We start from the raw sequence: 48,706 nt of genomic DNA, 5'->3' as shown, positions 1-48,706 counted from the left end.
TGTCCGGCGACCGGATCCCGGAGTTCGCCCGGATCATCTCGGTCGCCGACGCCTTCGACTCGATGACCTCCACCCGCTCCTACCGGCGCGGCCGTCCCGTCCAGGAGGCCGTCACCGAACTGGAGCGGTGCGCCGGCAGCCAGTTCGACCCGGTGATGGTGCAGGCCCTGGTGGAGGCCGTCGCCGAACACGGCTGGCAGCCCGAGCCGCCGCCGCCCGGCGGCTGGGACGGCGAGGTGCCGGACATTCCGCTCGGCGTGCCCGAGCCGGCCCGGATGCCGCAGCAGTCCGGCCAGGGCCTGCCGGCCGGCGGGACGACATGACCGTCCGGCGGCCGGGCCCGGCCGACCTGCTGCACGGCGCGGCCGTCCTGCTCGGCGGCTGCGCGCTGGCGCACACCCTCGCCGTCGGCGCCAACCAGGCCCGGGTGGCGCTGGCGTTCGCCGCGCTGATCGCGCTCGGCCAGTGCGCCGGGCCCGCGCTGCCCGGCGACCGCGAGCCGGCGCCGGTGGCCACCGCCGTCGCCCTCGCGTACGCGCTGCTCGGGCCGCTGCACGGACTGCCCACCGGGCACGGGGTGCTGCAGGCCACCGCCGTCACCGCGATCGGCACCGCCGCCGGGCTCGTCGCGCAGCTGGCCGGGCGGGCCGCGCTGGCCGCCGTCCGGCGCCGGCCGCGCAGCCCGCTGGGCGGGCTGGACGCCGCCGCCCGCCGGCTGGTCACCGTCACCTTCGCCGCACTGCTGTTCCAACCGCTGTACGAGTCCGGCGCCACCGACCGGCTGCCCGGCCCCGCGTACGGGGCGCTGCTGGCGGCCGTCGCCGCGCTGGCCGCGCTCGGCGACGCCGTGCTGGCGGCCGGGCAGCAGCGGGCCCGCACCGGGCTGCGGTACAGCGCCGCGCTGGACGACCAGCTGCACGCGCTGCTCGGCATCGGTTCCGCGCAGGTCGCCACCGGGCTGCTGCTCAGCCTGCTGGCGGGCGAGGCCGGGCTGTGGGCGCTTCCGGTGTTCTGCGTGCCGCTGCTGCTCGCGCAGGCCTCGTTCCGGCGGGCCGTGGAGGTGCGGGCCACCACCGGGCAGACCATCGAGACGCTCGCCCGGGCCACCGAGATCGCCGGCTACACCACGCCCGGGCACGCCCGCCGGGTGGCCGACACCGCGTGCGCGCTGGGGCGCGAACTCGGGCTCGGAAGCCGTGAGTTGACGCTGCTGGAATATGCCGCGCTGATGCACGACATCGGCCAGCTGTCGCTGGTCGAGCCGGTGCCCGGCGGGGCGACCGCGCTGCTGCCCGACGACGAGCAGCAGCGGATCGCCCGGCTCGGCAGCGAGGTGATCCGGCGCACCGGCGTGCCCCGGCAGGTGTGGCAGCAGGTCGCCCGGCTCGCCGATCCGTGCCGGCTCGACGACGGCCGGCACGACCCGACCCTGCCGCTGGCCTCCCGGATCATCCGGGTCGCCAACGCGCACGACGACCTGCGCACCGCCGCCGCCGACCATCCCCGGGCCGGCGCCCTCGACCCGCTCGACCACCTGCGGCTGGACGCCGGCCGCGGCTACGACCCGGTGGTGCTGGACGCGCTCGCCCGGCTCGGCCGCCGCGGCCACCGCGCGGCCCGCTGCCGGTTCGCGGCCCGATGAGCCCCGCGGCCCGCGGCCTGAATGGCCGCGCGGGGCGCGCAGCCCGCGGCGGGCGTGGTTGGATGCGGTCGTGGCGGGAAGACCCGGAGGCGGGGCGACCCGGTGACGACCGACGGCAAGGGACCAACGTGAGGATCTTCCACCGCGCACGGCACCGTCCGTCGGCGACCTGGCGGCAGACCACCGACCGTGCGTTCACGCTGATCGGCGACGGCCGCTACGAGGACGCCGGGGCGCTGCTGGTGATGGCGGCCGACCTGGAGCCGTGGCTGTCCGACTCCTGGTTCAACCTGGCCCTGCTGCACAAGTTCCGCCGCGACTGGGAGCAGGCCCGCAGCGCCGGCCTGCGCGCCGTCGCGCTGCTCGACCGCCAGCACGGCGCGCCGGACTGGTGGAACCTCGGCATCACCGCCACCGCCCTGCAGGACTGGCCGCTGGCCCGCCGCGCCTGGCAGGCGTACGGGCTGCGGCTGCCCGGCGGGCCGGGCACGGACGGGCCGATCGAGCTCGACCTCGGCACCACCCCGGTGCGGCTGTCCCCGGACGGCGAGTCCGAGGTGGTGTGGGGCCGCCGGCTCGACCCGGCGCGGATCGAGGTGCTGTCCATCCCGCTGCCGTCCTCCGGCCGCCGCTGGGGCGAGGTGGTGCTGCACGACGGCGCGCCGCACGGCGAGCGGGTCGCCGACGGCGTCGCCTACCCGGTGTTCGACGAGATCGAGCTGTGGGCGCCCTCGCCGGTGCCGACCTGGGTGGTGCTGCTGCAGGCCGCCACCGCCGCCGACCGGGACGCGCTGGAGAAGACCGTCGCCGACGCCGGGTACGCCGCGGAGGACTGGACGTCCTCGGTGCGGCTGCTGTGTCGGACCTGCTCGGAGAGCCGGATGGCCATCGACGACGGCCACACCGCGCACCACGACCCGCACGACGACGGCGACCCGCTGCACCCCGGCCACCTCAGCCACCTCAGCCAGGGCTCGGCCGGCGGCCCCTGGCAGATCGAACGCGAATGCGGCATCGCCGCGCCCGCCGGGCTGGTCCGCACCCTGCTGGAACGTTGGGCCGCCGCGTCCCCGGCGACCCGCGCCTACCGGGACCTCGAAGAGGTGTGCTGACCCTCCCCGGGCCGTAAGGGGGCCGGGAGGTACCCCCGTGCGCCGCCGCGCCCCGTACCCTGGACCGGTACACCAGCCGGACGCGGACGGAGCGGAAGCAAGCGATGGCCGAGCACCACGACCACGAGCACGACCACGAGCACCAGGACGGCGACGTCCAGCGGGTGGTCGGCGAACTGCCCGACCCGGGCAAGGGCACCGCCCGCCCGATCACCGTGGTCGGCAACCCGGTGCTGCACCGCGAGACGCAGACCGTCACCGCCTTCGACGACGACCTCGCGACCCTCGTCGACGACATGTTCCAGTCGATGTACGCCGCCGAGGGCGTCGGCCTGGCCGCCAACCAGATCGGCGTCGACCTGAAGGTCTTCGTCTACGACTGCCCCGACGACGAGGGCGTCCGCCACGTCGGACACGTCGTCAACCCGGTGCTGGAGGAGCTCCCCGCGGGCCGCCGCACCCTGGACGACAGCCAGGAGGGCTGCCTGTCGGTGCCCACCGCCTACCAGGAGCTGGCCCGCCCCGACTACGCCGCCGTCACCGGCCAGGACAAGCACGGCAACCCGATCCGGGTCGAGGGCACCGGCTTCTTCGCCCGCTGCCTCCAGCACGAGACCGACCACCTGTACGGCTACCTGTACATCGACCGGCTCTCCAAGCGCGACCGCAAGAGCGCCCTGCGGCAGATGGCCGAAGGCACCCCGAAGTACGCCACGGTGCCCAACGACTGACGCGGCACCAGTTCCTCCGCCGGGGGCCGCACCCGAAGGTGCGGCCCCCGGCGTGCGGGTCAGGCCGGTTCGACGATCATCCAGGCGACCAGCGAGTTGTCCCCGGGCGCGCCCTGGACCTTGAACCAGCTGCCCGCCGCGCGGTCGGTCACCCAGACGGCGCCCGAGGTGGTGCCGCTCGGCCGCTGGATCGTCAGCAGGATCCGGCTGTTCGCGGTCACCGCCGTGGTGTTGACCTGGGCCTGCCCGCCGGAGAGCGTCACGGTGCCGAGGCGCGCGCCGGCGCCCTCCCGTACCCGCAGGCCCTGGCCGAGGGCGACCAGGCCGGTGGCGCGGTCGACGGCCAACGGGGAGTCGAGGGCGTTGCCGCTGTCGTCGTGGCGCAGCAGCCGCAGGTCGGAGCCGCTGTTGCCGCCGGACTCCGGGGCGGAGTCGACCCGCAGCGTCCACCGCGGGGCCGAGCCGCGGGTCCAGAACTGCAGGTCGCGGTTGGTGCCCTTGGCGCCGTTCAGCACGTGCGTGTCGGAGCGGTCCTGCTGCCAGCCGCCGCCCGCCTGGCCGGGGTCGGTGATGCCCGTGGCCCCGCTGTGCCGCACCATCGACCCGGCCTGGTCGCGGAACGGTGCGACGGCGCCCATGAACTGGCCGCCGGTCACCGCCACCAGGTGGAACGAGGCCAGCGACGCGGTGGCCACGCCGTACGCGGGCGAGCGGACGCCGGAGCCGTCGTCGTCGACGCCGGTGTACACCGAGCAGCCGGTCAGCAGCGCGCCGCCGCCCGGCGCGGTGGGCACGCCGGTGACCGAGAAGCCCGCCGATCCGGCCTGCTGGAGCTTCCCGTCCCGCTTGGCCAGGCAGCCCAGCAGCTGCACCGGGTGGGCGCCGGCGTCGGTGGCCACGTGGTAGCCGTCCAGACCGGAACGGTCGGTGAAGCACCCCGCCAGGACCAGGGACGCGCAGTCGCCGGTCACCAGGTAGCCGTGCCCGGCGTTCCACTCCGAGCGGCAGCCCGTCAGGACCACCGCGTTCGGGGCGGGCAGTGCGAAGCCGTGCCCGCCGTTGCCCTGCGCGTAGCACTCGTGCAGGTCGGCGTCGAGCATCCGCCCGCCGTTCGTGGCGAAGCCGTGCCCGTCGTTGGTGGAACACACCACCTGGTGGAACTGCAGGCCGCCGGCGCCCCCCGTGGTGATGCCGTTGCCGGTGAAGTGCCAGGCCGTGACGCGCTCCATCGCGACGTCGCGGACGTCCGCCGCCAGCACGACCGCGTCGATCGGGCCGCCGGCCGCGTTGGACTGCTTCATCCCGTTCAGGGCCAGGCCGCTCAGCCGGACCCCGCCGCTGAGTGCCGACTTCTCGTAGTCCTGCGGCACCGAGGCGGTCGGGCGGTTGACGGTGATCAGCGCCGAGCCGTCGAACCCGGGCCCGGGGAACAGGTACGAGGCGGTCATGCCGGTGCGCGGCGCGAAGTGCGGCGCCCAGTCCCCGCGCAGGGTCACCCCCTCGGTCACCAGCAGCGGCCGGCTCAGCAGGTAGCGGCCCGGCGGGAAGTACACCGTGGAACCCTGGGCGCCCGCGTCGATCGCCGCCTGTATCGCGATGGTGTCGTCGGTCGTGCCGTCGCCCTTCGCCTTGTAGTCGTCCCGGACGTTCAGCCAACTGTTCGGTCCGGTGGCCGCGGCGCCTCCGTGGAGGCGCACGGCCAAGGGCCGCACCCCGGCAACTTAAGTTCTAGTGGTCGTTGCAACATCCCAGCTCAGGGGATGCAATGGACTATCAGATCCGGGAGGACCGGGGCCCTCAGGGTCGGAGGAAGCTGACCGCTGAGCGGGCGGCATACTTCCAGCTCATGCAGCAGGGCTTCAACAACTCCGAGGCGTGCCGAATCGTGGGCGTCAACCGGAGGACCGGCATCACCTGGCGCAACGGGCGCAACGCGTACAAGGGCCGGCCGAGGACCGCACCCCCGGTACACCGGGAGCTGTCCTCGGCCGGCCCTTCCCGCTACCTGCGGGAGTCCGAGCGCCTCCACATCGCCGACCGGCTGCGCGAGAACGCCACGATCCGCCAGATCGCCGCCGAACTGGGCCGCAGCCCGTCAACCGTCAGCCGGGAGATACGCCGCAACGGCTCCCACTGGACGGGTGGCAGGTTCGCCTACCGGCCCCATGCCGCCCAGGCCCGGGCGGATGCCCGCAGGCCCCGTCCCAAGGCCGGCAAGATCGGCCGGAACCCCGAACTGCGCGAGTTCGTCCAGGCCCGCCTCGAACGCCGCTGGAGTCCGGAGCAGATCAGTCACATCCTGCGGCAGCTGTTCCCCGGCCGGCCGGACATGCACGTGACCCACGAGACGATCTACCAGGCCCTCTACTCCCGCAAGCGCGGGGACCTCCGACGCGACCTGTCCCGTTCCCTCCGCACAGGCCGCGCCATGCGCCGCCCGCACCGTCAGTCCGCCAAGCGTCAGCCGCGCATGGCCGAGAACATGGTGATGATCAGCGAGCGGCCCGCCGAGGTCGACGACCGGGCCGTCCCTGGCCACTGGGAGGGCGACCTCATCATCGGCAAGGCCCACAAGTCCGCCATCGGCACGCTGGTGGAACGCTCCAGCCGGCTCCTTGTCCTGGTCCATCTCCCGGACGGCCGCCAGCCCGCCCAGGTCCGCGACGCGCTCATAGAGGCCGTCTCGACGCTGCCGCATCAGTTCAGAAGGTCCCTGACCTGGGACCAGGGCTCCGAGATGCACCTGCATCACCAGTTCAGCGCCGCCACGGAGATGGACGTCTACTTCTGCGAACCGGGAAGTCCATGGCAGCGCGGGTCGAACGAGAACACGAACGGCCTGCTGCGGCAGTACTTCCCGAAGGGCACGGACCTGTCCCGCTACACACGCGAGGACCTGGACACCGTCGTCGCCGAACTCAACAGCCGCCCACGCAAAACGCTCGGCTGGGAGACCCCAGCCGAGCGCTTCGCTAGGCTCCTGGCAACAGCCAGTTGATCATCGTGTTGCTACGACCCCTGGAATTCGCCCAACCGGGGTGCGGCCCTTGGCCACTGACGACGCCTCGGGCGTCTCCTAGAAGTCGTCGTCGAAGGAGACCGAGCCCTCCACGGCGACCTGGTACGCGGAGACCCGGCGCTCGAAGAAGTTGGTCAGCTCCTGGACGTTCTGCAGCTCCATGAACCCGAACGGGTTGGTGGAGCCGTAGCGGATCGGCAGGCCGAGCCGGGCCAGGCGCTGGTCGGCGACGGCCTCCAGGTACTGGCGCATCGACTCGGTGTTCATGCCGGGCAGGCCCTCGCCGCACAGGTCGCGGGCGAACTGGAGCTCGGCCTCGACGGCCTCCTCCAGCATCTCGGTGACCTGCTGGGCCATCTTGTCGTCGAAGAGGTCGGGCTCCTCCTCGCGGACGGTGTCGACCACCGAGAACGCGAAGTCCATGTGCATCGACTCGTCGCGGAACACCCAGTTGGTGCCGGTCGCCAGGCCGTGCAGCAGGCCGCGGCTGCGGAACCAGTACACGTAGGCGAACGCGCCGTAGAAGAACAGGCCCTCGACGCACGCCGCGAAGCAGATCAGGTTCAGCAGGAAGGCCCGCCGGTCCTCCTTGCTCTGCAGCGAGTCGATGTGGTCGACCGCGTTCATGTACTTGAAGCAGAACTGCGCCTTCTGCGCGATGGAGGGGATGTTCTCCACCGCGGCGAAGGCCGCGTTGCGGTCCTCCGGGTCGGGCAGGTAGGTGTCCAGCAGCGTCAGGTAGAACTGGACGTGCACGGCCTCCTCGAACAGCTGCCGCGACAGGTAGAGCCGCGCCTCCGGCGAGTTGATGTGCTTGTAGAGGCTCAGCACCACGTTGTTCGACACGATCGAGTCACCGGTGGCGAAGAACGCGACCAGCCGGCCGATCATGTGCCGCTCGCCCTCGGAGAGCTTGGCGAGGTCGGCGACGTCGGAGTGCAGGTCCACCTCCTCGACCGTCCAGGTGTTCTTGATCGCGTCCCGGTAGCGGTCGTAGAACGACGGGTAGCGCATCGGACGCAGCGTCAGCTCGAAGCCCGGGTCGAGCAGCATCTTCTTCTGGTCTTCGGAGCTCATTACTGGCACGCCTCGCAGGACTCGGGGTTCTCCAGGGAGCAGGCGATGGCGTCCTGCTCGGCCTGGCTGAGGGTCGGGGTCTGCACCGGCACGGGGGCGGCGGTGCGGGCGGCGCCCGACGCGGCCTGGGCGATCCGGGTCGCGGGACGGGAACGCAGGTAGTAGGTGGTCTTCAGACCGACCTTCCACGCGTACGCGTACATCGAGGACAGCTTGCCGATGGTCGGCGCCGCCATGAACAGGTTCAGCGACTGGCTCTGGTCGATGTACGGCTGCCGGGCGGCGGCCAGGTCGATCAGCGCGCGCTGCGGCAGCTCCCACGCCGTGCGGTACAGCGAACGGACGTTCTCCGGCAGCCACTTGAAGTCCTGCACGGAGCCGTTGGCCTCGCGCAGCTCGTCCCGGGTCTGCTGGTCCCAGACGCCGAGTTCCTTCAGCTCGCGCACCAGGTACGGGTTGACCTGGAGGAACTCGCCGGACAGCGTCTCGCGCTTGAACAGGTTGGACACCTGCGGCTCGATGCACTCGTAGACGCCGGCGATGGACGCGATGGTCGCGGTCGGGGCGATCGCCAGCAGCAGCGAGTTGCGCAGGCCGGTCTCGGCGATCCGGACCCGCAGCGCGTCCCAGCGCTCGGTCCACTGCGGGGCGGCCGCTCCGAAGTGGTCGATGTGCAGCTGGCCGCGGGCCGCGCGGGTCTCGCCGTACGCCTCGTGGCGGCCGAACTGCTCGGCCAGGTCCGCGGAGCGCTCGTACGCGGTGAGCATGATGCGCTCGGAGATCAGTGTGGACAGCTGCTTCGCCTCGGCGGAGTCGAAGTCCAGCCGCAGCTTGAAGAAGACGTCCTGCAGGCCCATCACGCCAAGGCCGACCGGGCGCCAGCGGGAGTTGGACGTCCCGGCCTCGGTGGTCGGGTAGAAGTTGATGTCGATCACGCGGTCGAGGAAGGTCACCGCGGTGCGCACGGTGGCGTCCAGGCGGTCCCAGTCCATGGCGTTGATCAGGTCGTCGGCCGTGGCGCCCGGGGCGACGTGCGCGCCCAGGTTGACCGAGCCCAGGTTGCAGACCGCGGTCTCGGAGTCGTCGGTGACCTCCAGGATCTCGGTGCACAGGTTCGAGGAGTGCACCGTGCGGCCCGGCAGCGCGGTCTGGTTGGCGGCCCGGTTGGAGGCGTCCTTGAAGGTCATCCAGCCGTTGCCGGTCTGCGCCAGGGTGCGCATCATCCGGGCGTACAGGGTCTGCGCGGGGATGGTGCGCACGGCCTTGCCGGCCAGCTCGGCCTTGCGGTAGGCCTCGTCGAAGTCGGCGCCCCACAGGTCGACCAGCTCGGGCACGTCCGCCGGGGAGAACAGCGACCAGTCCTGGTCGGCGTTCACGCGGCGCATGAACTCGTCCGGGATCCAGTGCGCCAGGTTCAGGTTGTGGGTGCGCCGGGCCTCTTCGCCGGTGTTGTCGCGGAGCTCCAGGAACTCCTCGATGTCGGCGTGCCAGGTCTCCAGGTACACACAGGCCGCGCCCTTGCGCCGTCCGCCCTGGTTGACCGCCGCCACGGAGGAGTCCAGGGTGCGCAGGAACGGGACGATGCCGTTCGACTTGCCGTTGGTGCCGCGGATCAGCGAGCCGCGGGAGCGGATCCGGGAGTAGGACAGGCCGATGCCGCCGGCGTGCTTGGACAGCCGGGCGATCTGCGCGTACCGGTTGTAGATCGAGTCCAGGTTGTCCAGCGGCGAGTCCAGCAGGTAGCAGGAGGACATCTGCGGGTGCCGGGTGCCGGAGTTGAACAGCGTCGGGGAGCTGGTCAGGTACTCCAGGCGGCTCATCAGCTTGTACAGCTCGGCCACCTCCAGCACCGACTGCTCGGAGGTGCCGACCGCCAGGCCCGCCGCCACGCGCAGCAGGAAGTGCTGCGGGGTCTCGACCACCTTGCGGGTGATCGGGTGGCGCAGCAGGTAGCGGGACTGCACGGTGCGCAGGCCGAAGTACTCGAAGCGGTCGTCGCCGGCGGCGTCGATCAGCGAGTCGAACAGCGCGGTGTGCGCGGCCACGAACTCGGCGGTGGCGTCGCCGATCAGGCCCTCGGCGTGGCCGACGGCGATCGAGGCGGAGAACGAGGTGACGCCCTGGGTGGCGGCCTCGTCGGCGATCTCCATGGCCAGCAGGCGGGCGGCCAGCTTCGAGTACTGCGGGTCCTCGGCGATCATCGACGCGGCGGCCTCCACGGCCAGCCCGCGCAGCTCGGCGAAGTCCGAGCCGGCGTGGCGGCCGCGCAGCGCGGCGGCGGCGACGTGGCCGGGGTCCACCTGGGGGAGGTCGGTGCTGCGGTCGGTGAGCAGCCGAAGCAGCGCCGCACCGGGGTCGGTGAAGGCGTCGGCGGATCCCTGGGACGGCAGGGTGACTGAGGCGGCGACGGTCAAGGCGCACTCTCTCCTGTGGCGGCGACGGACGTGGATCGAGGTGTCCGACGGCACGCGTGCGGCAGGGGAGGACGGCACGCCGACAACGATCGAACGGCGCGCGAAAGACCCACCCCCGGCCCGCCCGCGAGGCCGGACGGCAAAACAGTGCTGCATGGCGTCTGCGGGGATGCCGTGTCGCACACCGTCGGCAGGTCCTCGGACTGCGCGGGCGTCGCTACAGCCCGCTCACCGTTGCGGGGCAGTCCCGGACTTTCACCGGGTTCCCCTGCTTCGACAGCGAGGTCGAGCATACATGTTGTGGCGGCTGGAGCTGGCGGCACCAGATGTAGTAGCGCGTGTCGCGTCGTGGTGCCGCGCGTAGACAACGGAAACCGCGCCCGAGGGGCCTCAGAACCGCATCGTGTAGACCATCAGATCCATGCCGGGGGCCGCCTCCCAGTCCCGTTCGGGAGTGCGGAGGAAGCCCAGAGCATCGTAGATCCGGTGCGCCGCGGTCATCTCCGGCCGGGTGGAGAACGCCATCCCGGCCAGTCCGAGTTCCCGGCTGCGGTCGATCGCCGCGCCCACCAGCGCCCGTCCGACGCCGCGCCCGCGGGCGGCCGCGCCGACCGCCAGCATCCGGATCTCGCCCTCGTCCGGGAGCGCGATGTCCGCCCAGGGGGTGCCGCCTGCGGCGAACGTCACGCAGCCGAGGACCGCCCCGTCGCCGTCGACGGCGACCAGCAGCTCGGCCTCCCGGTTGCGGCGCGCGGTGTCCCGGAGGAGCTCGACGTAGCCGGAGCCGGGACGGGTGTGGCCGTCGCCGACGAAGGCTTCGACGCTGACCTCCCCGGCTCCGGCGAGGTCGTGGTCGAGGGCGCGGCGGACGATCGGGGAGTGCATCCGGACAGTGTGCCGGACCGCGTCCGGCGCGGGTCGGCCAGGTCCGGGTCGAAGGGCCAGCCGGTCGGCCGGTGCCGGTCGTCCCGGCCGTGCCGGGCGTTGCGGTCCAGGTCCCGGCCGACCAGGACGCCGAGGAGTCCGAAGCCGGCGAGGAGGCCCAGCAGGGCGAGCGTGGAGGTCATGGCCCCCACTCTCCGCGCACCGGCCGCCCGTCACGAGTGGCAGGAACGCACCGTTGCCGCGAAATCCTGCCACTGCCATGCTGGGCGGATGCTGAAGAACGTCGCGGTGATCGTGATGGAGGAGATCCACCCCTTCGAGCTGGGGGTGGCCTGCGAGGTGTTCGGCCTGGACCGCAGCGACACCGGCCTGCCGGTGTACGAGTTCGGCCTGGTCGCCGACCGGCCCGGCCCGATGCGCACCCACGCCGGATTCGACGTCCACGTCCCGTACGGCCCGGAGCGGCTCGCCGAGGCGGACCTGGTGATCGCCACCGCCACCGGCATCCGCGAGCAGTACCCCGAGGCGCTGTGCGAGGCGCTGCGGGCCGCCCACGCGCGCGGCGCGTACGCGCTGTCGATCTGCTCCGGCAGCTTCCTGCTCGGCGCCGCCGGCCTGCTCGACGGCCGCCGCAGCACCACCCACTGGCGGTACACCGACCTGCTGGCCGAGCGCTTCCCGCTGACCACCGTCGAGCCCGACGTGCTGTACGTGGACGACGACCCGGTGATCACCTCGGCCGGCACCGCCGCCGGCATCGACGCCTGCCTGCACCTGGTCCGCAAGGTGCAGGGCGCCGAGGTGGCCCGGGAGATCGCCCGCCGGATGGTGGTCGCCCCGCACCGGGACGGCGGGCAGGCCCAGTTCATCAGCCGCCCGCTGCCCGAGGGCGACGGCGACTCGCTGGCCGGCACGCTGGAGTGGATGCGCCGCCACCTCGACCGGGAGACCAGCGTGGACGACCTCGCCCGGCACGCCCACATGTCCCCGCGCACCTTCGCCCGGCGCTTCCAGCAGGAGACCGGCACCACCCCGCACCGCTGGCTGACCGGCCAGCGGGTGCTGTTCGCGCAGCGCCTGCTGGAGTCCACCGACGAGAGCGTGGACGCGGTCGCCGCCCGCTGCGGCTTCGGCAACGCCGCCACCCTGCGGCACCACTTCGGCCGCCGCGTCGGCACCACCCCGCAGGCCTACCGGCGGGCCTTCGGCGGCCACGGCGGCCCGGTGCGGACCGCGGGGCTCCGGTCCGCCTGACGGGCGCTCAGGACAGGTGCGCGGTCTCGTTCCAGCCGGACGGCCGCAGCCGGCCCTCGCGGGCCCGCCACACACTCGTCGAGCAGTTGGCGACCGGCGGCAGCGCCAGCAGCTCCTCCTCGCCCAGCCGGTCCAGCACGTGGCGCAGCATCAGCACCGTGCAGTCGTGCGCGACCAGCAGCACCGGCCGCCCGGCCTCCTCCTCGCCCAGGTCGCGCAGCAGGCCGCGCACCCGCAGTGCCACATCCAGCCAGGACTCGCCGCCGGGCGGCCGGTAGTACAGCTCGCCCATCCGCCGGCGGCGCTCGGCCTCGGCGGGATGGTCGCGCTCGATGGCGGCCTTGGTGAGCATCTCCAGCACGCCCAGCTCGCGGTCGCGCAGCCGCTCGTCGTAGCGGATCGGCAGGCCGACCGGGACGGCGCCCAGCCCCGACGCCTGGGCGAGGGCGATTCTCGCGGTCTCCGCGGTGCGCACGTACGGCGAGCACCACACCGAGCGGGGCCGGTCGGCGGGCGGCCGGGCGGCCCACCATCGGCCCAGGTCGTGGGCCTGGGCCTGGCCGCGCATGGAGAGCGGGATGTCGGCGTCCCGGCAGGTGATCGGGACGGTCAGGGCGCCGCTGGCGTCCGCGTGCCGGAACTCCACGTTGGCCGTGGACTCGCCGTGCCGGGTGGCGATCAGGACCGACGGCAGCCGCCGCCCGCCGTCGGTCTGGGTGCGGTGCCCGTTGCGTACCGTGGTGAGGTCGGTCATTGGCGGTGGCTCCCCGTTGTCGGTGCTGCGTCGGTGGTGCTCGTCTCTCCCCGGTCTCTCCCGAAAAGGGCTGTCATAACAGATGATCGCGCCGTCACCCCAGTGTCGATCGAGGCAACGGCGCGACCCAAGGGCGCATTCGGGGGCGCGTTGCGCCCCCGCACGCGTCAGTGCGCCAGCGTGGGCTGCGGGGCCCGCTCCACGGCCTCGTCACCGGCCTCCGCGGAGTAGTCGGCCCTGGCGGTCTCGTCGGCCCCCTCCGGGGCCTTCAGGGCCCGCAGCACCAGCGTCAGCACCACCGCGACGAGCAGGTTCAGCACGAACCCGGTCAGGCCGATGTAGCCGACCTCCCCGATCACCGGGATCTTCGCGGCCGAGCCGCCGAAGTGCTTGGTGGCCGGCGACGCGATGCCGTACGCCTTCCAGGTGCCGTACAGCATGCCGACCGCCCAGCCGGCCAGCAGCGCCCAGCGGTGGAACCAGCGGGTGAACAGGCCCGCCACCAGCGCCACCGCGGTCTGCAGGATCCACACGCCGCCCAGCAGCTGCATGTTGATCGCCGCCTGCTTGTCCATCACCAGCACGAACGCCAGCGCGCCGACCTTCACCAGCAGCGAGGCGATCTTCGCCACCCGGGTCTCGTCGGCCGGCGTGGCGTCCGGCCGCAGGAACTCCTTGTAGACGTTGCGGGTGAACAGGTTCGCCGCCGCGATCGACATGATCGCGGCGGGCACCAGCGCGCCCACCCCGATCGCCGCGAACGCCACCCCGGTGAACCAGCTCGGGAACATGTCCGCGAACAGCTGCGGCACCGCCAGCTGCGCGTTGAACTTCTTGTCGCCCTTGCCCACCCCGGCCGCGATCGCCATGAAGCCCAGCAGCGCCAGCAGGCCCAGCATCAGCGAGTACGTCGGCAGGATCGCCATGTTGCGGCGCACCGTGTTGCGGGACTTCGCCGCCAGCACGCCCGTCACCGAGTGCGGGTACATGAACAGCGCCAGCGCCGACCCGAACGCCAGCGTCGCGTACGACCACTGCGCGGCCGGCCCGGTGACCAGCGAACCCGGCGCCTTGTGGGTCACCGGGTCCGGAGTGAACTTGTGCGCCGCCGCGTCGAAGATGTGCCCGTAGCCGCCCAGCCGCATCGGGATGTAGATCACCGCGACCAGGATCACCACGTACACCAGGGTGTCCTTGACGAAGGCGATCAGCGCCGGCGCCCGCAGGCCCGAGGAGTACGTGTACGCCGCCAGCACGCCGAACGCCAGGAACAGCGGCAGGTCCTGCAGGAACCAGTTCCCGGAGCCGCCGACGCCCAGCACGTCCAGCACCGCCTGGATGCCCACCAGCTGCAGCGCCACGTACGGCATGGTCGCCAGGATGCCGGTCAGTGCCACCGCCACCGACAGCCCGCGCGACCCGTACCGGCCGCGCACGAAGTCCGCCGTGGTCACGTAGCCGTGCACCCGCGACACCGACCACAGCCGCGGCAGGATCAGGAACACCAGCGGGTACGCGATGATCGTGTACGGCACCGCGAAGAAGCCCGCCGCGCCCGCCCCGTAGACCAGCGCCGGCACCGCGATGAACGTGTACGCGGTGTACAGGTCGCCGCCCAGCAGGAACCAGGTGATCCAGGTGCCGAAGCTGCGGCCGCCCAGACCCCACTCGTGCAGGTGCTGCGCGTCGTCCGCCCGGCGCCAGCGCGACGCCAGGAAGCCCATCACGGTGACCGCGGCGAAGAACAGCAGGAAGACCGTCATCGCGGTCCAGTCCACGTGCTTCACGACTGCTCACCCCCGTCCGGCTGGGCCGGGACCTGCACCGCGACGGACGGGACGGCCTTGCGGGCCGCCTCGTCCCGGCGCAGCAGCAGGTACGCGGAGGTGGTGAACACCGCCGACAGCGGCACCCACATCAGCTGGTACCAGTAGAAGAACGGCATGCCGCCGAGCGCCGGATCGGTCTTGCTGTACGACGGCACCCACAGCACCACCACGATCGGCACCAGCAGGCACAGGCCGGCCAGTACCCGGGCGGGGGAGACCACGGGCAGTGCGCCCGCGGATGGCGATTGAGACGACGACACGAGCGGCTCCCGGGATGACGAGGAGTCACCTCACTGGCACCGCACCGCACATCGCTGTACGTCCGCCGAGCAGTACCTTCGGTGATCGAAAGGTCTCCGCGAGAGTAGGGCAGGGGAGTGACTTGTGTCACTACCCTGTCAACCGATCGTTCCGCGACGGCTGTTCGGGCCGGCTGCGCGGGCCGCTCGGAGGTGGCCTACGACGCGGGCCGCTGCAGCCTCGTCGTGCTGTGTTGTTCCGAACCCGCCGGAGGTGGCCTGCGCGGGCCGCTGCAGCCTGGTCGTGCTGTGTTGTTCCGAACCCGCCGGAGGTGGCCTACGACGCGGGCCGCTGCAGCCTGGTGGTGAACTTGTACCGGTCCCCGCGGTAGATCGACCGCACCCACTCCACCGGCGCGCCGTCCGCGTCGAAGGAGTGCCGGGACAGCTGGAGCATCGGCAGGCCCAGGTCGGAGCCGAGCAGGCCGGCCTCGCGCGGGTTGGCCAGGGTGGTCTCGATGGTCTCCTCGGCCTCCGCGACCGTCACGCCGTAGACCTCGCGCAGCGCGGTGTACAGCGAGTTGTGCTTGGCGAGGTTGCGTCGGAGCGCGGGGAAGCGCTTGGCCGACAGGTGCGCCACCTCGATCGCCATCGGGTCGCCGTTCGCGAGCCGCAGGCGCTCGATCCGCAGGACGCGCCCGCCGGGCTTGATGTCCAGCAGCGGGGCGAGCCGCTCGTCGGCGGAGATGTACGCGACCTCGACCAGCCGGGAGGTCGGCTCCATGCCCTGGGCGCGCATGTCCTCGGTGTACGAGGTCAGCTGCAGGGCCTGCGCGACCTTCGGCTTGGCGACGAAGGTGCCCTTGCCCTGGATGCGCTCCAGCCGGCCCTCGACCACCAGCTCCTGCAATGCCTGCCGGACGGTGGTGCGGGAGGTGTCGAACTGGGCGGCCAGCGCCCGCTCCGGGGGCACCGGGGTGCCGGCCGGCTGGGTCTCGGTCAGTTGCAGCAGGTGCCGCTTCAGACCGTAGTACTTCGGCACCCGGGCCGTGGCGGTGGCAGGGCCGGTCTGGGTCGGCACCGTGGAGCCCTCGGCGAGCGCCGCCGAATCCCTGTCGCCACTCATGGCAGCTCTCACTCCTCGTTGGAGACGGGTCCTTAACGGACCCCTAAGTCCTATGTAACAGCACATGTTTGCACGCACGGGGAAGCAAGCGGGAGCGCCTGCGGGCAAACCGGCATGCGACGGGCCCGGAACGGAGCGCCTGGCGCCCGTTCCGGGCCCGTACCCGAGTGTCTCAGCCGGTGGCGGCCGCGGTCACCGCGAGTCCCGCCAGCGCCTCCGCCGCAGCGATCGCGCAGACCCGCGAACCGCCGTACGTGGCAAGGGCGGTGACGCCGAGCGGGGCGAACAGTCCGGCCAGCCCGTGGGCGGTGCCGATCTCCACCACCACGGCGTCCGGACGGTGCTCCACCAGGGCGAGCGCGGCCCGGCGCATCCAGGCGTGGCGGTGCACGTCGCGCACCACCAGCACCAGCGGACGGCCCACCGCCGCGCCGAGCAGCGGGGCGACGTCGATCTCGGCGTCCTCGGCGGCGACCGCCACATGCAGCAGGCCGGAGCCCTCGGTGACGGTGGCCGGCGGCGAGACCCGGCTGGAGGTGGTGCCGGGGACCAGCTCGCCCAGCGGGCCGGCCACGCCCCACGGGGTGTCCTCGCCGGCCGCGATGTTCGCGCCGGGGGAGAACTCGACCACGTGCGGCACCCCGGCCAGCGGCCGCAGCTCGCCGGTGATCCGCAGCGCCCGGCGGGCGGCGGCCAGGCCGACGCCGACCTCGCCCTGCCGGCCGACCAGCGAGGCCCGCACGGCGGCGGACCAGCGGGCCACCGCCCGGTTGCGCTCGGCCGCCTCGTGCAGCCGTTCGGCGGAGAGCCGGCCCTCGCGGACCGCCCAGACCAGCGCGTCGCGCAGGTACACGAAGGCGTCCTCGTCGTGCAGGCCGCCGCCGACGCAGATGGTGTCGGCGCCGGCCGCGACGGCCCGCACCGAGCCGGCCGCGACGCCGTGGGTGCCGGAGATGGCGCCCATCTCGATGCCGTCGGTGACGATCAGCCCGTCGAAGCCCAGTTCCTCGCGGAGCAGGCCGGTCAGGATGCGCTGCGACATGGTCGCGGGCAGCTGGGCGTCGTAGGCGTCGAACAGGATGTGCGCGGTCATGATGCTCTTCGCGCCGGCCGCGATGGCGGCTCGGAAGGGCAGCAGGTGCTGGCCGAACTGTTCGACGGCGAGGTCGATCCGGGGCAGCCCGAGGTGCGAGTCGCCGGCCGTGTCGCCGTGGCCGGGGAAGTGCTTGGCGCAGGCCGCGACGCCCGCGGACTGCAGGCCGCGGACGTACGCGGCGGTGTGCCGGGCGGCGAGGTCGCCGTCGCCGCCGAAGGACCGGACGCCGATCACCGGGTTGTCCGGGTTGGAGTTGACGTCCGCGTCGGGCGCGTAGTTGAGGTTCACGCCGACGGCGGCCAGGTCGAACCCGATGGAGCGGGCGACCCGCTCGGTGAGGTCGGTGTCGTCGACCTCACCGAGCGCCAGGTTCCCCGGGTACGAGGACCCGCTGGTCACTTCGAGGCGGGTGACGTCGCCGCCCTCCTCGTCGATGGCGATCAGCACGTCGCCGTTGAGCGCGTACATCTCACCGGTCAGCGCGGCGACCTGCTGCGGGGTGCGGATGTTGCGGCCGAACAGGGCGACGCCGCCGAGCTCGCCGTCGCCCAGTCTGCGGCGCAGCCACTCGGGCGCGGTCAGGCCGGCGAAGCCGGGCTGCAGGACCGCCCCGGCGTCGCGCATGAGCAGGGCGCTTTCCGTACCGGGCATCGCCATGGTTCCTTCCCTGGGGGTGGAGGTGCTTCAGGTGCGATTGGGGTGTGGAAGGGGACTCAGCCCTTGACCGCACCGGCGGTGAGACCCGCCGACACCTTCTTCTGGAAGAACACGAACAGGATGATCACGGGCAGCGAGACCAGCAGACCGCCGGCCATCTGCGAGCCGTAGTCCGCACCCCGGGTGGGGGTGGTGGAGTAGAAGGTCAGCCAGATCATCGAGGTCTTGGAGCCGTCGCCGCCGCTGCTGATCAGGGTGTTGGCGACGATGAACTCGTTCCACGCCTGGATCCAGCTGTAGACGCCGGTGGTGATCAGGCCGGGCAGGGTGAGCGGCAGGATGACGCGGAAGAACGCGCCCCACTGGGTGCAGCCGTCGACCATGGCGGCCTCGTCCAGCTCCGCCGGGATGTTCACGATGAAGGAACGCAGCGTCCAGACCACGTACGGCACGGTGAAGACCAGGTACGCGAGGATCACACCGAGCAGCGAGCCGGTCAGGCCGGCCTTGTTCATCACCACGAACAGCGGAATGATGATCGCCAGCAGCGGCACCATCTGGACCACCAGCATGGTGACGATGAAGAAGCTCCGGCCGCGGAAGTTGAACCGGGCCACCGCCACGGCGGCGAGGAAGCCGACCACCAGGCCGAGCACCACCGCGCCGAGGGTGAGGATCAGGGTGTTCTGCAGCGACGGCAGGAAGTCGGCGTCGTCGAAGATCGTCTTGTAGCTGTCGAACGAGAAGGACGACGGCCAGAAGGTCGGGTCCTGGGCGATCAGGTCCTTGTTCGTCTTGAACGTGGTGAGGATCATCCAGTAGATCGGGAAGGCCATCACCAGGGCGACGCCGATGGCGAGGGTGTTCCAGATCCCGGTCACCACCGGCTTCTGGCCCGTGGTGCGGACCTTGACCTTCTTCTTCTTCGGCTTGGGGGCCTCGGGCGCCACCGGCGGCCCGGACGGGTGCGTGGTCGTCGCGGTCATCGCTCGTTGGCTCCGATCTTGAGCATCTGGCGGATGTAGAACACGAGCACCGCCAGCATCATGAGGATCATCACGATCGAGATCACCGAGCTCTCGCTGTAGCGGGAGCGGACGATGCCGTTCATGTACAGGTAGGTGCCGATGGTCCAGTAGCCGGGCTCGGGCGAGGTGTTGCGCAGCGAGAAGATCTGCGCGAAGACCTGGAAGTCCCAGATGAAGCTGAGCGCGGCGGAGATCATCAGGAACGGGCGGATGACCGGGATGGTCACGTGCCGGAAGACCTGGAAGGCGTTGGCGCCGTCCAGCCGGGCGGCCTCGGTCAGTTCGGCCGGGACCTGGGTCAGCGCGGCGTACAGGCCGAGGACCAGGAACGGCAGCGCGCCCCAGATGATGACGGAGGCGCCGACCACGTACAGGCCGACGTTCGGGTCGGCGAACCAGTCGTAGTGCTTCCAGCTCTCGTCGCCGGTGACCAGGAAGGCCAGGTAGTCGACGACGCCGCCGTTGGGGGAGAACAGCCAGCGGAACACCTGGCCGTTGACCAGCGCCGGGATCGCCCAGACGAACATCATCACGGTGATGACGGTGACCCGGGCCCAGTTGGACACCCGGTTGAGGAGCAGCGCGATCAGCATGCTCAGCACCATCGAGAGGATGACCAGCTCGGCGGTGAAGTAGATCGAGCGGAGCACGACCTCCCAGAACTGGTGGTCGCCGAGGATCTTGCTGAAGCCCTCGAAGCCGATGTACTTCGACAGCGACGGGTTCACCAGGTACGCGTACCGGTTGACGTTCTGGAACGCCAGGTCGAACAGTCTGAACAGCGGGTACGCCAGAACGCCCACCAGCACGACGATGGCAGGCAGCAGGAGGGCGTAGGGGATGTACTGGCCGGCCGCGAAGAATCCGCGGCGCTGCGGCTTCCCCGCCGGGGCAGGCCCCGACTTTTCGGACCGGTTCACGGTCTCGTTGGTGGTCACACTCATCAGGGTCCTTCCCGGGCCCGCGATTCTGGTCGGTCCTGGCGCACGGGTGGGCAGTCCGCGTGATTGCGGACTGCCCACCCCCTAACTGGCGCTCAGTGCGGTGGTCCGCCCGGGAGCGGACTCCCGGGCCGACCGCGGATCAGCTGGGTCAGCCGTTCAGGTCCTTGACGAGGGTCTCCTGGGCCTTCTTGAGCTCGGTGGCCGGGTCGCCACCGGCGGCGATCGCACCGAAGGCGTTCTTCAGCGCGGTCTCGTCGGCGCCGGACCACAGCGGCGAGTTCGGGATGAACCAGGTCAGGCCCTCGGCCGCCTCACCGGTCGCCTTGTTCGCCGGGTCGGCCTGCTTGTAGGCGGCGACCAGGTTCTTGGCGTTCGGGATGGCGTGCTTGGCGAGCGCGGTCTGCTGCGCGGTGTTGGTGTAGATCTGCAGGAAGGTCGCGCCCAGGCCCGGGTTGGCGGCCTTGGACGGGACGGCCAGGTCGGAGCCGCCGAGGAACGCCGGGGTCGGGGTGCCGGCCGCCAGGCCCGGGAGGGCGATGGTGGCGAGCTTGTCCTTCAGCGCCGGGTCGCCGGTCTTCGGGTCGGCGACCGCGCTGACCTCCCAGCCGTTGCCGATGATGGCGGCGATGTTGCCCTTGGACATCTGGGCGTCCTGGGTGGCCTCGTCGGTGGTGGTGCCGCCGACCGAGTACTCCTTCTGCAGGTCGTTCCAGGTCTTGACGCCCTCGATGAACTTCGGGTCGGTCAGGTTACCGGTCCACTTGTCGCCGTCCTTCTTGGCGATGATGCCCTTGACGCCGAACTGGCCGGCGCCGAAGGAGACGGCGGAGTACCAGTTCTGGCCCGGCATGTAGAGCGCCGAGAAGTTCGGGACGTTGGCGTTGGCGGCCTTGACCTTGGTCAGGGCGGCCTTCAGCTCGTCGATGGTGGTCGGGGCCTGGGTGACACCGGCGGCGTCGAACAGGTCCTTGCGGTAGATCAGGACGCGGGCGCCGGCGTAGTACGGGACGGCGTAGGTCTTGGAGCCGTCGGCCGACTGGCCGGAGGCGGCGACCGAGTCCAGCCACTTGTCCGAGTTGTCGAACTGGCTCTTGACCGAGGTCAGGTCGACGAAGGAGCCGGCCTCGATGTACTTGGCGGCCTGGGTGTTGCCGATCTCCAGCGCGTCGGGGGCGTTGCCGGAGAGCAGGGCGGTGTCGAGCTTGGTGGTGTAGTTGGTCCAGGTCTGCCACTGGACGTCGACCTCGGCGCCGGTCTGCGCGGTGAACTCCTTCTTCGCGGCCTCGACGACCTCGGGCCAGCCCTTCTGGGCGTCCTGCATCAGCCAGACGGTGACCTTCTTGCCCTTGCCGTCCTTGCTCAGGGTGGCCTTGTCACCGCCGGAGCTGGACGAAGACGAGGAGCAAGCCGAGGCGACGAGCACAGTGGCGATAGCGGCCACGGCTGCGATCTTGCGGTTCAAACCATCCTCCAGAGGGATGAGCAAGGTAGGGCACCGGGCCGCCGGGCCAGGGGCCCTGAAGCTGCGTCGTGCCGTAAGGGGGAACGTCACCGGATGACACGGACACGAACTGCCGGGGCAGGCGGGCCGGTCCGCGAGGTGGAGTAGACCATTGGTTTAGACCAACGCCTGGAGATTGGCATGGACCAATGACGAGCGTCAAGGGATCGAAGAGCGTCTGCACAAGCCGTTATCAACGCTTGACTCGGCCGTGTTGGACTGGACCAAGTCGGGGGCGGATCCGGATATGGCGGGACGAATCGACCGCCTCGGAACGAGAGGCTCCGGTTGCTCAACGTGGCCTGAAGGACACCTTAAGTGAGCCTTAATCGGCATACCCGCCCAGGTATTGACGTGATCGGGCCAGAACGAGCAACGGATCGACAACAAGCGGGACTTGTAATCATCACGCGCGTTGACGCTGCAAATGGTCTAGGCCAGGATCCGAAAAGCTGGTCTGTACCACCCGCGCAGACCTCCCCGCACCTGATTCGGAGGATTCGCGTGAAGCGTCAGGTTCTGGCCACGCTCGGCACCACCGCCCTGCTGGTCACCACCGCAGGCTGCTCGTCCGGCGGCGGTTCGGCCGCGCCGGCGGCCGCCGTCGACCCGAAGAACGTGACGGGCACCGTCACCGTGTGGCTGATGGACGATGCCCAGAAGAGCTGGCCGGAGCTGGTGCAGCAGGTCAACGACCAGTTCGCCGCCAAGTACCCCAAGGTCGAGCTGAAGCTCAGCTACCACACCTGGAAGAACAAGATCGCCGAGCTGGACGCCGCGATCGCCGCCAACCAGGCGCCCGACGTGGTCGAGCTCGGCAACACCGAGACCACCAAATACATGGTGAACGGCTCGCTGGCGGGCCTCGACCGGACCGCTTTCGACAACTCCGACAATTGGATCAAGGGTCTCGCCGACACCTGTACGTACAACCAGAAGCTTTTCTGCGTCCCCTATTACGCGGGCGCCCGGGTCGGCGTCTACAACGCGAAGATGTTCCAGGACGCCACCGGGTCCGCGGACCTCCCGCAGAACGAGGACGAGCTCACCGCCGCCCTCGACAAGGTCGCCCAGCGGAACAAGAACAGCGCCGGCTTCTCCGCGCTCTACCTGCCCGGCCCGTACTGGTACGCCGCGATGTCCTACGTCACCGCGTACGGCGGCTCGATCGCCAAGTTCGACTCCAGCGGCGTCTGGCACGGCACCCTGCACGACCCCAAGTCACAGGCCGGCCTCCAGCACTTCGTCAACCTGGTGCGGACGTACAACAAGGGCGACCTGAAGGTCAACGAGGCCAAGCAGGCCGGCGTGCTCGGCCACGAGAAGGCCGCGCTGATCTACGCCAACGGCTGGGAGCTGAGCGACGCGATCGCCCCGATCACCGGCACCCCGGCGCTCAAGGACTCGCTGAAGATCGTCACCATGCCCGGCCCGAACGGCAAGCCGCTGCCCTCCTTCATCGGCGGCTCCGACCTCGCGATCACCGCGAAGTCGCAGAACGCCGCGGTCGCCACCGACTGGGTCCGGATGTTCACCAGCACCAAGTCCGAGCAGGTGCTCGCCGACAAGGACACCCTCCCCAACAACCTGACCCAGCTGGCGCCGCTGAAGAACAAGCCCGCCACCGCCGCGGCCGCCAACGCCGTCCAGGACGCCTGGTTCACCCCCGCCGCCCCCGGCTGGGGCGCGGTCGAGAAGCAGAACGTCCTGGTGAACATGCTGGACGCGATCTTCAAGGGCAAGAGCGTCGAGGACGCCACCAAGGAAGCCGACGCGCAGATCGACCAGCTGATCAACAACCCGTCCTGATTCCCGCGGGCCGGGCGCCGACGCACCGTCACGACGTGTGCGGCGGGGCCCGGTCCACGTAGGATCGGCACAGCACAGTTCCACGCAGCGAGGGTGCGGACTCGCCGCCGTTCCAGAGGTCCCCGTCGGGCGTCCCGCCCCACGGGGTAGAACCATCTCTCCACGGAGGCACACCCCGATGTCCGACCCGCAGACTGTTTCCGTACCCGGCAGGATCATGTCGGCGGAGATGGCCGAGCAGCCGGCCGTCCTGCAGCGCATCCTCGACGAGGGTGCGCCCGCGATCCGAGAGATCGCCGCGCAGATCGCCGCCCGCAACCCGCGGTTCGTCCTGCTCACCGCCCGCGGCACCTCCGACAACGCCGCGCTCTACGCCAAGTACCTGATCGAGGTCCTGCTCGGCAAGCCCGCCGGCCTCACCTCGATGTCCACCACCACCGCGTACGGCGCCAAGCCGGACCTCACCGACTGCCTGGTCATCACCGTCAGCCAGTCCGGCGGCTCGCCCGACCTGGTGGCCTCCACCAAGGCCGCCCGCGAGGCCGGCGCGATCACCCTGGCGGTCACCAACAACGCCGGCTCGCCGCTCGCCGAGGTCTCCGAGTTCCACATCGACGTGCTGGCCGGCCCCGAGAAGGCGCTGCCCGCCACCAAGACCTACACCGCCGAGCTGCTCGCGCTGTACCTCTTCGTCGAGGGCCTGCGCGGCAACGACGGCTCCCCGGCGAAGGTCCTGCCGGAGCTGGCCGCCGGGATCCTGGCCCGCCAGGCCGAGGTCAAGGCGCTCGCCGAGCGGTACCGGTTCGCCCAGCGCCTGGTCATCACCTCGCGCGGCTACGGCTACCCGACCGCCCGCGAGGCGGCGCTGAAGCTGATGGAGACCACCTACATCCCGGCCTCCCCGTTCTCCGGTGCCGACCTGCTGCACGGCCCGCTGGCCATGGTCGACAACGTCTCGCCGGTCATCGCGATCGTCCCGGACGGCCGCGGCGGCGAGGCCCTGCAGCCCGTCCTGGACCGCCTGCGCGGCCGGGGCGCCGACCTCGTCGTGATCGGCCAGCAGGACCAGGTCGACGCCGCGAGCGCCGGCTTCGCCCTGCCCGGCGGCGTGCCCGAGGAGGTCCAGCCGATCCTGGAGATCCTCCCGCTCCAGCTCCTCGCCTACGAGGTCACCATCGCCCGCGGCCAGGACCCGGACGCGCCCCGCGCGCTCGCGAAGGTCACCGAGACCCACTGAGGCAACGCCGAAGGCCGCCGTCACCCTGCCGGGTGGGGGCGGCCTTTCGGTTGGGCGGGGGCTGCACCGCCGGGGGCGAAGGGCGGGCGCCGGAAAACACTACGGGCCACGGCGCCGACACAGGACCCTCAACCTGTGCGGCACCGTAGCCCGGAGCTGTATGTCGGAGACGGGGACCGGCCGAGAGTTGTGCGGGACTCTCGAACGACGCCTCCGACCTCGGAGCGGCCTCGCGCGGTCAGGGCAGTTGCGCGGGGGGCCTCTCCTTGGTGCACTTTCATTGTGGACTAGACCAATCCGCGTTGTCCAGAGCCCCGCCCCGATTGGTCTGGACAACATGCCCCGGAGTGGTCGGCGATACGCTCACGGTGTGCCCTCGCTGAACGAACTCGTCCGCCGCCACACCACCCTCACCGGTGCCGACGTGGAGTGGCTGCATCTGCTGGTCTCGGAGTGGCAGCTGCTCTCCGACCTGTCCTTCGCCGACCTGGTGCTGTGGATCCCCACCTGGGACGGCATCCGCTACGTCTCGGTGGCCCAGATGCGGCCCAACACCGGCCCGACCTCGTACCAGGACGACATGGTCGGCCACCTGGTGCCGCGCGGCCGGCGGCCGTTGCTGGACGCCGCGTACGACGAGGGGCGGATCGTCCGGGAGGGTGATCCGGAGTGGCGGGAGGAGGTGCCCGTGCGGGTGGAGTCCATCCCGGTGCGACGGGACGGCAAGGTGCTGGGCGTGATCGCCCGGAACACCAACCTGCTGACGGTGCGCACCCCGAGCCGGCTGGAGCTCACCTACCTGCAGAGCGCCTCCGACCTGGCGCAGATGATCGCCGCCGGCACGTTCCCGTTCCCGGGCGCCGAGCAGACCGACATGGACGCGGCGCCGCGGGTCGGCGACGGCCTGATCCGGCTGGACGCGGAGGGCGTGGTGACGTACGCCAGTCCGAACGCGCTGTCGGCGTACCACCGGCTGGGGCTGACCACCGACCTGGTGGGCAGTCATCTCGGGCGGGCCACCGCCGAGTTGGTGCCGCCGAACCGCGGCAAGGTGCACGAGTCGATGGTGAAGATGGCCAGCGGCTGGGCGCCCCGGCAGACCGAGGTGGAGGCGCAGGGCGGGGTGGTGACCCTGCGGACCATTCCGCTGAAGCCGAAGGGAACGCCCACCGGTTCGCTGGTGCTCTGCCGTGACGTCACCGAACTGCGGCGTCGTGACCGCGAGTTGATGACGAAGGACGCCACCATCCGGGAGATCCACCACCGGGTGAAGAACAACCTGCAGACGGTCGCGGCGCTGCTGCGGCTGCAGTCCCGCCGGATGGACTCCGACGCCGGTCGGGCCGCGCTGGACGAGGCGGTGCGCCGGGTCGGTTCGATCGCGATCGTGCACGAGACGCTCTCGCAGGCGCTGGACGAGCAGGTGGCGTTCGACGAGATCGCCGACCGGGTGCTGGCGATGGTGATGGAGCTGTCCCAGGACGGCCGGGTGGCGACCCGCCGCAGCGGCTCGTTCGGCATCCTGTCGGCCGAGGTGGCGACGCCGCTGGCGATGATCCTCACCGAGTTGACGCAGAACGCGCTGGAACACGCGTTCGGCCCGTCCGCCTCCGGCAACCTGGAGGTGAGCGCGCTGCGCGGGCGGGCCCCGGTCGGCGGCAAGGGCTGGTCGGACAGCTGGAACGGCGGGGCGCGGCCGGAGGAGTACCTGCTGATCACCGTGCAGGACGACGGCCGCGGCATGCCCGAGGGCTTCGACCCGCAGCAGGCCGGCAACCTCGGCCTGCAGATCGTCCGCACCCTGGCCACCGGTGAGCTCGGCGGCACCTTCGACATGGTGGCCGCGCCGGGCGGCGGCACCAAGGTGGTGCTGGAGATCCCCGTCCGCTAGCGGGAACTGACGGGGGAACAGAAACGAGGCCCTGCCGACCGGGGGGGTGGGTCGGCAGGGCCTCTCAACCCGGTCCGGCCGTCGGGGGGAGTCGGCCGGAACGGGGGCTCTGTGATGGCGCGACGCTCGCCCCGTGTGTTGCACACGGTGAGCGCCACAGGTCCACAATATTGCTCTAAGTGAACAGTATCAAGTGCCTGGGCGGCTCGCGTCGTCGGCCCCGCAACTGGAGCGGGGCCCGTTCGGGAAGGCTCGGCCGGCCGAATGCGGCCGAACCCTTGATCGTGGGTCGATCCGTACTGCTGGTGATGGTGCGTCAGGCGGTGCGGGCGCGGTTGCGGGCGGCGCGGCGCTTCATCGCACGACGCTCGTCCTCGCTCATGCCGCCCCAGACGCCGGCGTCCTGGCCGGTCTCGAGCGCCCACTGCAGGCACTGCTCCATGACGGGGCAACGGCGGCACACGGCCTTGGCTTCCTCGATCTGCAGCAGAGCAGGACCGGTGTTCCCGATCGGGAAGAACAGCTCCGGGTCCTCTTCGCGGCAGACAGCGCGGTGGCGCCAGTCCATGGTCGTCCAACTCCTCCGGTCACGGGCGGTGGCCCGCGACTCACTCGTGTGGTTTGTGAATGTGAACGCTTTCACGAATCCCGCAACAGCAAAAGGGACCAAAGGCCCACCGGGCCCGGGAGGTCTTTGCTGAGTGGGGTTCGGCGATTCGAGGGACTCTGCCGCGATGTCGTCTGCGGTGTGTCCCGATCGCCATGTAGAGGTTCGCAAACCTCGAAGCCGGATACAACCCCCTTCGGCAAGAAATTTTTGATTCTTCGGTGTCGCCTACCTCACAGGCGGTACTTCTATGGAGTGAAGGGGCTCGCACGTTCGAGTGCAAGGCAGGGACCCCCTTCTGGTCACACAATCACACGCAGTGCACGCCGTACGCCTGTGAAACTGACGCGACTCCTGTCTCCAAGGTGGTCCCCGTCGACCTGAAACGGCACCGGTTCCTGTGAAACCAAGGTGAAGTGCCTGACGTCGTGATAGGAGACGACGTGCTTTCCGGCCGGGCCGGCGGGGTGTGTTCCGTCCTCCGCCGAGGGTTGTGGGCGCAGGATCTGACGGACCGTTCGGGCGGTGCGGAACGCCGTCATTCGAGTGATGCCGAAGATGTCCAGATCGGTTTCGAACGAGGCCGAGGGGGACGGAAAGACCGGACGGGAGCCCAGGAACGTCCACGGAGAGGTGTTGGAGACTATGGCCATCACCATGCCCGGAACCGGCTCGCGGCCGTTGATCTCCAGCGTGATCGGACCCGAACGGCGGTGTTCACGCTCGGTGACGTAGTGCCGCAGCGCCTCCATGACATAGAGCGCGTGGGTGGATTTGCGCCCCGCCCGGCGCTGGCGCTCCACCCGGCCGACCACGCCGGCGTCGAACCCCAGTCCGGCGGTGAAGGTGAACCAGCGGTCCGGCTCGCCGGCGGTCAGCGCCTTGCCCAGGCCGATCGCGCGCTCCCTCCGGTGCTCCAACGCGTCCAGGAGTGCGCCGGTCGCCTCCACCGGGTCGTTCGGGAGCCCCAGCGCGCGGGCGAACACGTTGGTCGACCCGCCCGGCACCACCGCCAGCCGCGGCACCCGCTCGCCCGGCCCGTGCGCCAGCAGGCCGTTCACGGTCTCGTTCACGGTGCCGTCGCCGCCCAGCGCCACCACCAGGTCCACCGTGCCGTCCTCGGCCGCCTGCCGGGCCAGATCGCCCGCGTGCCCCCGGTACTGGGTCTCCGCGACGTCCAGCTTCAGGTCACTGCGCAGGGCATGGATCAGGACGTCCCGGGTCCGGCCACTGGTGGTGGTCGCCTTCGGGTTCACGACCAGGAGAGCGCGCATGGCGATCAGCCTACGACCCGTCCCGGGCAGGACGACCGTTACCCTGGCCCGGTGACCGCTGAATCCGCTCCCGCCACCGCCACCGCGCCCGACCGGCCCGTCCCGCTGCTCGTCGGCGCGGGCATCACCGCGCTGGAGGGCGCAGCGATGGCGGGCTGGGGGGTCTACGACCTGATCTCCGGCTTCCTCGGCTCGGACGCCGCCTTCGGCCGCACCGAGATGGGCGGCATCGTGCTGCTGCTGATGGGCCTGCTGCCGCTGCTGGCCGGCCGCGCCCTGCTGCGCCGGCAGAAGTGGGGCCGCAGCCCCGCCGTGCTCACCAACTCCATCTGCCTGCCGGTCGCGTACTACATGTGGCAGTCCGGCGGCGGCATGGTCGCCGTCGGCGCCGCGATCGCGGTGCTCGGCCTGGCCGGCATCGTCTCGCTGCTCAACCCGAAGGTCACCGCGGTGCTGTACGGCGAGCAGTAGCCGCCCCGGACGCCGACGGACGCAGGGCCCGCCTCCGGGTACGGGGACGGGCCCTGCGGCGCGTGTACGGGCCGGTCACTCCTCGACCAGCAGCTTCTCGCGGAGCTGGGCCAGGGTGCGGGCCAGCAGCCGGGAGACGTGCATCTGGGAGATGCCGACCTCGGCGGCGATCTGCGACTGCGTCATGTTCCGGAAGAACCGGAGCACCAGGATCTTCTGCTCCCGGGGCGGGAGTTGGGCCAGCAGCGGCTTCAGCGACTCGCGGTACTCGACGCCCTCCAGCGCCTCGTCGGTGGCGCCCAGGGTGTCCGCCACGGCCGGCGACTCGTCGTCGCTGTCCGGCACGTCCAGGGACAGCGTGGAGTACGCGTTGGCGGACTCCAGGCCCTCCAGCACGTCCTCCTCGGAGATCCCCAGGTGCTCGGCCAGCTCGTGCACCGTGGGGGAGCGGCCGTGCCGCTGGGACAGCTCGCTGGTCGCCGTGGTCAGCGACAGCCGCAGCTCCTGCAGCCGACGCGGCACCCGCACCGCCCAGCCCTTGTCGCGGAAGTGCCGCTTGATCTCGCCGACGATGGTGGGCGTCGCGTAGGTGGAGAACTCCACGCCCCGCTCGTGGTCGAAGCGGTCCACCGACTTGATCAGGCCGATGGTGGCGACCTGGGTCAGGTCGTCCAGCGGCTCGCCGCGGTTGCGGAACCGGCGGGCCAGGTGCTCGACCAGCGGGATGTGCATCCGGACCAGCTGGTTGCGGATCTCCACCCGCTCCGCCGATCCCTCCGGCAGTTCGGACAGCCGCACGAACAGCGCCCGGGCCGCCTCGCGGTCGGGCGCGCCACTGCGGTGCCCGTGCTGCGCCGGGACGGTCGAGCGGACGGCCTCGGCGGCGGCCGCCGGGCCGTCCTCCTCGGGCTCGGCCGCAGGCCGCTCGGGCTTCGGGTCGGTCGGCTGGCTCATCCGGCTGGGGTCCTTCGGGAGGGCTTCGTCAGGGGTGGCGGTGCGGGCAACGCTGGCCTGCGGAGGTACGACGGCAACTGTGCGGTCCAGATCACTCACGGCGATCACCCGTTCCGTTCCGAGAACACGTCACTACCTACGGCTGGCCCGGCGACCCGCCGCGCTTCTTGTGCAGGCTGATGGAGACGGTGTTGTCCGCGGCCACCGTGGAGTCCACCTCGCCGGCCAGCGCGGAGAGCACCGTCCAGGCGAAGGTGTCCCGCTCCGGGGCGCGTCCGTCGGTCGTCGGTGCGGACACGGTGACCCGCAGCGCGTCGCCGACCAGGCGGAACTCGCAGCTCAGGATCGAGCCCGGAACGGCCTGTTGGAGCAGGATCGCGCACGCCTCGTCCACCGCGATGCGGAGATCCTCGATCTCGTCCAGGGTGAAGTCCAACCGTGCCGCGAGGCCGGCCGTGGCCGTCCGCAGCACCGAGAGGTAGGCGCCCGCCGCGGGCAGGCGGACCTCAACGAAGTCCTTCACTCCGGGCTCGCCGTCGATCTGGGACACCCTCACCTCCTGGGTGACGCTCGGTGCTTGGGGCCCGGAGACCCGCGGCACCACTACTGGCATCGGTTCAACTGCCTTGTGCCCCGAGACGTTACCGCGCCCGGGGCCGGTCTGTCGTGATCTCCGTCCACCGTCACGGGAACGAGGGATCAGAGTTCGAACAGGGCTGCCTTCAACGGGGCGTGGAGCCCAGTTCGACGAGGGCGTCGTCGGTGAGCCGGAAGACCGTCCACTCGTCCATCGGGACCGCGCCCAGCGACTTGTAGAAACCGATCGACGGCTCGTTCCAGTCCAGCACCGACCACTCCATCCGGTGGTAGCCGCGCTCCACGCAGATCCGGGCCAGCTCGGTGAGCAGCGCCTTGCCGTGGCCTCCGCCGCGCTTGTCGGGGGAGACGTACAGGTCTTCCAGGTAGATGCCATGAGTGCCGCGCCAGGTCGAGAAGTTGCGGAACCACAGCGCGAAACCGGCCGGTACGCCCGACTCGTCCTCGGCGATCAGGCCGAACAGGGCCGGATGCTCGCCGAACAGCGCGTCGTGCAGCTGCTCCTCGGTGGCCCGGGCCTCGTGCAGGGCCTTCTCGTAGTCGGCGAGCTCGCGGATCATGGCGTGGATGACGGGGACGTCGGCGGGAGTCGCGGTGCGGATCATACGATCGAGCGTACTCATCTCCCCCCTCCTTCCGGAAAGCCCCGCCACCCGGGAATCTGCTGTATGCCCAGGACGGAGCCGGGAAAACCCCGGGGCCGGCCGGGCCGCGGCCGGGGCCGGGGAAACGCGGAACCCGGCCGCCGGGGCCCCGGGGCGGGGGCAGTGGCGGCCGGGTTCCGGCAGGAGCGCGAGGGCTGACGGAGCGTCAGGCCTTCTTGGTCTCCCAGAAGATCGCGTCGATCTCGGCGATCAGGTCCAGCAGGGCCTGGCCGGTGGCCGGGTCGGTGGACGCCTTGGCGGCCGAAGCGGCCTTGCCCGCACGGTTGAACAGGTCGTGAAGGCCCGGGTAGGCCTCGAAGTGCGGGGCCTTGAAGTAGTCGGTGTGCAGCACCGAGAGGTGGTGCTTGACCAGCTCGGCGCGCTCCTCCTTGATGACGATCGCGCGCGCACGGAAGTGCGGGTCCTCGTTGGCCTGGTACTTCTCCTGAGTGGCCTTCACGGACTCGGCCTCGATGCGGGCCTGAGCCGGGTCGTACACGCCGCAGGGCAGGTCGCAGTGCGCGTGGGCGGTGACCCGCGGAGCAAACAGACGAGAGAACATGGGGGTCCTTCCTTAGATCGTCTTCCCGGGCCCGACATTACCCTCACGACGGGCCGAATTCGCCGTCGCCCCGGGGGCCTAGGGCAAAAGAAGGAGTGGGAATCGTGCGATATGGGACACCGCTCGGCGTGGCCGACATCGCCGGACCGTCGATGCGCCGGCTGCTGTCCGACGGCGACCGGGTGCTGGTCCGCTACGGCGCGCCGCTGCGGCCCGGCGCGATCGCGCTGTTCCGGCACCCGCTGCAGCAGGACCTGCTGGTGGTGAAGCGGGCGGTGGGGCGCCGCCCCGGCGGCTGGTGGATGCTCTCCGACAACCCGCTGGTGCGCACCGACAGCCGCGAATACGGCGCGGTGCCGGACGAGTTGGTGCTCGGCCGGGTGCTGCTGCGGCTGGCGCCCCGGCCGGCCTGGCTGGCCCCGGGGCGCGGTCTGGAGCGCGCGCTGCGCGGCCGCCCGGCGTGGCTGGCCGAGCGGCTGGGCGTCAGCGCACCGGTGGAGACGGAGTTCTGACGGAGGCTCAGTCCTGGCCGGCCTCCGCCAGCGCGCGCTGCGCCTCCTGGCGCTTGCGGGCCCGGTAGGCGGCCACGTTGGCGCGGGTGGCGCAGCGGTCCGAGCAGTAGCGGCGGGAGCGGTTGGTGGAGGTGTCCAGGTAGGCGTTGCGGCAGGGCGCGGCCTGGCAGATGCCGAGCCGGTCGACGCCGAGCTCGGTGAGGTGGATGGCCAGCCCCATGCAGGCGACGGCGGCGTAGTTGGCGGCCGCGGTGGGCGCGTTGTCGGCCAGGTGCAGGTGCCAGTTGGGGCGGCCGGTGTCGTCCAGGTCGTCGTGGCCGGAGACCAGCGGGCTGACCGGGTACTCCACCATCAGGCTGTTCAGCAGATTGACGGCCCGGACATCCTCGCCGTCGGCGGCGGCCTCGAAGACGCCGCGCAGCCGGGTGCGGACGCCGCGCAGCCGGGGCAGGTCGGCCTCGTCGGCGAGTGCGGACGCCCGGGCGGAGGTGCTGCCGAACAGGGACCGGACGGTGTCCACCGAGGTGAGGGTGTCGGTGCCGCGGTCCGGCTCCTCGCTGTTGACCAGCCGGACGGCGAAGTCGGCGTACGAGGCGAGATCCACGGGGGTCCTTCCGAGGCGGGATGTAACGGGCTCAAGGACTCCAGGGTATTACAGGTGGGCGTGGACGCGCCGGTGCCCGCCGCACGCGGGGGCGTGCGACGGGCACCGGGGGAGCGGAAGCGGGTCAGAGCACCTTGGACAGGAACGCCCGGGTGCGCTCGTGCTGCGGGTTGGTGAGCACCTCGCGCGGGTGGCCGGACTCGACCACCACACCGCCGTCCATGAACACCAGGGCGTCGCCGACCTCGCGGGCGAAGCCCATCTCGTGGGTGACCACGATCATCGTCATGCCCTCCTCGGCCAGGCCGCGCATGACGTCCAGCACCTCGCCGACCAGTTCGGGGTCGAGCGCCGAGGTGGGCTCGTCGAACAGCATCAGCTTGGGCTGCATGGCCAGCGCCCGGGCGATCGCCACCCGCTGCTGCTGGCCGCCGGAGAGCTGGGTCGGGTAGTTGCCGGCCTTGTCGGCCAGCCCGACCCGCTCCAGCAGGGCCATCGCCCGCTCCTTGGCGGCCGCCCGGTTCTCCTTCTTGACCTGCACCGGCGCCTCGATGACGTTCTCCAGCGCGGTCATGTGCGGGAACAGGTTGAACCGCTGGAACACCATGCCGATGTCCTGGCGCTTCAGCGCGACCTCGCGGTCCTTCAGCTCGTAGAGCCGGTCGCCGCGCTGCTGGTAGCCGACCAGGTCGCCGTCGACGTACAGCCGGCCGGCGTTGATCTTCTCCAGGTGGTTGATGCACCGCAGGAAGGTGGACTTGCCGGAGCCGGACGGGCCGACCAGGCAGAACACCTCGCTCTGCTTCACCTCCAGGTCGATGCCCTTGAGCACCTCGACCTGGCCGTACGACTTGTGCACGCCCTCGGCCTTGACCATCGGACGGGCCGCGGCGGTCACCGGCGGCTTGGTCAGGTCGGTCATGCCTGGCTCCCTTCGTCCGACACCGGGGCGGCCTTGGGGGCGGGCCTGCCGCCGAGCAGGGCGCGGACCCGCTGGATCGGGGTGGGCGGCAGCGTCCGGTTGGCGCCCCGGGCGTAGTGCCGCTCGATGTAGTACTGGCCGATCGTCATGACGGAGGTCATCAGCAGGTAGTAGATGGACACCGCGATCAGCACCGGCACGGTCTGGAACGTGCGGGCGTAGATGTCGTGACCGGCGGTGAACAGCTCGACCAGCGCGATCACCTGGACCAGCGAGGTGTTCTTCAGCATCGAGATGGTCTCGTTGCCGGTCGGCGGGATGATCACCCGCATCGCCTGCGGCAGCACGATCCGGCGCATGGTGGCGGCCTTCGACATGCCGAGCGCGTGCGCGGCCTCGGCCTGCCCCTCGTCCACCGACTGGATGCCGGCCCGGACGATCTCCGCCATGTAGGCGGCCTCGTTCAGGGCCAGGCCGAGCAGCGCGGCGGTGAACACCGGCACCAGGGTGTTGGAGGACTCCGAGAAGAACGACGGGCCGAACGGGATGCCGATCGACAGCTTCGGCCACAGGAAGCCGATGTTGTTCCAGAACACCAGCTGCACCAGCAGCGGGGTGCCGCGGAAGATCCAGATGTAGAACCAGGCGGTGCCGGACAGCACCGGGTTGCCGGACAGTCGCATGACGGCCAGCAGGACGCCGCCGATCACGCCGATCACCATCGACAGGACGGTCAGTTCGATGGTCACCCAGATGCCGTGGAGCACGGTCTGGTCCTGCATGGTCCGCCAGACCACGTCCCACATGAAGGCGGGGTTGTAGATCAGGGCGTGCAGCAGCATCGCGGCGAGGACGGCGATGACCGCGACTCCGGCCCAGCGTCCGGGGTGGCGGACCGGGACGGCCTTGATGGCCTCAGACCGTCCCGATGTCACCGACCCCTGGTCGGTCTTGTTCACGTGATTACCTCGTCAGGGGCTCGGGCGGCGGAGGGTCAGCTCTTGGCGGCGTTGATCTCGGACGTGGTGACGGCGCCGGCGGAGACGCCCCACTTGTCGAGGATCGTCTTGTAGGTGCCGTCGGCGATCAGCGCGGTGATCGCGCCCTGGACGGCCTTGGTCAGCTGGCTGCCCTTGTTGACGATGGCGCCGTACGGGGCGGAGTCGTAGGTGTCGCCGAGCTTCTCCAGCTGGCCGCCGGTCTGCTTCAGCGCGTAGTCGACGACCGGCGAGTCGGCCAGCATCACCTGGTCGCGGCCGGCCATCAGGGACTGGGTGACGTCCGTCTGGAGGGTGAACTTGTCGCCGTCGTTCGGGATGGTCGGCTTGCCGGCCTTGACGCAGTCCGGGTTGCGGGTGTCCTTGACCTCGTCGGCCTGGGTGGTGCCGGTCTGCACCGCGACCTTCTTGCCGCACAGGTCCTTCGGGTCGATCTTGTCCGGGTTGCCCTTCTTCACGGCGGCGGCGGAGCCCGCGGTGAAGTAGGTGATCATGTCGACGGTCGCCTCGCGCTCCTTCGTGTCGGTGAAGGAGCTCATGCCGAGCTGGTACTTGTTCGAGGAGATGCCCGGGATGATCGACGTGAAGTCGGCGTTCTGGACGTCCGCGGTCAGGCCCAGCTTCTGGGCGATGGCGACCGCGAGGTCGATGTCCATGCCGACGATGGCGCCCTTCTCGTCCTTGAACTCGTTGGGCGCGTAGGACGCGTCGGCGGCGACCACGAGCTTGCCGGAGGACTTGATGTCGGCCGGGAGCAGCGCGGCCAGCGCAGGGTCGGCGGAGGCGGCCGGGATGGCCTGGGTCGGTATGGCCGCGGGGCCCGCGGCGCCGGCCGAACCGGAGGAGCTGGTGGTGCTGCCGCACGCGGTCAGGAGCAGGGAGCCGGTCGCGAGGACGGCAGCGGCGGCGATCAGCCGGGTGCGCGGGGTACGAGCGGTCATGAGGGGGATCTCCTCCTGGGGAGTCGGACGGGGCCTGCGCCGCTGGGGGGAGCGGTGCGGTACAGCGTGGTCGGTGCTCGCCACCCTCCGCCGAGGTGACAGGTGGATCCGATGTGTGGGGGAATCCTGCCACCGTGCAGGGCTGATCGGGCCTCGGATCAGATCAAAATCGGATAACAGGACCACCATGTGTCCGCTATTCGGACTATTACCCTGACCATGTCACATTACGCATAAGTATGCATCATGGGCGTGCCGGGGCCCGGAACCGCCACCGGTCCGGGCCCCGGCACGCCCACCGTCGGCTAGAAGCCGCCGTTCACCACCGCGTTCTGCGCCGCCCCGGAGGACAGCCCCCACTTCGCCAGGATCTTGTCGTACTCACCGCTGCGGATCACCCGGTCGAGCGCCTTCACCAGGACGTCCCGCAGCGCGGTGTCCTCCTTCGACAGCACGATCCCGTACGGCCCCGCCTGCATCTGCTCGCCCGCCACCTGGAACTGCGCCCCACCGCGCCCCTGCTGCGCCGCGTACGCCGCAGCAGGCGTGTCACTCAGGTCCGCGGCCGCCTTGCCCTGCGCCACCAGCGCCAGCGCCTGGTCGTCGGTGTCGGTCTGCTGCACCGTCAGCTTCTTGTGCGCCTTCTCGCACACCGCGGCCTGACGCTCCGCCAGCACCGCCTGCACGGTCCCGCGCTGCAGTGCCACCGTCCGCCCGCACAGGTCGTCCAGCGTGCCGACCTTCTGCGGGTTGCCCTTGGCCACCACGATCGAGGTGCCGGTGACGAAGTAGTCCACGAAGTCCACGCCGGAGTTCATCTTCATGCCCTTGGCGTCGGTGCCGTCCCGGCGCTGGAGGTTGTCCGTCATCCCCGACATCACCACGTCGAACTCGTGCGCCTGCAGCCCCAGGAACAGCCGCTCGAACGGCGTCTCGGCGAACTGCACCCGAACCCCCAGCGCCTGGCCCAGCGCGTTCGCCAGGTCCACGTCCAGGCCGTCCGGCTTGCCCTCCGCGGTCTTGAACCCGATCGGGGCGTACTTCAGATCCGTGCCGACCCGCAGCACTCCCGAGCTGCGCACCGGATCGGGCAGCTGCCCGTGCAGGTCGGCGGACGCCGAACCGCCCGAGGACGAGCTGCCGCAGGCGGTCAGCAGCAGCAGCGAGCCGGCCGCCGCGGCGATGGCGAGCCGCTGTCTTGCGGGGGAGTCGGAGGGGTGAGTGGCCAACGACATGACGTGCTCCTGTGGGAGAGGCGGTGCGGGCCTCCGTCGCCGTGCGCGGGTTGTGCGCGGCCGGGCGCGGTGGGCGGTCCGGACGCGGACCCGAAAGGCGCGGGAACGTCCGGACAACGGTGGTCGAACACCGGATACTGCCATCCCCTCCGGCCGACTCCGGTGGCGGGTGTGTCAGAATCTGCTATCGGGTGACCCCCGACGCAGAACTCAGACCGCCGGTTCGCCACAGGGCCGGGGTGCGCAGGAACGGAAGCCGTCACCGGCTCCGTATCCGAGGCACCAGCTTCCTTGCGTGTCTGCGTTCACTCCTGCGAGTGCCTGCGGACCCCTCGCTTCGGGGGCCACGCGGAACAAGACGGACCCGGCGGAACGGTGCGATGCCGGCGTCCCGACGAAACAGCGCAGAACACCGAAACCCTCACCCGAGGGCGCCCGCCCGACGGCAGCGTCCCGACCCGGCCACGGGTGCGCCACCGACGGCGTGCCCGTCCTTCGCGCATCGGCGCGCGAGCGGGTCGAAGTCCGTCGGAAAGCGCGCCTTCGCCTATGACGAAGAGGTCATTGTGGCAGCGGAGATCATCACCGACACCCAGAGCACGGACGACCCGGTCGACGCCGTCTTCGCGCTGCACCGCGGCGGCAAGATGGAGGTCCGGGCCACCGTTCCGGTGCGCGACGCGGACGACCTGTCCCTCGCGTACACCCCCGGCGTCGCCCGGGTCTGCACCGCCATCGCCGAGAAGCCCGAACTGGTCAACGACTACACCTGGAAGGCCAACACCGTCGCCGTCGTCACCGACGGCACCGCGGTGCTCGGCCTCGGCGACATCGGCCCCGAGGCCTCGCTGCCCGTCATGGAGGGCAAGGCCATCCTGTTCAAGCAGTTCGCCGGCGTGGACGCGGTCCCGATCGCGCTGGCCTGCACCGAGGTCGACGAGATCGTCGAGACGGTCGTCCGGATGGCCCCGTCCTTCGGCGGCGTCAACCTCGAAGACATCTCCGCCCCGCGCTGCTTCGAGATCGAGAAGCAGCTCCAGGAGCGGCTCGACATCCCGGTCTTCCACGACGACCAGCACGGCACCGCGATCGTCACCACCGCGGCCCTCTGGAACGCCGCCAAGGTCACCGGCCGCGAGATCGGCGACCTGCGGGCCGTCATCTCCGGCGCCGGCGCGGCCGGCATCGCCATCGCCAAGATGCTGGTCGCCGCCGGCATCGGCGACGTCGCCGTCTGCGACCGCCGCGGCGTGGTGTACGAGGGCCGCGGCGACCTGACCGACGCCAAGGCCGAGATCGCCGCACTCACCAACCGCACCGGCCGCAAGGGCAGCCTCGTGGACGCCCTGAACGGCGCGGACGTCTTCATCGGCGTCTCCGGCGGCACCGTCCCCGAGGAAGCCGTCGCGACCATGGCGCCCGGCTGCTTCATCTTCGCGATGGCCAACCCCACCCCGGAGATCCACCCCGAGGTCGCCCACCGCTACGCGGCCGTCGTCGCCACCGGACGCTCCGACTTCCCCAACCAGATCAACAACGTGCTGGCCTTCCCGGGCATCTTCGCCGGCGCGCTGTCGGTCCGGGCCAGCCGGATCTCGGAGGGCATGAAGCTCGCCGCCGCGAAGGCCCTGGCGGGCGTCGTCGCGGACGAACTGACCCCGCAGAAGGTCATCCCGTCCCCCTTCGACGAGCGCGTCGCCCCGGCGGTCACGCGGGCGGTCGCGGACGCGGCGAAGGCGGAGGGGCTCGCGCGAGCGTAGGGCTGACAGACAGGGGCGCGGGGAACTGCGCGAAGCGGAAGGCACCCACCGGCAAGATCGCGATGCAGGGCAATGACCTGCACTTGATCGCGACCTTGCGGACGTGCGTTCCCTTCCCGCGCAGTTCCCCGCGCCCCTGGTGGTGCTCCCTCTGTTTTCGCACCCTTTCGACCTGTATGGTCCGGGCCATGTTTGCTGCCTATGCCGCCCGTATCAGTCCTGACGATCCTCCCCCAGCCCCAAGGGGGGCTGGGAGGTACCCCCATTACGCGCTGGAGCTGGGCGAGGTGCCCGAGCCGGAGGTGCGGCCGGGGTGGAGCGTGGTGACGGTGAAGGCCGCCACGTTGAACCACCACGACCTGTGGTCGTTGCGGGGGGTGGGGCTGTCGGCCGAGCGGTTGCCGATGGTCCTCGGGTGCGACGCGGCCGGGGTGGACGAGCACGGCAACGAGGTGGTGATCCACTCGGTGATCGGACAGAGCGGTCACGGAGTGGGCCCGGACGAGCCGCGGTCGATCCTCACCGAGCGCTACCAGGGGACGTTCGCGCAGCGCGTCGCGGTGCCGACGTGGAACCTGCTGCCGAAGCCGAAGGAGCTGAGCTTCGAGCAGGCGGCGTGCCTGCCGACGGCGTGGCTGACGGCGTACCGGATGCTGTTCACCAACGCGGGTGTGAAGCCGGGTGACACGGTGCTGGTGCAGGGGGCCGGCGGCGGGGTGTCGACGGCGCTGGTGGTGCTGGCGAAGGCGGCGGGCCTGCGGGTCTGGGTGACGGGCCGGGACGAGGCCAAGCGGGCCCGTGCGGTCGAGTCGGGCGCGGATGCCGCGTTCGAGAGCGGCGCCCGGCTGCCGGAGCGGGTGGACGCGGTGATGGAGACGGTGGGCGCGGCGACCTGGTCGCACTCGGTGAAGTCGCTCCGTCCGGGCGGGACGATCGTGATCTCGGGGGCGACCAGCGGGCCGAGCCCGAAGGCCGCCGAGCTGAACCGGATCTTCTTCCTGGAGCTGAAGGTGGTCGGTTCGACCATGGGTTCCAAGGAGGAGCTGGCCGGTCTGCTGGCGCTGTGCGCGAACTCCGGGGTGCGTCCGGTGATCGACTCGGTGCGGCCGCTGGCGGAGGCCCGGGCGGCGTTCGAGCAGCTGGAGCGCGGGCAGGTGTTCGGCAAGCTGGTGCTGACACCCTGAGCAGGCGAAGAGCCCCTGGCCTTCCCCCGGCCCCGAGAGGGGTTGGGGGAAGGCCAGGGGCTCTTCGGGCTCAGCGGCGCCGGTGCAGGGCGCCGGCCGCGGCGGCCAGTGCCTGCTGGGCGCGGGCCAGGCCGGCGGCGTCCACGCCGCGGTCGCGGGCGGTGTCGCGGACGTGGTCGCGGAAGCGGTCGAGCAGGCGCTCCAGCTCGCGGGCCGGGTCGCCGGCCGGGTCGGTGCGGGCCCAGTCCGGCAGCTCGGCGTCGGACTTGTCGAGGTCGATCCGGACGGCTTCCGCTGCGGTCGGCGATTCGGCGGTCGGCGATTCCGCGGCCGGCGTCTCGGTGCTGCCCCAGCGGGCGGCGTCGGCCAGCGAGCCGAGGCCGCGGGTGAGTTCGGCCAGGCCCTCGGCCAGGCCGGTGGACCAGTCGCCGTGCGAGGTGTGCTCGCGGACCTGCTCCTCGATCCGGCGCTTGAGCCGCAGGGCTTCCTGCTGGGCGGCGGTGCGGGCGGCCTTGGACTGCTCGCGCAGCCGCTTGGCCTCGGCCTCGGCGGCCTTGGCCTGCTGGCGGGCCGCCTTCTCCTGCTCCTTGGCGCGGCGGGCCTGCTCCTTGGCCTCGGCCTTGAGCTGGGCGAACTGCTCCTTGGCGCGCTGCCAGGACTCCTTGTTCTGCCAGGGCGTGGCGAACGGGTCGCCGGCGGCGGCCGGGGTGTCCTTGGCCTGCTGCCAGAACTCGGCGCGCAGGTCCTTGGCGCTGTCCCGGACGTCCTGCCGGATGGCGCCGGCCAGCTGGCCGACCGAGTCGTGGATCTCCGCCTCCAGGGCCTCCAGCTCGGCCTGGCGGGAGGCGAGTTCGGCGCGCCCGGTGTCGGTGAGCCGGTAGACCTTGCGGCCGCCCTCGGTGGTGTGGCTGACCAGGCCCTCGGCCTCCAGCTTGGCGAGCCGGGGGTAGACGGTGCCCGCGGAGGGCGCGTACAGGCCGTGGAAGCGCTCCTCCAGCAGGCGGATCACCTCGTACCCGTGCCGGGGGCTCTCGTCGAGCAGCTTCAACAGGTACAGGCGGAGCCGGCCGTGGCCGAACACCGGGGTCATCTCAGGCCTCCTTGGTCAGATCGAGCGGGCCGGCGGTCAGTTCCTTGGCCGGCTGGTCCTCCTCGGCGTCGGGACGGCGCTGGACGGTGACCGAGCCGGTGACGGTGGTCACCTGGAGGCGGCCGGCGCCGGAGCCGAGCTGGCCGGAGAGCTTCTTGGAGCCCCAGCCGCCACCGACGCTGAGCTCGGCGAACGCGCTGGAGAGGGTGCCGCTGGTGGTGCCGGCCTCGACCTTGGCGTCGGCGAACGAGGGCAGTCGGACGCCGACCGGGCCGGAGACGGTGGTGACGCCGATGTCGGTGGGGGTGGCGGCGTCCAGGTCGAGGGTGACCGCGCCGGACACCGAGTGGGCGCGGATCCGGGTGGCGCTGCCGGCCACCAGGGTGACCGCGCCGGAGACCGTGTTGACCTTCAGCTCGCCGGACAGGCCTTCGGCGTCCACGTCGCCGGAGACGGTGTTGGCGGAGACCAGGCCGGTCAGCCCGGCGAGCGTGGTGTCGCCGCTGGCACCGTGCACGCCGACCTCGCCGGCGATGCCGGAGACGGTGGCGTGGGCGGAGACCGTGCCGACCTTGACCGCGGCGGCGGCCGGGACGGCCACCGTGAGCTCGACGCGGCGCTTGCGGCGCAGGCCGGAGAAGTAGGACTTCACGGTCTGCACGGACTTCGCGGCCTCGCCGAACTGGGCCCAGCTGAGGTCCTTGTAGGTGACGGTGAGCTCGCCGTCGACCAGGGTGACCTCGATCGGCTCGCCCTCCAGGGCGGCCACTTCGAGGCGGGCCGGTCCCTCGGTGGGGACCACGTTCACGGTGCCGTCGACGGCCCGGACGTGCAGGATGTGCACGGCCTCGTCGAAGGTGATGGTCTCGGTGCTGTCTACCGTCCGCTGGAACATGTCCGGCTCCCCGTCCTCCCATACGCGATGTATCGCGTTGTCGTTGGTATTTACGATATATCGCGTCGGGTGGAAGTCAAGGCGCTCCGACCCCGATCCGGACCCGGACCGCACCCCCGGCCGACCCCGACCCCACCCCGAGGCGCGACCCCGGGGCCGCCCGGAAAGACGACGGCCCGGAAGGCGGAAAACGCCTTCCGGGCCGCACTGCTGACGGTGCGTCAGTCCTCGTCCTCGTCGTCCAGCCGGGCCAGCCAGGTGGCCAGCCGCTCCACCGGCACCTCGAAGTCCGGGTTCAGGTCGACGAACTCCTTCAGGCGCTCGGCCAGCCACTCGAAAGTGACCTCCTCCTCGCCTCGCCGGCTCTCCAGCTCCTCGATGCCGCGGTCGGTGAAGTACACGGTTACTCGCTCCGGTGGTGGTTCTGGTACGCCGTCGCCCAGGATAGTGCGCCGCCCGGGAACGGGTGCGGCCCCCGCCCCCGGAGACCGGGGACGGGGGCCGACAGGGCCGGGCGGGCGTCAGCGCGTCAGAGCGCGAACACCTCGTCGACCAGGGCCGCCTGCTCGGCGGCGTGCCGCTTGGCCGAGCCGACCGCGGGGGCCGAGGAAGCCGTGCGGGCGACGCGGCGCAGGCGGGCGCCACTGTTGGCCGAGCGGCCGATGACGACCTGCAGGTGGTCGACCAGGTTCATCGCGATGAACGGCCAGGCGCCCTGGTTGGCCGGCTCCTCCTGGGCCCAGACGAACTGGACGCCCTCGCCGTAGCGGGCCAGCTCCTCCTGGAGCTCCGCGATCGGCAGCGGGTACAGGCGCTCGACGCGGACGATGGCGGTGTCGGTGACGCCGCGCTCGGTCCGGGCCGCCTCCAGGTCGTAGTAGAACTTGCCGGAGGTGATGACCACCTTGCGCACCTGCGCCGGGTCCACCGTGCTGTCGCCGATCACCGGGCGGAACGAGCCGCTCATGAACTCGGACGACGAGGACGCCGCGGCCTTCAGACGCAGCATCGACTTCGGGGTGAAGACGACCAGCGGCTTGTGGTGCGGGTTGTGCGCCTGCCAGCGCAGCAGGTGGAAGTAGTTCGACGGCAGGGTCGGCATGGCGACCGTCATGTTGTCCTGCGCGCACAGCGCCAGGAAGCGCTCCGGGCGGGCGGACGAGTGGTCCGGGCCCTGGCCCTCCATGCCGTGCGGCAGCAGCAGGGTGACGCCGGAGTGCTGGCCCCACTTCTGCTCGGCGGACGCGATGTACTCGTCGACCATGGTCTGCGCGCCGTTGACGAAGTCGCCGAACTGCGCCTCCCACATGACCAGCGCGTTCGGGCGGGTCAGCGAGTAGCCGTACTCGAAGCCCATCGCCGCGTACTCGCTGAGCAGCGAGTCGTAGACGGTGAAGCGGGCCTGGTCCTCGGTCAGGTACATCAGCGGGGTGTAGTCCTCGCCGGTGTTCCGGTCGATCAGCACCGCGTGGCGCTGGCCGAAGGTGCCGCGGCGCGAGTCCTGGCCGGCCAGTCGGACCGGGTGGCCCTCCATCAGCAGCGAGCCGATGGCGAGCGCCTCGCCGGTCGCCCAGTCGATGGTGTTGTCCTCGACCGAGGCGGCGCGGCGCTGCAGCTGCGGCAGCAGACGCGGGTGGACGGTCAGCCAGTCCGGCAGGTTGACCTGCGAGGCGGCGATCCGCTTGATCATCTCGGCGGAGATGCCGGTCTGGATGGACACCGGGAAGTTCGCGACCGGGCGGCCGGTCTCGGCCGGGGCCGGGGTGGCGGTGGCCTCGCGGACCTCCGCGAACACCTTCTCCAGCTGTCCCTGGAAGTCCTGGAGCGCCTGCTCCGCCTCTTCCATGGTGATGTCGCCGCGACCGATCAGCGCCTCGGTGTACAGCTTGCGCACCGAACGCTTCTTGTCGATCAGGTCGTACATCAGCGGCTGGGTGAACGACGGGTTGTCGGCCTCGTTGTGACCGCGGCGGCGGTAGCAGATGAGGTCGATCACGACGTCCTTGTGGAACTGCTGGCGGAACTCGAAGGCGAGCCGCGCGACGCGGACCACGGCCTCCGGGTCGTCGCCGTTCACGTGGAAGATCGGCGCCTCGATCATCCGGGCCACGTCGGTGCAGTACATCGACGAGCGCGAGGAGGTCGGGGCGGCGGTGAAGCCGACCTGGTTGTTGACCACGATGTGCACGGTGCCGCCGGTGCGGTAGCCGCGCAGCTGCGACATGTTCAGGGTCTCCGCGACCACGCCCTGGCCCGCGAAGGCCGCGTCGCCGTGGATCTGGATCGGCAGCACCGGGAAGGTCGTGCCGCCGAAGTCCAGGATGTCCTGCTTGGCGCGGGCGATGCCCTCGACGACCGGGTCGACGGTCTCCAGGTGGGACGGGTTCGCGGCCAGCGACACCTTGATGGTCTCGCCGTCCAGGCCGGTGAAGGTGCCCTCGGAGCCCAGGTGGTACTTCACGTCGCCCGAGCCGTGCATCGACTTCGGGTCGAGGTTGCCCTCGAACTCGCCGAAGATCTTGCCGAACGGCTTGCCGACGATGTTCGCCAGCACGTTCAGGCGGCCGCGGTGCGCCATGCCGATGACGGCCTCGTCGAGGCGGTGCTCGGCGGCGGCGTCGATGGTGGCGTCCAGCAGCGGGATGAGCGACTCGCCGCCCTCCAGCGAGAAACGCTTCTGCCCGACGTACTTGGTCTGCAGGAAGGTCTCGAACGCCTCGGCCGAGTTCAGCCGACGCAGGACGCGCAGCTGCTCCTCGCGCTCCGGCTTGGTGTACGGCTTCTCCAGGCGCTCCTGCAGCCACCTGCGCTGCGCCGGGTCCTGGATGTGCATGTACTCGATGCCGACGGTGCGGCAGTACGTGTTGCGCAGCAGGCCGAGGATGTCGCGGAGCTTCATCATCTTCTGGCCGCCGAAGCCGCCGACCGCGAACTCGCGCTCCAGGTCCCACAGGGTGAGGCCGTGCGTGGTGACGTCCAGGTCGGGGTGCTTGCGCTGCATGTACTCCAGCGGGTCGGTGTCGGCCATCAGGTGGCCGCGGACCCGGTAGGAGTGGATGAGCTCCATGACGCGCGCGGTCTTGTTGACCTCGTCGTCGTGCGTGGTCGCCACGTCGGTGGCCCAGCGCACCGGCTCGTACGGGATCCGCAGGGCCTCGAACACCTCGTCGTAGAAGTTGTTCGCGCCCAGCAGCAGCTGGTGGATCGAGCGGAGGAACTCGCCCGAGGCCGCACCCTGGATGACCCGGTGGTCGTAGGTCGAGGTGAGCGTCATGATCTTGGAGACGCCCAGGCGGGCCAGCGTCTCCGGGGAGGAGCCCTGGAACTCGGCCGGGTACTCCATCGCGCCGACGCCGACGATGGTGCCCTGGTTCTGCATCAGGCGCGGCACGGAGTGCACGGTGCCGATGCCGCCCGGGTTGGTCAGCGAGACCGTGACGCCGGTGAAGTCGTCCATGGTCAGCTTGTTGGCGCGGGCCCGGCGGACGATGTCCTCGTAGGCCTGCCAGAAGCCGAAGAAGTCGAGCGTCTCGGCCTTCTTGATGGCCGCGACGACCAGCTGGCGGTCGCCGTTCGGCTTGACCAGGTCGATGGCGAGGCCCAGGTTCACGTGCTCGGGCTTCACCAGGTAGGACTTGCCGTCCTCCACCTTGTAGCTGTAGTTCATGCCCGGGTTGGCCTTCACGGCCTGAACCAGCGCGTAGCCGATCAGGTGGGTGAAGGACACCTTGCCGCCGCGGGCGCGCTGCAGGTGGTTGTTGATGACGATGCGGTTGTCGATCAACAGCTTGGCGGGCACCGCGCGCACCGAGGTGGCGGTCGGGACCTCCAGCGAAGCATCCATGTTCGACGCCACGGCCTTCGCCGGGCCGCGCAGCTGGATCAGCTGCGGGCCTTCGGCGGCGGCCTGCGCCGGCGCGGCGGGGGCGGCCGGGGCCGCGACCTTCGGCGCGGGCGGGGCGGCGGGAGCGGCGGCCAGCGGGGCCTGGGCGGCCACCGGCTGCGCGGGCGCCGGGGCGGCGACCGGAGCGGCGGGGGCGACCGCGGCCGGAGCAGCGGCAGCGGGAGCGGCAACGGGGGCCGGCTGGGAGCCGACCGGAGTTGCGGCCTGGGTCACTGGAGTCACCTCGGTACCGGGCTTGTAGTCGGCGAAAAAGTCCCACCAGGCACGGTCGACCGAGGCCGGGTCCTGGAGGTACTGCTGGTAGATCTCGTCGACGAGCCACTCATTGGGGCCGAAGCCAGTGGAGCTTGCCGAGCTGGGGGTTTCTTGGTGTGGCGACACGGGGCAACCGCCCTCTTCCGCTTCCTTTTGGGATGGTGGACAGCGGGGATTAAGGCTACGCCTCCGACCAGTGATCGCGCAGTCCCCGATGGTCAGGCGTCGCCCAGATCACATCGTCGGACCGGATTTTGGCTGGAACTGTGCGTTAGAGATGCCGGAAAGCAGGGAACCGGCGGGTGGGTCGATCTCTGTCATACCGAGTGAAAATCGGACGAACTGGCGGTCCGGGACGGTTCGTTGACCGCCCCGGCCCGGCCTCGAACATGGTTTGTACCGGTTCCGCCACAAACTAGGCGGTGACGACGCTCTCACCCGGCAGGGTGACCTCGATCCGACAGCCGGCCGGAGCCTCCGCCACCCGGATCCGGCCGCCGTGCAGGTCCACCGCCCAGCGGGCGATCGCCAGGCCCAGACCGGTCCCGCCGTCGCTGCCCGGGCCGAGCGCCGTCGGCGAACCGCTGCGGCCGAACCGCTCGAACACCCGCTCCCGGTCGGCGGGCGGAATGCCCGGACCCTGGTCCTCGACCTCCAGCAGCAGCCCGCCGGCCTCCACCGCCCGGGCCCGCACCGTCACGGTGCCGCCGGCCGGCGAGTGCTTGCAGGCGTTGTCCACCAGATTGGCCACCACCTGGTGCAGCCGCTCCGCGTCCGCCACCGCCGACAGGTCGGCCGGCTGCACGTCGAGCGCCAGTCGCACGTCCTCGCGCCGGGCGTACGCGCCGCCCGCCGTCGCGCCGTCCACCGTCACGCCCCGCAGCACGCCGTCCAGGAACTCCTGCACCTGGAACGGGCGGCAGTCCAACGGGACCACGCCGTCGTCCAGCTTCGACAGGTCCAGCAGGTGGGTGACCAGCCGGCCCAGGCGCTCGGTCTGCTCCAGCGCGGCGCCCAGGTTCTTCGGGTCCGGCTTCACCACGCCGTCCACCACGTTCTCCAGCAGGCCGCGCAGCGCCGCGATCGGGGTGCGCAGCTCGTGCGAGACGTTGGCGATCAGCTCGCGGCGGTGCCGGTCGGCGGCCTCCAGATCGCCCGCCATCCGGTTGAAGGTGTCGGCCAGCTCGCCGATCTCGTCCCGCGAGGACACGTCGACCCGGGCGCTGTAGTCGCCCTCGGCCATCGACCTGGCCGCCGCCGTCATGTCCCTGAGCGGCGCGGTCAGGCCGTTCGCCAGGAACTGCATGAACAGCAGCGAGGCGATCAGCGAGAAGATCATGATGATCCGGATCTGGGTCTCCGACCGGATCGCCACCACCACCATGCCGGTGGCCAGCACCACCGAGACGACCACCAGCATCGCCAGTTTGCCCTTGACCGAGCGCACCGGGTCGAACGGGCGGATGTCGGCCCACACCCGGCGCGCGGCGCGCACCGCCAGCGGGGGCTGCGGGGTCGGCTCGGCTTCCCCGTTGCGTTGCTGCGGAAAGGTCATGGTGTCCCCAGTACTCGTCCCCCGTGCACGATTCCCGTGCACGGCCGGAACGCCGCGCGGGCCCCCCGGAGGCCCGGACCGGCGGCGCCGGGTCAGGACAGCGGAGCCTCCAGCGCGTACCCCACGCCGTGCACCGTGCGGATCCAGCTGGCGCCGATCTTCCGGCGCAGCGCCTTGACGTGGCTGTCGACCGTGCGGGTGCCGGACGCGTCGGTCCAGTCCCACACCTCGGCCAGCAGCTGCTCGCGGGTCAGCACCGCGCGCGGCTGCGCCGCCAGGCAGGCCAGCAGGTCGAACTCGGTCGGCGTCAGGTGCACGTCGCCCGAACCCAGCCGGACCCGGCGCTGCACGTGGTCGATCTCCAGCTCGCCGAAGCGCAGGCTGCCGAGCGCCGGCGTACGGGCCGCCTGCTGGGCGCGCTCCACCCGGCGCAGCAGCACGTTCACCCGGGCCGCCAGCTCGCGCATCGAGAACGGCTTGGTCATGTAGTCGTCCGCGCCGACGCCGAGACCCACCAGCAGGTCCGTCTCGTCGTCCCGCGCGGTCAGCATCAGCACCGGCACCGGGCGCTGGGCCTGGATCCGGCGGCACACCTCCAGGCCGTCGAAGCCCGGCAGCATGATGTCGAGCACCACCAGGTCCGGCTGCCAGGTGTGGAAGCCGTCCACCGCGCCCGGCCCGTCGTGGGCCACCGCCACCTTGAAGCCCTCGGCTCCCAGCCGCGCCGCGATCGACTCCGCGATGGTCGGCTCGTCCTCCACCACGAGCACCCGTCGCTGGGTGCCCACCGGGCCACTGCTGATCGTCTCTTGCTGAATCTCTGTCACGGTCACGCCACCGCCCCCAGGGCTGCGGGCCGGCCGCCTGTGGGGACGGCGGGCTCCGCTTCGTAGTCGTCTTGTTCCGTCGTGGGCTGTTGCCCCGCCCGCCGGTGCTGCTCCTGGCAGCGTACGGACGCCGTCCCCGCTCGACATGGCGGACCGGAGGATTCCGGCCGCGGACCGTCATGGTTGGCAGGTCCCCGTTCGGGCGGGCACGGGCCAGTACCTTACCCGCAGCACTTGCGACCTGTAACGGTACGTGTGCGAGCGGCATATGCACGCGCAGTGGTCTTCACAGGACTTACCCAGACACCTTTCACCTGCCACCCGTATCGTGGGCCCGACGAGGCGTTCGGGAGGCACCATGACCAGCGCGGAACTGCGACGACGACTGATCAGGCCGGGGCTGCGGGCCGTCCCCACCCCCCGGACGAATCCGTTCGCGCTCGGTTACCTCGCCCTGCTGCTCGGCACCACGCTCTACGCCCGGTTCGGCGACCCCGAGACGGTGCACCGGCTCCAGTCGGTGTCCTCCACCGACGCGCACAACCTGATGGTCCATCCCGTGGTCTCCCTCCTCGGCAGCGGGCTGTGGGTCGCCGGCTCGGTCTGGATGCCCTACTTCTGGGCCTTCCTCCTCACCGTCGCACCCCTGGAACGACGGGCCGGCGGACTC

43 protein-coding genes and 1 riboswitch are annotated in these 48,706 nt (G+C 71.1%); of the genes, 14 read left to right on the top strand and 29 right to left on the bottom strand.

What is annotated here, in order from left to right; translation table 11 throughout:
- The 4 genes from IEZ12_RS37730 to def all read left to right on the top strand — a co-directional run.
- Nucleotides 1-323, top strand: a 323-nt coding sequence (locus IEZ12_RS37730) for an HD-GYP domain-containing protein (RefSeq protein WP_373295435.1), incomplete at its 5' end; no start/stop codon positions are given.
- A complete protein-coding gene (locus IEZ12_RS05270; RefSeq protein ID WP_189271021.1) occupies nucleotides 320-1,642 on the top strand; it encodes an HD-GYP domain-containing protein in 1,323 nt (440 codons plus the stop codon). The genes IEZ12_RS37730 and IEZ12_RS05270, both read left to right, overlap by 4 nt.
- 128 nt (nucleotides 1,643-1,770) lie before the next feature.
- Complete coding sequence (locus tag IEZ12_RS05265; RefSeq protein ID WP_043915960.1) at nucleotides 1,771-2,754, top strand: tetratricopeptide repeat protein; 984 nt, start codon at nucleotides 1,771-1,773, stop codon at nucleotides 2,752-2,754.
- A 104-nt stretch (nucleotides 2,755-2,858) separates the two neighbouring features.
- A complete protein-coding gene (def, locus tag IEZ12_RS05260; protein ID WP_189271020.1) occupies nucleotides 2,859-3,485 on the top strand; it encodes a peptide deformylase in 627 nt (208 codons plus the stop codon).
- Between the two features lie 59 nt (nucleotides 3,486-3,544).
- On the opposite strand, the gene IEZ12_RS05255 is transcribed toward def, so the two are convergent.
- Nucleotides 3,545-5,182, bottom strand: a complete 1,638-nt coding sequence (locus IEZ12_RS05255) for a right-handed parallel beta-helix repeat-containing protein (protein ID WP_308431000.1) — start codon at nucleotides 5,180-5,182, stop codon at nucleotides 3,545-3,547.
- A gap of 68 nt (nucleotides 5,183-5,250) precedes the next feature.
- On the opposite strand from IEZ12_RS05255, the gene IEZ12_RS05250 reads away from it, so the two are divergent.
- On the top strand, nucleotides 5,251-6,483 hold the full coding sequence (locus IEZ12_RS05250) for an IS30 family transposase (RefSeq protein WP_189271018.1): 1,233 nt from the start codon (nucleotides 5,251-5,253) through the stop codon (nucleotides 6,481-6,483).
- A 78-nt stretch (nucleotides 6,484-6,561) separates the two neighbouring features.
- Here IEZ12_RS05250 and IEZ12_RS05245 read toward each other — a convergent pair whose 3' ends face one another.
- The 3 genes from IEZ12_RS05245 to IEZ12_RS05235 form a co-directional block, all read right to left on the bottom strand.
- Nucleotides 6,562-7,581 (bottom strand): ribonucleotide-diphosphate reductase subunit beta, encoded by a 1,020-nt coding sequence (locus IEZ12_RS05245; protein ID WP_043915963.1) that lies wholly within the window; start codon nucleotides 7,579-7,581, stop codon nucleotides 6,562-6,564.
- Nucleotides 7,581-9,995 carry a ribonucleoside-diphosphate reductase subunit alpha gene (locus tag IEZ12_RS05240; RefSeq protein WP_189271017.1) on the bottom strand — a complete coding sequence of 805 codons (2,415 nt, stop codon included), beginning with the start codon at nucleotides 9,993-9,995 and terminating at the stop codon, nucleotides 7,581-7,583. The genes IEZ12_RS05245 and IEZ12_RS05240 overlap by 1 nt, the downstream gene beginning before the upstream one ends.
- Nucleotides 9,996-10,167: 172 nt before the next feature.
- Nucleotides 10,168-10,294, bottom strand: a riboswitch (cobalamin riboswitch).
- A gap of 91 nt (nucleotides 10,295-10,385) precedes the next feature.
- Nucleotides 10,386-10,880, bottom strand: a complete 495-nt coding sequence (locus IEZ12_RS05235; RefSeq protein ID WP_189271016.1) for a GNAT family N-acetyltransferase — start codon at nucleotides 10,878-10,880, stop codon at nucleotides 10,386-10,388.
- A gap of 270 nt (nucleotides 10,881-11,150) precedes the next feature.
- Between IEZ12_RS05235 and IEZ12_RS05230 the strand changes: the two genes are divergently transcribed.
- Complete coding sequence (locus IEZ12_RS05230) at nucleotides 11,151-12,134, top strand: helix-turn-helix domain-containing protein (RefSeq protein ID WP_189271015.1); 984 nt, start codon at nucleotides 11,151-11,153, stop codon at nucleotides 12,132-12,134.
- Between the two features lie 7 nt (nucleotides 12,135-12,141).
- Here IEZ12_RS05230 and IEZ12_RS05225 read toward each other — a convergent pair whose 3' ends face one another.
- The 8 genes from IEZ12_RS05225 to IEZ12_RS05190 form a co-directional block, all read right to left on the bottom strand.
- Entirely contained in the window at nucleotides 12,142-12,888 is a 747-nt protein-coding gene (locus IEZ12_RS05225) for a histidine phosphatase family protein (RefSeq protein ID WP_043915967.1), read from the bottom strand.
- A gap of 167 nt (nucleotides 12,889-13,055) precedes the next feature.
- Nucleotides 13,056-14,651, bottom strand: a complete 1,596-nt coding sequence (gene mctP, locus IEZ12_RS05220) for a monocarboxylate uptake permease MctP (protein ID WP_189271123.1) — start codon at nucleotides 14,649-14,651, stop codon at nucleotides 13,056-13,058.
- A gap of 20 nt (nucleotides 14,652-14,671) precedes the next feature.
- Nucleotides 14,672-14,977, bottom strand: a complete 306-nt coding sequence (locus IEZ12_RS05215) for a DUF3311 domain-containing protein (RefSeq protein WP_308430995.1) — start codon at nucleotides 14,975-14,977, stop codon at nucleotides 14,672-14,674.
- A gap of 316 nt (nucleotides 14,978-15,293) precedes the next feature.
- Nucleotides 15,294-16,082: a GntR family transcriptional regulator gene (locus IEZ12_RS05210; RefSeq protein WP_043915968.1), complete on the bottom strand. Its 789-nt coding sequence runs from the start codon at nucleotides 16,080-16,082 to the stop codon at nucleotides 15,294-15,296.
- A gap of 172 nt (nucleotides 16,083-16,254) precedes the next feature.
- Nucleotides 16,255-17,829 (bottom strand): glycoside hydrolase family 3 protein, encoded by a 1,575-nt coding sequence (locus tag IEZ12_RS05205; RefSeq protein WP_189271014.1) that lies wholly within the window; start codon nucleotides 17,827-17,829, stop codon nucleotides 16,255-16,257.
- A 62-nt stretch (nucleotides 17,830-17,891) separates the two neighbouring features.
- Nucleotides 17,892-18,821: a carbohydrate ABC transporter permease gene (locus IEZ12_RS05200; RefSeq protein WP_189271013.1), complete on the bottom strand. Its 930-nt coding sequence runs from the start codon at nucleotides 18,819-18,821 to the stop codon at nucleotides 17,892-17,894.
- Nucleotides 18,818-19,807: a carbohydrate ABC transporter permease gene (locus IEZ12_RS05195; RefSeq protein WP_229847257.1), complete on the bottom strand. Its 990-nt coding sequence runs from the start codon at nucleotides 19,805-19,807 to the stop codon at nucleotides 18,818-18,820. Before IEZ12_RS05195 ends, IEZ12_RS05200 begins: the two co-directional genes overlap by 4 nt.
- Before the next feature lie 148 nt (nucleotides 19,808-19,955).
- Nucleotides 19,956-21,248 (bottom strand): extracellular solute-binding protein, encoded by a 1,293-nt coding sequence (locus tag IEZ12_RS05190; protein WP_229847256.1) that lies wholly within the window; start codon nucleotides 21,246-21,248, stop codon nucleotides 19,956-19,958.
- A gap of 564 nt (nucleotides 21,249-21,812) precedes the next feature.
- On the opposite strand from IEZ12_RS05190, the gene IEZ12_RS05185 reads away from it, so the two are divergent.
- From IEZ12_RS05185 to IEZ12_RS05175, 3 genes are all read left to right on the top strand, one after another.
- Nucleotides 21,813-23,117 (top strand): type 2 periplasmic-binding domain-containing protein, encoded by a 1,305-nt coding sequence (locus IEZ12_RS05185; RefSeq protein ID WP_189271012.1) that lies wholly within the window; start codon nucleotides 21,813-21,815, stop codon nucleotides 23,115-23,117.
- A 178-nt stretch (nucleotides 23,118-23,295) separates the two neighbouring features.
- A complete protein-coding gene (locus tag IEZ12_RS05180) occupies nucleotides 23,296-24,354 on the top strand; it encodes an SIS domain-containing protein (protein ID WP_189271011.1) in 1,059 nt (352 codons plus the stop codon).
- A gap of 370 nt (nucleotides 24,355-24,724) precedes the next feature.
- Nucleotides 24,725-26,245 (top strand): sensor histidine kinase, encoded by a 1,521-nt coding sequence (locus IEZ12_RS05175; RefSeq protein ID WP_043915974.1) that lies wholly within the window; start codon nucleotides 24,725-24,727, stop codon nucleotides 26,243-26,245.
- Nucleotides 26,246-26,561: 316 nt separating this feature from the next.
- On the opposite strand, the gene IEZ12_RS05170 is transcribed toward IEZ12_RS05175, so the two are convergent.
- The gene (locus IEZ12_RS05170; protein ID WP_014138019.1) at nucleotides 26,562-26,813 is read right to left on the bottom strand and encodes a WhiB family transcriptional regulator; all 252 of its coding nucleotides are present in this window, start codon (nucleotides 26,811-26,813) and stop codon (nucleotides 26,562-26,564) included.
- Between the two features lie 341 nt (nucleotides 26,814-27,154).
- Complete coding sequence (locus tag IEZ12_RS05165) at nucleotides 27,155-28,126, bottom strand: diacylglycerol/lipid kinase family protein (RefSeq protein WP_189271010.1); 972 nt, start codon at nucleotides 28,124-28,126, stop codon at nucleotides 27,155-27,157.
- A 51-nt stretch (nucleotides 28,127-28,177) separates the two neighbouring features.
- Here IEZ12_RS05165 and IEZ12_RS05160 point away from each other — a divergent pair, with 51 nt between their 5' ends.
- Nucleotides 28,178-28,597 (top strand): hypothetical protein, encoded by a 420-nt coding sequence (locus IEZ12_RS05160; RefSeq protein WP_043915976.1) that lies wholly within the window; start codon nucleotides 28,178-28,180, stop codon nucleotides 28,595-28,597.
- A 75-nt stretch (nucleotides 28,598-28,672) separates the two neighbouring features.
- Here IEZ12_RS05160 and IEZ12_RS05155 read toward each other — a convergent pair whose 3' ends face one another.
- The 4 genes from IEZ12_RS05155 to sodN form a co-directional block, all read right to left on the bottom strand.
- On the bottom strand, nucleotides 28,673-29,551 hold the full coding sequence (locus IEZ12_RS05155; RefSeq protein WP_369880299.1) for an RNA polymerase sigma factor SigF: 879 nt from the start codon (nucleotides 29,549-29,551) through the stop codon (nucleotides 28,673-28,675).
- Nucleotides 29,552-29,687: 136 nt separating this feature from the next.
- Nucleotides 29,688-30,101 carry an ATP-binding protein gene (locus IEZ12_RS05150; protein WP_043915977.1) on the bottom strand — a complete coding sequence of 138 codons (414 nt, stop codon included), beginning with the start codon at nucleotides 30,099-30,101 and terminating at the stop codon, nucleotides 29,688-29,690.
- Nucleotides 30,102-30,273: 172 nt separating this feature from the next.
- Nucleotides 30,274-30,753: a GNAT family N-acetyltransferase gene (locus IEZ12_RS05145; protein ID WP_189271009.1), complete on the bottom strand. Its 480-nt coding sequence runs from the start codon at nucleotides 30,751-30,753 to the stop codon at nucleotides 30,274-30,276.
- 205 nt (nucleotides 30,754-30,958) lie between these two features.
- Nucleotides 30,959-31,354 carry a superoxide dismutase, Ni gene (gene sodN / locus IEZ12_RS05140; protein WP_043915979.1) on the bottom strand — a complete coding sequence of 132 codons (396 nt, stop codon included), beginning with the start codon at nucleotides 31,352-31,354 and terminating at the stop codon, nucleotides 30,959-30,961.
- A 104-nt stretch (nucleotides 31,355-31,458) separates the two neighbouring features.
- On the opposite strand from sodN, the gene sodX reads away from it, so the two are divergent.
- Entirely contained in the window at nucleotides 31,459-31,866 is a 408-nt protein-coding gene (sodX, locus tag IEZ12_RS05135) for a nickel-type superoxide dismutase maturation protease (protein ID WP_043915980.1), read from the top strand.
- 7 nt (nucleotides 31,867-31,873) lie between these two features.
- Here the strand turns inward: sodX and IEZ12_RS05130 are convergent, their stop codons facing one another.
- The 5 genes from IEZ12_RS05130 to IEZ12_RS05110 form a co-directional block, all read right to left on the bottom strand.
- Nucleotides 31,874-32,470 carry a CGNR zinc finger domain-containing protein gene (locus IEZ12_RS05130; RefSeq protein ID WP_100588055.1) on the bottom strand — a complete coding sequence of 199 codons (597 nt, stop codon included), beginning with the start codon at nucleotides 32,468-32,470 and terminating at the stop codon, nucleotides 31,874-31,876.
- A 124-nt stretch (nucleotides 32,471-32,594) separates the two neighbouring features.
- Nucleotides 32,595-33,347, bottom strand: a complete 753-nt coding sequence (locus IEZ12_RS05125) for an amino acid ABC transporter ATP-binding protein (protein WP_043916818.1) — start codon at nucleotides 33,345-33,347, stop codon at nucleotides 32,595-32,597.
- A gap of 41 nt (nucleotides 33,348-33,388) precedes the next feature.
- Nucleotides 33,389-34,351 (bottom strand): amino acid ABC transporter permease, encoded by a 963-nt coding sequence (locus IEZ12_RS05120; protein WP_229847255.1) that lies wholly within the window; start codon nucleotides 34,349-34,351, stop codon nucleotides 33,389-33,391.
- Nucleotides 34,352-34,386: 35 nt separating this feature from the next.
- Complete coding sequence (locus IEZ12_RS05115) at nucleotides 34,387-35,331, bottom strand: ABC transporter substrate-binding protein (RefSeq protein WP_152645279.1); 945 nt, start codon at nucleotides 35,329-35,331, stop codon at nucleotides 34,387-34,389.
- 305 nt (nucleotides 35,332-35,636) lie between these two features.
- Nucleotides 35,637-36,566 (bottom strand): ABC transporter substrate-binding protein, encoded by a 930-nt coding sequence (locus IEZ12_RS05110; RefSeq protein ID WP_189271008.1) that lies wholly within the window; start codon nucleotides 36,564-36,566, stop codon nucleotides 35,637-35,639.
- 566 nt (nucleotides 36,567-37,132) lie between these two features.
- On the opposite strand from IEZ12_RS05110, the gene IEZ12_RS05105 reads away from it, so the two are divergent.
- Both IEZ12_RS05105 and IEZ12_RS05100 read left to right on the top strand, forming a co-directional pair.
- Nucleotides 37,133-38,326, top strand: a complete 1,194-nt coding sequence (locus tag IEZ12_RS05105) for an NAD(P)-dependent malic enzyme (protein WP_308430989.1) — start codon at nucleotides 37,133-37,135, stop codon at nucleotides 38,324-38,326.
- A gap of 188 nt (nucleotides 38,327-38,514) precedes the next feature.
- Entirely contained in the window at nucleotides 38,515-39,510 is a 996-nt protein-coding gene (locus IEZ12_RS05100) for a zinc-binding dehydrogenase (RefSeq protein WP_189271007.1), read from the top strand.
- A gap of 70 nt (nucleotides 39,511-39,580) precedes the next feature.
- Here IEZ12_RS05100 and IEZ12_RS05095 read toward each other — a convergent pair whose 3' ends face one another.
- From IEZ12_RS05095 to IEZ12_RS05070, 6 genes are all read right to left on the bottom strand, one after another.
- Nucleotides 39,581-40,600 carry a PadR family transcriptional regulator gene (locus IEZ12_RS05095; protein ID WP_100588050.1) on the bottom strand — a complete coding sequence of 340 codons (1,020 nt, stop codon included), beginning with the start codon at nucleotides 40,598-40,600 and terminating at the stop codon, nucleotides 39,581-39,583.
- A gap of 1 nt (nucleotide 40,601) precedes the next feature.
- On the bottom strand, nucleotides 40,602-41,495 hold the full coding sequence (locus IEZ12_RS05090; RefSeq protein ID WP_043915987.1) for a DUF4097 family beta strand repeat-containing protein: 894 nt from the start codon (nucleotides 41,493-41,495) through the stop codon (nucleotides 40,602-40,604).
- Between the two features lie 221 nt (nucleotides 41,496-41,716).
- Complete coding sequence (locus IEZ12_RS05085) at nucleotides 41,717-41,896, bottom strand: DUF6104 family protein (protein ID WP_043915988.1); 180 nt, start codon at nucleotides 41,894-41,896, stop codon at nucleotides 41,717-41,719.
- A 128-nt stretch (nucleotides 41,897-42,024) separates the two neighbouring features.
- Complete coding sequence (locus IEZ12_RS05080) at nucleotides 42,025-45,780, bottom strand: multifunctional oxoglutarate decarboxylase/oxoglutarate dehydrogenase thiamine pyrophosphate-binding subunit/dihydrolipoyllysine-residue succinyltransferase subunit (protein ID WP_189271006.1); 3,756 nt, start codon at nucleotides 45,778-45,780, stop codon at nucleotides 42,025-42,027.
- Between the two features lie 289 nt (nucleotides 45,781-46,069).
- Nucleotides 46,070-47,209: a HAMP domain-containing sensor histidine kinase gene (locus IEZ12_RS05075; RefSeq protein WP_100588047.1), complete on the bottom strand. Its 1,140-nt coding sequence runs from the start codon at nucleotides 47,207-47,209 to the stop codon at nucleotides 46,070-46,072.
- Between the two features lie 92 nt (nucleotides 47,210-47,301).
- Nucleotides 47,302-48,036 (bottom strand): response regulator transcription factor, encoded by a 735-nt coding sequence (locus IEZ12_RS05070; protein WP_014138042.1) that lies wholly within the window; start codon nucleotides 48,034-48,036, stop codon nucleotides 47,302-47,304.
- Nucleotides 48,037-48,394: 358 nt separating this feature from the next.
- Between IEZ12_RS05070 and IEZ12_RS05065 the strand changes: the two genes are divergently transcribed.
- Nucleotides 48,395-48,706, top strand: a 312-nt coding sequence (locus IEZ12_RS05065) for a rhomboid-like protein (protein ID WP_373295434.1), incomplete at its 3' end; no start/stop codon positions are given.

The sequence above is a fragment of the Kitasatospora griseola genome (assembly GCF_014648555.1).
Classification (GTDB): Bacteria; Actinomycetota; Actinomycetes; order Streptomycetales; family Streptomycetaceae; genus Kitasatospora; species Kitasatospora griseola.
The sequence above is the reverse complement of the archived record's forward strand: the minus strand, read 5'-3'. Positions and strand labels throughout refer to the sequence as shown.

Bases quoted from the DNA above. Each gene is read 5' to 3' on its own strand.
- IEZ12_RS05270 (WP_189271021.1), top strand. From the start codon at position 320: ATGACCGTCCGGCGGCCGGGCCCGGCCGACCTGCTGCACGGCGCGGCC.
- def (WP_189271020.1), top strand. From the start codon at position 2,859: ATGGCCGAGCACCACGACCACGAGCACGACCACGAGCACCAGGACGGC.
- IEZ12_RS05250 (WP_189271018.1), top strand. From the start codon at position 5,251: ATGGACTATCAGATCCGGGAGGACCGGGGCCCTCAGGGTCGGAGGAAG.
- IEZ12_RS05245 (WP_043915963.1), bottom strand. From the start codon at position 7,581: ATGAGCTCCGAAGACCAGAAGAAGATGCTGCTCGACCCGGGCTTCGAG.
- IEZ12_RS05235 (WP_189271016.1), bottom strand. From the start codon at position 10,880: ATGCACTCCCCGATCGTCCGCCGCGCCCTCGACCACGACCTCGCCGGA.
- IEZ12_RS05230 (WP_189271015.1), top strand. From the start codon at position 11,151: ATGCTGAAGAACGTCGCGGTGATCGTGATGGAGGAGATCCACCCCTTC.
- IEZ12_RS05225 (WP_043915967.1), bottom strand. From the start codon at position 12,888: ATGACCGACCTCACCACGGTACGCAACGGGCACCGCACCCAGACCGAC.
- mctP (WP_189271123.1), bottom strand. From the start codon at position 14,651: ATGACGGTCTTCCTGCTGTTCTTCGCCGCGGTCACCGTGATGGGCTTC.
- IEZ12_RS05210 (WP_043915968.1), bottom strand. From the start codon at position 16,082: ATGAGTGGCGACAGGGATTCGGCGGCGCTCGCCGAGGGCTCCACGGTG.
- IEZ12_RS05205 (WP_189271014.1), bottom strand. From the start codon at position 17,829: ATGCCCGGTACGGAAAGCGCCCTGCTCATGCGCGACGCCGGGGCGGTC.
- IEZ12_RS05200 (WP_189271013.1), bottom strand. From the start codon at position 18,821: ATGACCGCGACGACCACGCACCCGTCCGGGCCGCCGGTGGCGCCCGAG.
- IEZ12_RS05195 (WP_229847257.1), bottom strand. From the start codon at position 19,807: ATGAGTGTGACCACCAACGAGACCGTGAACCGGTCCGAAAAGTCGGGG.
- IEZ12_RS05180 (WP_189271011.1), top strand. From the start codon at position 23,296: ATGTCCGACCCGCAGACTGTTTCCGTACCCGGCAGGATCATGTCGGCG.
- IEZ12_RS05170 (WP_014138019.1), bottom strand. From the start codon at position 26,813: ATGGACTGGCGCCACCGCGCTGTCTGCCGCGAAGAGGACCCGGAGCTG.
- IEZ12_RS05165 (WP_189271010.1), bottom strand. From the start codon at position 28,126: ATGCGCGCTCTCCTGGTCGTGAACCCGAAGGCGACCACCACCAGTGGC.
- IEZ12_RS05155 (WP_369880299.1), bottom strand. From the start codon at position 29,551: ATGAGCCAGCCGACCGACCCGAAGCCCGAGCGGCCTGCGGCCGAGCCC.
- IEZ12_RS05145 (WP_189271009.1), bottom strand. From the start codon at position 30,753: ATGATCCGCACCGCGACTCCCGCCGACGTCCCCGTCATCCACGCCATG.
- sodN (WP_043915979.1), bottom strand. From the start codon at position 31,354: ATGTTCTCTCGTCTGTTTGCTCCGCGGGTCACCGCCCACGCGCACTGC.
- IEZ12_RS05125 (WP_043916818.1), bottom strand. From the start codon at position 33,347: ATGGTCAAGGCCGAGGGCGTGCACAAGTCGTACGGCCAGGTCGAGGTG.
- IEZ12_RS05115 (WP_152645279.1), bottom strand. From the start codon at position 35,331: ATGACCGCTCGTACCCCGCGCACCCGGCTGATCGCCGCCGCTGCCGTC.
- IEZ12_RS05110 (WP_189271008.1), bottom strand. From the start codon at position 36,566: ATGTCGTTGGCCACTCACCCCTCCGACTCCCCCGCAAGACAGCGGCTC.
- IEZ12_RS05100 (WP_189271007.1), top strand. From the start codon at position 38,515: ATGTTTGCTGCCTATGCCGCCCGTATCAGTCCTGACGATCCTCCCCCA.
- IEZ12_RS05095 (WP_100588050.1), bottom strand. From the start codon at position 40,600: ATGACCCCGGTGTTCGGCCACGGCCGGCTCCGCCTGTACCTGTTGAAG.
- IEZ12_RS05090 (WP_043915987.1), bottom strand. From the start codon at position 41,495: ATGTTCCAGCGGACGGTAGACAGCACCGAGACCATCACCTTCGACGAG.
- IEZ12_RS05075 (WP_100588047.1), bottom strand. From the start codon at position 47,209: ATGACCTTTCCGCAGCAACGCAACGGGGAAGCCGAGCCGACCCCGCAG.